The organism is Paucimonas lemoignei, from assembly GCF_004342585.1.
Lineage (GTDB): Bacteria > Pseudomonadota > Gammaproteobacteria > Burkholderiales > Burkholderiaceae_D > Paucimonas > Paucimonas lemoignei.
On the sequence record NZ_SLZQ01000001.1, the window covers coordinates 631,809 to 689,213 of the forward strand.

At 58.1% G+C, this 57,405-nt stretch carries 58 protein-coding genes and 1 tRNA gene (2 of these 59 running past the window's edge); 11 read left to right on the top strand and 48 right to left on the bottom strand.

The genetic code is table 11. From position 1 onward, the window contains the following. The 20 genes from nuoN to rpsO form a co-directional block, all read right to left on the bottom strand. Nucleotides 1-1,215: the 5' portion of an NADH-quinone oxidoreductase subunit NuoN gene (gene nuoN, locus EDC30_RS02670; protein WP_132256992.1), read on the bottom strand. Its footprint begins 303 nt before the window's first position; 1,215 of the gene's 1,518 nt are visible here — the first part of the coding sequence; it begins with the start codon at nt 1,213-1,215; the stop codon falls past the left edge of the window. 23 nt (nt 1,216-1,238) lie between these two features. Continuing rightward, complete coding sequence (locus EDC30_RS02675; protein WP_132256994.1) at nt 1,239-2,726, bottom strand: NADH-quinone oxidoreductase subunit M; 1,488 nt, start codon at nt 2,724-2,726, stop codon at nt 1,239-1,241. A 27-nt stretch (nt 2,727-2,753) separates the two neighbouring features. Further along, a complete protein-coding gene (gene nuoL / locus EDC30_RS02680; RefSeq protein WP_132256996.1) occupies nt 2,754-4,799 on the bottom strand; it encodes an NADH-quinone oxidoreductase subunit L in 2,046 nt (681 codons plus the stop codon). A gap of 24 nt (nt 4,800-4,823) precedes the next feature. Further along, entirely contained in the window at nt 4,824-5,132 is a 309-nt protein-coding gene (nuoK, locus tag EDC30_RS02685) for an NADH-quinone oxidoreductase subunit NuoK (RefSeq protein ID WP_132256998.1), read from the bottom strand. Between the two features lie 13 nt (nt 5,133-5,145). Next, nucleotides 5,146-5,799: an NADH-quinone oxidoreductase subunit J gene (locus EDC30_RS02690; RefSeq protein ID WP_132257000.1), complete on the bottom strand. Its 654-nt coding sequence runs from the start codon at nt 5,797-5,799 to the stop codon at nt 5,146-5,148. A gap of 58 nt (nt 5,800-5,857) precedes the next feature. After that, a complete protein-coding gene (gene nuoI / locus EDC30_RS02695; protein ID WP_132257002.1) occupies nt 5,858-6,346 on the bottom strand; it encodes an NADH-quinone oxidoreductase subunit NuoI in 489 nt (162 codons plus the stop codon). Nucleotides 6,347-6,359: 13 nt separating this feature from the next. Continuing rightward, nucleotides 6,360-7,427 (bottom strand): NADH-quinone oxidoreductase subunit NuoH, encoded by a 1,068-nt coding sequence (gene nuoH, locus EDC30_RS02700; RefSeq protein WP_132257004.1) that lies wholly within the window; start codon nt 7,425-7,427, stop codon nt 6,360-6,362. Next, nucleotides 7,427-9,766 (bottom strand): NADH-quinone oxidoreductase subunit NuoG, encoded by a 2,340-nt coding sequence (gene nuoG, locus EDC30_RS02705; RefSeq protein ID WP_132257006.1) that lies wholly within the window; start codon nt 9,764-9,766, stop codon nt 7,427-7,429. The genes nuoH and nuoG overlap by 1 nt, the downstream gene beginning before the upstream one ends. A 47-nt stretch (nt 9,767-9,813) precedes the next feature. Next, nucleotides 9,814-11,109 (bottom strand): NADH-quinone oxidoreductase subunit NuoF, encoded by a 1,296-nt coding sequence (gene nuoF / locus EDC30_RS02710; RefSeq protein WP_132257008.1) that lies wholly within the window; start codon nt 11,107-11,109, stop codon nt 9,814-9,816. After that, on the bottom strand, nt 11,106-11,585 hold the full coding sequence (nuoE, locus tag EDC30_RS02715; protein ID WP_132257010.1) for an NADH-quinone oxidoreductase subunit NuoE: 480 nt from the start codon (nt 11,583-11,585) through the stop codon (nt 11,106-11,108). The genes nuoF and nuoE overlap by 4 nt, the downstream gene beginning before the upstream one ends. A gap of 28 nt (nt 11,586-11,613) precedes the next feature. After that, nucleotides 11,614-12,867, bottom strand: a complete 1,254-nt coding sequence (locus tag EDC30_RS02720) for an NADH-quinone oxidoreductase subunit D (protein ID WP_132257012.1) — start codon at nt 12,865-12,867, stop codon at nt 11,614-11,616. Next, nucleotides 12,867-13,463, bottom strand: a complete 597-nt coding sequence (locus EDC30_RS02725) for an NADH-quinone oxidoreductase subunit C (RefSeq protein WP_132257014.1) — start codon at nt 13,461-13,463, stop codon at nt 12,867-12,869. The genes EDC30_RS02720 and EDC30_RS02725 overlap by 1 nt, the downstream gene beginning before the upstream one ends. A gap of 15 nt (nt 13,464-13,478) precedes the next feature. Then, a complete protein-coding gene (locus tag EDC30_RS02730) occupies nt 13,479-13,955 on the bottom strand; it encodes a NuoB/complex I 20 kDa subunit family protein (protein ID WP_132257016.1) in 477 nt (158 codons plus the stop codon). A 3-nt stretch (nt 13,956-13,958) separates the two neighbouring features. Then, complete coding sequence (locus EDC30_RS02735; protein ID WP_132257018.1) at nt 13,959-14,318, bottom strand: NADH-quinone oxidoreductase subunit A; 360 nt, start codon at nt 14,316-14,318, stop codon at nt 13,959-13,961. A 134-nt stretch (nt 14,319-14,452) separates the two neighbouring features. Further along, nucleotides 14,453-14,537 (bottom strand) — tRNA-Leu (locus EDC30_RS02740). 91 nt (nt 14,538-14,628) lie between these two features. Further along, nucleotides 14,629-15,033: a preprotein translocase subunit SecG gene (gene secG, locus EDC30_RS02745; protein WP_132257020.1), complete on the bottom strand. Its 405-nt coding sequence runs from the start codon at nt 15,031-15,033 to the stop codon at nt 14,629-14,631. Between the two features lie 51 nt (nt 15,034-15,084). Beyond that, the gene (tpiA, locus tag EDC30_RS02750; RefSeq protein ID WP_132257022.1) at nt 15,085-15,831 is read right to left on the bottom strand and encodes a triose-phosphate isomerase; all 747 of its coding nucleotides are present in this window, start codon (nt 15,829-15,831) and stop codon (nt 15,085-15,087) included. 117 nt (nt 15,832-15,948) lie between these two features. Further along, nucleotides 15,949-16,935 (bottom strand): NAD(P)H-quinone oxidoreductase, encoded by a 987-nt coding sequence (locus EDC30_RS02755; RefSeq protein WP_132257024.1) that lies wholly within the window; start codon nt 16,933-16,935, stop codon nt 15,949-15,951. Nucleotides 16,936-17,061: 126 nt separating this feature from the next. Next, nucleotides 17,062-19,203, bottom strand: coding sequence for a polyribonucleotide nucleotidyltransferase (pnp, locus tag EDC30_RS02760; protein ID WP_132257026.1), 2,142 nt, complete (start codon nt 19,201-19,203; stop codon nt 17,062-17,064). Between the two features lie 161 nt (nt 19,204-19,364). Further along, nucleotides 19,365-19,634, bottom strand: a complete 270-nt coding sequence (gene rpsO / locus EDC30_RS02765; protein ID WP_132257028.1) for a 30S ribosomal protein S15 — start codon at nt 19,632-19,634, stop codon at nt 19,365-19,367. Nucleotides 19,635-19,815: 181 nt separating this feature from the next. Here rpsO and EDC30_RS02770 point away from each other — a divergent pair, with 181 nt between their 5' ends. Then, nucleotides 19,816-20,343 carry a hypothetical protein gene (locus EDC30_RS02770; RefSeq protein ID WP_341539856.1) on the top strand — a complete coding sequence of 176 codons (528 nt, stop codon included), beginning with the start codon at nt 19,816-19,818 and terminating at the stop codon, nt 20,341-20,343. Between the two features lie 29 nt (nt 20,344-20,372). Here the strand turns inward: EDC30_RS02770 and EDC30_RS02775 are convergent, their stop codons facing one another. The 7 genes from EDC30_RS02775 to EDC30_RS02805 form a co-directional block, all read right to left on the bottom strand. Then, a complete protein-coding gene (locus EDC30_RS02775; RefSeq protein WP_132257030.1) occupies nt 20,373-21,923 on the bottom strand; it encodes a 2-isopropylmalate synthase in 1,551 nt (516 codons plus the stop codon). Between the two features lie 148 nt (nt 21,924-22,071). Further along, the gene (pssA, locus tag EDC30_RS02780; RefSeq protein WP_132257032.1) at nt 22,072-22,983 is read right to left on the bottom strand and encodes a CDP-diacylglycerol--serine O-phosphatidyltransferase; all 912 of its coding nucleotides are present in this window, start codon (nt 22,981-22,983) and stop codon (nt 22,072-22,074) included. Nucleotides 22,984-23,063: 80 nt separating this feature from the next. Beyond that, the gene (locus EDC30_RS02785; RefSeq protein ID WP_132257034.1) at nt 23,064-23,255 is read right to left on the bottom strand and encodes a hypothetical protein; all 192 of its coding nucleotides are present in this window, start codon (nt 23,253-23,255) and stop codon (nt 23,064-23,066) included. Nucleotides 23,256-23,267: 12 nt separating this feature from the next. Next, nucleotides 23,268-24,029 carry an SIMPL domain-containing protein gene (locus tag EDC30_RS02790; RefSeq protein ID WP_132257036.1) on the bottom strand — a complete coding sequence of 254 codons (762 nt, stop codon included), beginning with the start codon at nt 24,027-24,029 and terminating at the stop codon, nt 23,268-23,270. Nucleotides 24,030-24,119: 90 nt separating this feature from the next. Then, on the bottom strand, nt 24,120-25,136 hold the full coding sequence (gene ilvC, locus EDC30_RS02795) for a ketol-acid reductoisomerase (protein ID WP_132257038.1): 1,017 nt from the start codon (nt 25,134-25,136) through the stop codon (nt 24,120-24,122). A 54-nt stretch (nt 25,137-25,190) separates the two neighbouring features. Next, on the bottom strand, nt 25,191-25,682 hold the full coding sequence (ilvN, locus tag EDC30_RS02800) for an acetolactate synthase small subunit (RefSeq protein WP_132257040.1): 492 nt from the start codon (nt 25,680-25,682) through the stop codon (nt 25,191-25,193). A 2-nt stretch (nt 25,683-25,684) separates the two neighbouring features. Beyond that, entirely contained in the window at nt 25,685-27,400 is a 1,716-nt protein-coding gene (locus tag EDC30_RS02805; protein WP_132257042.1) for an acetolactate synthase 3 catalytic subunit, read from the bottom strand. 530 nt (nt 27,401-27,930) lie between these two features. Between EDC30_RS02805 and EDC30_RS02810 the strand changes: the two genes are divergently transcribed. The 6 genes from EDC30_RS02810 (at nt 27,931) to EDC30_RS02835 (ending at nt 31,963) form a co-directional block, all read left to right on the top strand. Beyond that, nucleotides 27,931-28,500: an RNA polymerase sigma factor gene (locus tag EDC30_RS02810; RefSeq protein ID WP_132257044.1), complete on the top strand. Its 570-nt coding sequence runs from the start codon at nt 27,931-27,933 to the stop codon at nt 28,498-28,500. Beyond that, nucleotides 28,497-28,910 (top strand): DUF3619 family protein, encoded by a 414-nt coding sequence (locus EDC30_RS02815; RefSeq protein ID WP_132257046.1) that lies wholly within the window; start codon nt 28,497-28,499, stop codon nt 28,908-28,910. Before EDC30_RS02810 ends, EDC30_RS02815 begins: the two co-directional genes overlap by 4 nt. A 62-nt stretch (nt 28,911-28,972) precedes the next feature. Further along, entirely contained in the window at nt 28,973-29,665 is a 693-nt protein-coding gene (locus EDC30_RS02820; RefSeq protein WP_243656632.1) for a DUF3106 domain-containing protein, read from the top strand. 15 nt (nt 29,666-29,680) lie between these two features. Continuing rightward, complete coding sequence (locus tag EDC30_RS02825; RefSeq protein WP_132257050.1) at nt 29,681-30,202, top strand: RDD family protein; 522 nt, start codon at nt 29,681-29,683, stop codon at nt 30,200-30,202. Nucleotides 30,203-30,312: 110 nt separating this feature from the next. Then, nucleotides 30,313-31,323 carry an alpha/beta fold hydrolase gene (locus EDC30_RS02830; protein ID WP_132257052.1) on the top strand — a complete coding sequence of 337 codons (1,011 nt, stop codon included), beginning with the start codon at nt 30,313-30,315 and terminating at the stop codon, nt 31,321-31,323. A gap of 43 nt (nt 31,324-31,366) precedes the next feature. After that, a complete protein-coding gene (locus EDC30_RS02835) occupies nt 31,367-31,963 on the top strand; it encodes an LOG family protein (protein ID WP_132257256.1) in 597 nt (198 codons plus the stop codon). Nucleotides 31,964-31,975: 12 nt separating this feature from the next. Here EDC30_RS02835 and EDC30_RS02840 read toward each other — a convergent pair whose 3' ends face one another. The 19 genes from EDC30_RS02840 to aroC form a co-directional block, all read right to left on the bottom strand. Continuing rightward, nucleotides 31,976-33,217, bottom strand: coding sequence for a cystathionine gamma-synthase family protein (locus tag EDC30_RS02840; protein WP_132257054.1), 1,242 nt, complete (start codon nt 33,215-33,217; stop codon nt 31,976-31,978). Nucleotides 33,218-33,243: 26 nt separating this feature from the next. Then, the gene (gene purF, locus EDC30_RS02845) at nt 33,244-34,764 is read right to left on the bottom strand and encodes an amidophosphoribosyltransferase (RefSeq protein ID WP_132257056.1); all 1,521 of its coding nucleotides are present in this window, start codon (nt 34,762-34,764) and stop codon (nt 33,244-33,246) included. 136 nt (nt 34,765-34,900) lie between these two features. Next, nucleotides 34,901-35,389, bottom strand: a complete 489-nt coding sequence (locus EDC30_RS02850) for a CvpA family protein (RefSeq protein WP_132257058.1) — start codon at nt 35,387-35,389, stop codon at nt 34,901-34,903. Nucleotides 35,390-35,413: 24 nt separating this feature from the next. Continuing rightward, entirely contained in the window at nt 35,414-36,415 is a 1,002-nt protein-coding gene (locus tag EDC30_RS02855; protein ID WP_132257060.1) for an SPOR domain-containing protein, read from the bottom strand. A 69-nt stretch (nt 36,416-36,484) separates the two neighbouring features. Then, nucleotides 36,485-37,783 (bottom strand): bifunctional tetrahydrofolate synthase/dihydrofolate synthase, encoded by a 1,299-nt coding sequence (gene folC / locus EDC30_RS02860; protein WP_132257062.1) that lies wholly within the window; start codon nt 37,781-37,783, stop codon nt 36,485-36,487. Nucleotides 37,784-37,862: 79 nt separating this feature from the next. After that, nucleotides 37,863-38,735, bottom strand: coding sequence for an acetyl-CoA carboxylase, carboxyltransferase subunit beta (gene accD, locus EDC30_RS02865; RefSeq protein ID WP_132257064.1), 873 nt, complete (start codon nt 38,733-38,735; stop codon nt 37,863-37,865). Nucleotides 38,736-38,874: 139 nt separating this feature from the next. Next, complete coding sequence (trpA, locus tag EDC30_RS02870; protein ID WP_132257066.1) at nt 38,875-39,672, bottom strand: tryptophan synthase subunit alpha; 798 nt, start codon at nt 39,670-39,672, stop codon at nt 38,875-38,877. Between the two features lie 31 nt (nt 39,673-39,703). Continuing rightward, complete coding sequence (gene trpB, locus EDC30_RS02875; RefSeq protein ID WP_132257068.1) at nt 39,704-40,933, bottom strand: tryptophan synthase subunit beta; 1,230 nt, start codon at nt 40,931-40,933, stop codon at nt 39,704-39,706. A 30-nt stretch (nt 40,934-40,963) separates the two neighbouring features. After that, complete coding sequence (locus EDC30_RS02880) at nt 40,964-41,674, bottom strand: phosphoribosylanthranilate isomerase (RefSeq protein WP_279389744.1); 711 nt, start codon at nt 41,672-41,674, stop codon at nt 40,964-40,966. Nucleotides 41,675-41,700: 26 nt separating this feature from the next. Next, nucleotides 41,701-42,498, bottom strand: coding sequence for a tRNA pseudouridine(38-40) synthase TruA (gene truA / locus EDC30_RS02885; protein ID WP_132257072.1), 798 nt, complete (start codon nt 42,496-42,498; stop codon nt 41,701-41,703). Nucleotides 42,499-42,637: 139 nt separating this feature from the next. Next, on the bottom strand, nt 42,638-45,655 hold the full coding sequence (locus tag EDC30_RS02890; protein WP_132257074.1) for a motility hub landmark protein FimV: 3,018 nt from the start codon (nt 45,653-45,655) through the stop codon (nt 42,638-42,640). Between the two features lie 217 nt (nt 45,656-45,872). Further along, a complete protein-coding gene (gene asd / locus EDC30_RS02895) occupies nt 45,873-46,979 on the bottom strand; it encodes an aspartate-semialdehyde dehydrogenase (protein WP_132257258.1) in 1,107 nt (368 codons plus the stop codon). A 105-nt stretch (nt 46,980-47,084) separates the two neighbouring features. Then, nucleotides 47,085-48,155, bottom strand: coding sequence for a 3-isopropylmalate dehydrogenase (leuB, locus tag EDC30_RS02900; RefSeq protein WP_132257076.1), 1,071 nt, complete (start codon nt 48,153-48,155; stop codon nt 47,085-47,087). Between the two features lie 136 nt (nt 48,156-48,291). Further along, nucleotides 48,292-48,939 (bottom strand): 3-isopropylmalate dehydratase small subunit, encoded by a 648-nt coding sequence (leuD, locus tag EDC30_RS02905; protein WP_132257078.1) that lies wholly within the window; start codon nt 48,937-48,939, stop codon nt 48,292-48,294. A gap of 92 nt (nt 48,940-49,031) precedes the next feature. Beyond that, nucleotides 49,032-49,154: an entericidin A/B family lipoprotein gene (locus tag EDC30_RS02910; protein WP_132257080.1), complete on the bottom strand. Its 123-nt coding sequence runs from the start codon at nt 49,152-49,154 to the stop codon at nt 49,032-49,034. A gap of 38 nt (nt 49,155-49,192) precedes the next feature. Next, a complete protein-coding gene (gene leuC / locus EDC30_RS02915; protein WP_132257082.1) occupies nt 49,193-50,596 on the bottom strand; it encodes a 3-isopropylmalate dehydratase large subunit in 1,404 nt (467 codons plus the stop codon). Between the two features lie 172 nt (nt 50,597-50,768). Beyond that, entirely contained in the window at nt 50,769-51,599 is an 831-nt protein-coding gene (locus EDC30_RS02920) for a M48 family metallopeptidase (protein WP_132257084.1), read from the bottom strand. Then, the gene (locus tag EDC30_RS02925; RefSeq protein ID WP_132257086.1) at nt 51,569-52,762 is read right to left on the bottom strand and encodes an MFS transporter; all 1,194 of its coding nucleotides are present in this window, start codon (nt 52,760-52,762) and stop codon (nt 51,569-51,571) included. Before EDC30_RS02925 ends, EDC30_RS02920 begins: the two co-directional genes overlap by 31 nt. Before the next feature lie 168 nt (nt 52,763-52,930). Then, complete coding sequence (gene aroC / locus EDC30_RS02930; protein ID WP_132257088.1) at nt 52,931-54,037, bottom strand: chorismate synthase; 1,107 nt, start codon at nt 54,035-54,037, stop codon at nt 52,931-52,933. Nucleotides 54,038-54,112: 75 nt separating this feature from the next. Between aroC and EDC30_RS19395 the strand changes: the two genes are divergently transcribed. After that, entirely contained in the window at nt 54,113-54,259 is a 147-nt protein-coding gene (locus EDC30_RS19395; protein ID WP_165973704.1) for a hypothetical protein, read from the top strand. Between the two features lie 14 nt (nt 54,260-54,273). On the opposite strand, the gene EDC30_RS02935 is transcribed toward EDC30_RS19395, so the two are convergent. Next, entirely contained in the window at nt 54,274-54,720 is a 447-nt protein-coding gene (locus EDC30_RS02935; protein WP_132257090.1) for a CBS domain-containing protein, read from the bottom strand. A gap of 195 nt (nt 54,721-54,915) precedes the next feature. Beyond that, nucleotides 54,916-56,196: a YihY family inner membrane protein gene (locus tag EDC30_RS02940; RefSeq protein WP_132257092.1), complete on the bottom strand. Its 1,281-nt coding sequence runs from the start codon at nt 56,194-56,196 to the stop codon at nt 54,916-54,918. Nucleotides 56,197-56,268: 72 nt separating this feature from the next. On the opposite strand from EDC30_RS02940, the gene wrbA reads away from it, so the two are divergent. The 3 genes in view from wrbA to EDC30_RS02955 are tightly spaced (each overlapping or abutting the next) and all read left to right on the top strand, a layout consistent with a single transcriptional unit that may run on beyond the window. Next, nucleotides 56,269-56,880 (top strand): NAD(P)H:quinone oxidoreductase, encoded by a 612-nt coding sequence (wrbA, locus tag EDC30_RS02945; protein WP_132257094.1) that lies wholly within the window; start codon nt 56,269-56,271, stop codon nt 56,878-56,880. After that, on the top strand, nt 56,877-57,284 hold the full coding sequence (locus EDC30_RS02950; protein ID WP_132257096.1) for a DUF2069 domain-containing protein: 408 nt from the start codon (nt 56,877-56,879) through the stop codon (nt 57,282-57,284). Before wrbA ends, EDC30_RS02950 begins: the two co-directional genes overlap by 4 nt. Beyond that, nucleotides 57,281-57,405 carry the beginning of an FAD-binding oxidoreductase gene (locus tag EDC30_RS02955; RefSeq protein ID WP_132257098.1) on the top strand. The gene runs 1,282 nt beyond the window's last position, so only the first 125 of its 1,407 coding nucleotides appear in the window; its start codon is at nt 57,281-57,283; its stop codon lies off the right edge, out of view. Before EDC30_RS02950 ends, EDC30_RS02955 begins: the two co-directional genes overlap by 4 nt.

The window sequence follows — 57,405 nt, forward strand, 5'->3', positions numbered from 1 at the left end:
GGCATAGAAGCCGACCATCGGCGGCACGCCAGCCAGCGAGAACATCAGCATCAGCATGACAAATGCATACCACGGGCTGCGCTGATTCAGACCTTTCAGGTCTTCCAGCTTGTCAGCCTCGAAGCCGCTGCGCGACAGCAGAATGATGACACCGAAGCTACCCAGCGTGGTCAGCACGTAGGTGATGGAATAGAACAAAGCCGAACCATAGGCGCCGACGGCACCGTTGCTGCTCTGCCCCACCACACCCGACAACAAGCCCAGCAGCACGAAGCCCATGTGCGAAATGGTCGAGTAAGCCAGCATGCGCTTGAGGTTGCTTTGCGCAATGGCCGTGACATTACCGATGATCAAGGACAGCACGGCGAGCACTGTCAGCATCTGCTGCCAGTCGATTGCCAACGGCAGCAAGCCTTCCACCAGCAGGCGCACGCAGATCGCGAAGGTTGCCAGCTTCGGCGCCGCGCCCAGCAGCAGCGTCACCGGAGTCGGAGCGCCATGATAGACGTCGGGCACCCACATATGGAAAGGCACGACGCCAAGTTTGAACGCGAGGCCGGCGACCACGAACACGATGCCGAACACCAGCACGGTGGGCTTGATCGTGCCCGATACGGCGGCCTTGGCGACAGCGTTGACGTCCAGCGATCCGGTAGCACCATACAGCATGGACATGCCATACAGCAGGAAGCCGGAAGACAGCGCACCCAAGATGAAATACTTCATCGCCGCTTCGGTCGACACCGCATCGTTGCGGCGCAGAGCCACCAGCGCATACAAGGCCAGCGACATCAGCTCCAGGCCAAGGTAGATCGACAGGAAGCTGGTGCCGGAGATCATGACCATCTGGCCCAGCACCGAGAACAGCGACAGCGAATAGAATTCACCGCCCAGGGCGCCGCCGTTGGCCATGCCGCGCGAGACGATGTACTGGCGCGAATAGACCAGGGTAATGGCTGTACCCAGATAGGTGAACAATTTCAGCAGATGCGACATCGGGTCCGACACGAACATGTTATTGAACGTGTAGGTGACGGCGCCTGCCTCGAAGGAGTAGAAGCTCAACGCCGCAGCCCCTGCCAGCGCCACCAGCGACAGCACATAAGTGATGTTGCGCTTGGCGTCTGACACGAACATGTCGATCAGCAGGATCGCGGACGTGGCGATCAACAGGAAGATTTCTGGATAAGCCGGGATCAAATTCATGTTATTCACTTAAAGGGCGACAGCACCGCTATTTAATTCAATTTCGAAGTGGCGACATGCTTGAGCAGGTCGGTCACCGAAGTCTGCATGGCATCGGTGAACGGCGCCGGATACAGGCCCATCACCAGAGTCGCAATTGCCAGGACGCCGAGGATGAGGAACTCGCGCTTGTTCAGGTCGACCAGTTCGGCGACATGCTTGTTGCCGACATCGCCGAAAATGACCCGCTTGGCCAGCCACAGCGAGTATGCCGCGCCGAGAATCAGTGCAGTTGCGGTCAATACGCCGATCCAGAAGTTGTACTTGACCGCTCCCAGGATCACCATGAATTCACCGACGAAACCGGAGGTGGCCGGCAAGCCGCAGTTCGCCATCGAGAACAGCACGAAGAACGCTGCAAAGCGCGGCATGGTATTGACCACGCCACCGTAGTCTGCGATCTGGCGCGAATGCATGCGGTCATACAGCACACCGATGCACAGGAACATGGCGCCCGACACGAAGCCGTGCGAAATCATCTGCACCAGGCCGCCCTGCACGCCGATATCGTTGAAGATGAAGAAGCCGAGGGTCACGAAGCCCATGTGCGCGATCGACGAATACGCCACCAGCTTCTTCATGTCGGACTGCACCAGCGCAACCAGGCCGATGTAGATCACGGCGATCAGCGACAAGGTGATGACCAGCCAGGACAATTGATGGCTGGCGTCCGGCGCAATCGGCAACGAGAAACGCAGGAAGCCATAACCGCCCAGCTTCAGCATGATCGCAGCCAGCACCACCGAGCCGCCTGTCGGCGCTTCGACGTGGGCATCCGGCAACCAGGTATGCACCGGCCACATCGGCACCTTGACCGCGAAACCGAGCAGGAAAGCCAGGAAGATCGGAATCTGCGCTTCGATCGGCAGCGGCAACTTGTGCCAGTCCAGGATCGCAAAGCTGCCCGACTTGAAGTACAGGTACAGCAACGCCACCAGCATCAGCAGCGAACCGAAGAAGGTGTACAGGAAAAACTTGATCGCAGCATACACGCGGTTCGGGCCGCCCCAGACACCGATGATGATGAACATCGGGATCAACGTCGCTTCGAAGAAGGCGTAGAACAGGATGCCGTCGAGGGAGCAGAACACGCCGATCATCAGGCCCGACAGGATAAGGAACGCGCCCATGTATTGCGAAACGCGGTTCTCAATGACTTCCCAAGCTGCCAGCACCACCAGCACGGTGATGAAAGCGGTCAGCGGCACGAACCACAGCGAGATGCCATCGATGCCGAGCGAATAGAAAATATGGAAACGCTCGATCCAGGAGAATTTTTCGACGAACTGCATGCCATGCGCCGCATTGTCGAATTGCGCCACGAGAGGCAGCGTCACCAGGAAGCTGACGATGGAACCGAGCAGCGCGATGCCACGGGCGAGGCCCGGGTTGTTTTCGCGGCCGAATGCCAGAATTAACGCACCAAACGCGATCGGGCTCCAGATCGCCAGGCTCAAGAGAGGTATAGTTGACTGCATCATAATTGCTTTTATATTTCGCTGGGCCAGTTATTTGGCAAACGGGAACGGCAAGAACCAGAGCAGGAATGCCAGCACGCCGATAAGCATCACGAAGGCGTAATGGTAGAGGTAACCCGACTGGAAATGACGGGTAACCACGGCGAACCATGCCACAACCTTGGCGCTGCCATTGACGATCAGGCCATCGATCAAGCCGCGGTCGCCCACTTTCCACAGACCGCCGCCGAGAACACGCGCACCGCCCGCGAACACGACTTCGTTGATCTTGTCCATGTAGTACTTGTTTTCCAGCAGTGTGTGAACGGCGCGGAACTTGTCATAGAACCAGGCCGGCACCTTGGGGTTCACCATGTAGCAGTACCAGGCCACCACGACGCCGGCCAATGCCAGGGCAAACACCGGCGTGGTGAAGCCGTGCAATGCCATCGCGACTGCGTCATGGAACTCATGCGCCATTTCCGCCATGGTCGGATGCGCTTCGCTGAAGAAGATCACGCCCTTGAAGAAGTCGCCGTACAGCATCGGTTTGATGGCGAAGAAACCGATAATGACCGACGGGATCGCCAGCAGGATCAGCGGCAAGGTCACGACCAGCGGCGACTCATGCGGTTTCTGTCCCGGAGCCAGCCCATGATGGTGGTCGGCAGCGACCTCTTCATCGGCATGGTCGCCGTGATGATCGTGATGAGCCTTGCCGAAGCGTTCCTCACCATGGAAGACGAGGAAATACATGCGGAACGAATAGAACGCGGTCACGAACACACCTGCCATGACGGCAAAGTAGGCGAAACCGGAGCCTGGCAGATGAGATTCGCGCACGGCTTCGATGATGCTGTCTTTCGAATAGAAACCGGAGAAGAACGGCGTGCCGATCAGGGCCAGCGAGCCCAGCAGCGAAGTGATCCAGGTAATCGGCATGTACTTGCGCAGGCCGCCCATGTTGCGCATGTCCTGGTCATGGTGCATGCCGATGATGACCGAACCTGCGCCAAGGAACAGCAGCGCCTTGAAGAAGGCGTGGGTCATCAGATGGAACACCGCGACCGAATAGGCGGATGCGCCCAGTGCGACGGTCATGTAACCCAACTGTGACAGCGTCGAATATGCTACCACGCGCTTGATATCGTTCTGGATGATACCGAGGAAGCCCATGAACAGCGCGGTGATGGCGCCAATCACCAGGATGAACGACAAGGCGGTATCGGACAACTCGAACAGCGGCGACATGCGCGTCACCATGAAGATACCTGCCGTCACCATGGTCGCGGCATGAATCAGCGCGGAGATCGGAGTCGGGCCTTCCATCGAATCCGGCAGCCAAACGTGCAACGGGAACTGCGCCGACTTACCCATCGCGCCGATGAACAGGCAAATGCAGGCCACTGTCAGCAGCATCCAGTCCGTGCCCGGCAAGGTGATGGTAGCGAGTTCGCTGCGCTTGGCGAAAACTTCGCCGTAGTTCATCGAACCTGCATAAGCCAGCAACAGGCCGATACCGAGGATAAAGCCGAAGTCACCTACGCGATTCACCAGGAACGCCTTCATGTTGGCGTAGATTGCCGTCGGACGGGTGTACCAGAAACCGATCAGCAGGTAGGACACCAGACCCACCGCTTCCCAGCCGAAGAACAGCTGCAGGAAGTTGTTGCTCATGACGAGCATCAGCATCGAGAAGGTGAACAGCGAGATGTAGGCGAAGAAGCGGTTGTAGCCTTCATCTTCGGCCATGTAGCCGATGGTGTAGATATGCACCATCAGCGACACGAAGGTCACCACGCACATCATCATCGCGGTCAGGCTGTCGACCAGGAAGCCGACTTCCAGCTTCAGTCCGGCGACCGTCATCCACTCATAGACAGTGCCATTATAAGTGGCACCGTCCATGACAGCCATCAGCGTCTGGACCGAAATCAGGAAAGCGATCAGCACGCCCAGGATGGTGACGGTATGAGTAGTCTTGCGACCGATTACATTGCCAAAGAACTTGGTACCCAGCAGGCCCGCAATTGCGGAACCGGCCAGCGGCGCCAGAGGTACGGCAAGAAGAAGGTTAGGGTTGAGTTGCCCCGCCATGTTCGACCTTATCGTTAATTATGGTTAACCCTTGAGGGTATCGAGATCTTCAACATTGATGGTGTCCTGATTACGGAACAGCACCACGAGGATAGCCAGACCGATTGCCGATTCAGCCGCAGCGACGGTCAGGATGAAGAAAACGAAGATCTGCCCGGCCGCGTCGCCCAGGTAATGGGAAAACGCGATGAAGTTCATGTTCACGGCCAGAAGCATCAGTTCGATCGCCATCAGCAGGACGATGATGTTCTTCCGGTTCAGGAAAATGCCGACGACCGAAATCGCAAACAGGATGGCGCCAAGCACCAGAAAATGCGCAAGTGACAAGCTCACGGTACTTCCCTTCTTATTTCTGATCTGCTGCCGGCGCAGCAGGTTGCTCACCGACAGACTGACCGTTATCGCGGTTCGACTCGGCCTTCATCTTCACAATGCGCACGCGCTCGGAAGCCTTGGCCTTCAGCGCTGCGGACGGATCGAAGTGCTTGACATCCTTGCGGCGGCGCAGGGTCAGCGCCACGGCTGCGACGATCGCCAGCAGCAGGATCACGGCGGCGATTTCAAATGCATAGATGTACTGGGTATAGATCAGCTTGCCCAATTCCTTGGTAGTGCCAATCGTTGCCGACGCTGCAGGCACGACGTGGTCAGGTGTGAGAAAGCCGCGCCAGATCACCGCAGCCATCTGCAGTACAACGACGACACCGATACCTGCCGCCAGCGGCAGATAACCCCAGAACCCTTCCCGCAGCTTTTCGAGATTAATGTCGAGCATCATCACGACGAACAGGAACAGCACCATGACCGCACCGACGTACACCAGCACAAGCACGATGGCAAGGAATTCAGCCTTCAGCAGCAGCCAGAGCGCCGAAGCGGAAAAGAAAGACAGCACCAGGAACAAGGCCGCGTGGACCGGGTTCCTTGCGGTGATGACGCGCAGCGCGGCAATGATCATGACTGCCGAGAACGCGTAAAACAATGCAGTGGTAAATTCCATAATGGGCCAGATAAGTTATTCTTCGAAGCCGTAAACCATTCGCTGAACCGTTCGCCGATCAGCGATAAGGAGCGTCGACAGCGCGATTTGCGGCGATTTCCTTCTCGTAGCGATCGCCCACGGCCAGCAGCATTTCCTTGGTGTAGTACAGATCGCCACGCTTTTCGCCATGGTATTCCAGGTTATTCGTCTCGACGATCGAATCAACCGGGCACGACTCTTCGCAGAAACCGCAGAAGATGCACTTGGTCAGGTCGATATCGTAACGAGTGGTACGGCGCGAACCGTCGTCACGCTGTTCCGACTCGATCGTGATGGCCATTGCCGGGCACACCGCTTCGCACAGCTTGCAGGCGATGCAGCGCTCTTCGCCGTTGGGATAACGACGCAGTGCATGCAGGCCGCGGAAACGGGGCGACAGCGGGGTCTTCTCTTCCGGGAATTGCACGGTAATCTTCCGTGCAAACATATAGCGTCCGGTCAGGGCCAGACCCTTGACCAGTTCGCGCAGCATCAGGCTGCCAAAAAAATCCTTGATGGCTTGCATTTTTACTCAGCCTTTATTTCCAAATATTCCAGGGCGACATGATCCATACCGCGACAATCACCAAGTAAGCCAGGGTCAGCGGAATGAACACTTTCCAGCCCAAGCGCATGATCTGGTCATAGCGGTAGCGCGGGAATGATGCGCGTGCCCAGATAAACAGCGACACCACGAAGAAGGTCTTGATACCCAGCCAGATCCAGCCAGGGATAAAGGACAGGAAGGCGAACGGCGCATCCCAGCCACCCAGGAACAGCAACGATGCCAGGCAGGAGATCAGGATCATGTTGGCGTATTCCGCCAGGAAGAACATCGCGAACGACATGCCCGAATATTCAACCATGTGGCCAGCCACGATTTCGGACTCGCCTTCCACCACGTCGAACGGGTGACGGTTGGTCTCGGCGATACCCGAAATCACGTAGATCACGAAAATCGGCAGCAACGGCAACCAGTTCCAGGACAGGAAGTTCAGGCCCATGGAAGCAAACTGGCCACGGGTCTGCATGCCGACGATTTCTGAGAAGTTCAAGCTACCGGATACCATGAGCACGATCACCAAAGCGAAGCCCATGGCGATTTCATACGAGACCATCTGTGCCGATGCGCGCATCGCACCGAGGAAGGCGTACTTCGAGTTCGATGCCCACCCGGCGATGATCACGCCGTAGACTTCCATGGAAGTGATCGCCATGACGAACAGCAGGCCGGCATTGATGTTAGCCAGTGCCAGTTCAGGGCCGAACGGCACCACAGCCCATGCTGCCAGCGCCGGCATGATGGTCATGATCGGCGCGATCACGAACAAGGCCTTGTTTGCCTTTGCCGGAACGACGATTTCCTTCATCAGAAGCTTCAGGGCATCGGCAATCGGCTGCAGCAAGCCGGCCGGACCGACACGGTTCGGGCCAAGGCGGATATGCATCCAGCCGATCAGCTTGCGTTCCCACAGCGTGAGATAGGCGACGCAGCCCATGATGGGCAGCACGATGCAAACGATCTTCAGCAGGTTCCAGACCAGCGGCCAGAATGCGCCGAGGTAGGTCTGTCCCTGCGCGTGCAGTGTTGCGAGAAATTGATCCATTATGCTTTCTCCACGCTGATCGGTCCGAACATGGTGCCCAAGGATGCGGTGGCCGGATGCGAAGCCGCAACGCGCACGACATGGTCAGGCAAGCCGCGGAAAATACCGACTTCCAGCACGGCGCTGCCCTGCCCTTGTTTCACATTGATCTTGCCGCCGGCTTGCATGCCCAGCTTCTGTGCCAAAGCTTCGGAGATCCATGCTGCCGGTGCTGTTGCGTCGGCAGTTTTCTGCAGCGATTCGGCACGGCGCACGATGGCGTCGCTAGAGTAGATCGGCACGTAAGCCAGGCGCTCGAGATCGCTTGCAGCCACGACTCGGTCGGCTAGCGGATCGACATTGGCAAAGTTGTTCAGGCGGCTGTGTACATCAGCATCCGCCGGCGTCGACGTACCAAGGATTTCGTTGCGGATAGCTTCCGAAGAGTCGTAATCGAAACCGGCGAGCTCCAGCAAATTGCCCAGGACGCGCAGCACTTTCCAGCCCGGGCGGGTTTCGCCCAGCGGCTTGACGGTGCCATTGAAGCTTTGCGCGCGGCCTTCGCCGCTGATGAAGGTACCCGATGTTTCCGAGAACGGAGCAATCGGCAGCAGCACATCGGCGTAATCCTTGCCATGCGCGAACGGCGACATCACCACGACCATCTCAGCCTGTTCCAGCGCGGCGCGGGCCTGTTGCGGATTGTAGCTGTCGAGTTCCGGCTCGGCATTGAACAGCACGTATGCCTTGCGCGGCTGCTCGAAAGCCTGCAGCGCATTGGCGCCCTTCTCGCCCGGAATCGCGTTGGCGACATAGCCACCGACGGTATTGGCGCCTTCGGTGAGGTAACCGAACTTGGCATTGGTATTCTTGGCGATCCATTCGGCAGCGGCATGCAGCAGCGCGGCTTGCGGATGCTGCGCAACGGCGTTACCCAGCAGGATGGCGGTCGGCTCGTCGGCGAGGAGACCCTCGGCGATGGCACGGGCTTCCTGGGAGGCTTCGATATTCTCGAATCCGCCTGGCACGGCAATGCTCTTCGCCTGGGCAACAGCCACGACGATCTGCGACAGCGCGGCCAGCCAATGCGACGGCGCAGCGATAAACTTGTTTGTAACCGGCATCAGCAGATCGTCGTCGCTGGCATGCAGGACGCTGACCTGGGCACCACGCTTGGCGGCATGGCGCAGACGCGCAGCCAGCAGCGGATGATCCTTGCGCAGGAACGAGCCGATCACGAACGCGCGACGCAATTCGCCGAACTCGGCCACCGACATGCCCAGCCACGGTGTGACACGGCCATCCATTACGAAATCGGACTGGCGCAGGCGGAAATCGACATTTTCGGAGCCGATGCCGCGTACCACTTTCTGCAGCAGCGACAATTCTTCCAGCGTCGAATACGAGGTCGCCAGCGCAGCGATGGAATCGGCGCCATGCTCGTGACGGATATTGCGCAGGCCGTGCGCAACGTATTCCAGCGCGGTTTGCCAGTCGGTGGTGATCCACTTGCCATCCTGCTTGATCATCGGGGAGGTCAGACGATCCTCGCTGTTCAAGCCTTCATAGGAGAAGCGGTCACGATCCGAAATCCAGCACTCATTGATCGCTTCGTTTTCCAGTGGCAGCACGCGCATGACCTTGCCGCCCTTGACCTGCACAACCAGGTTGGTGCCGAGGCTGTCGTGCGGGCTGACCGATTTACGGCGCGACAATTCCCAGGTACGGGCGGCGTAGCGGAACGGACGCGAAGTCAACGCGCCGACAGGGCACAGGTCGATCATGTTGCCCGACAATTCCGATTCCACCGTCTTGTTGACGAAGGAAGTGATCTCGGAATGTTCGCCGCGATTGAGCATGCCCAGTTCCATCACGCCGGCGATTTCCTGGCCAAAGCGCACGCAACGGGTGCAGTGAATGCAGCGACTCATCTCCTTGGTGGAGATCAGCGGACCGATATCTTTCGGTGCCACTACACGCTTTTCTTCGGCATAGCGCGAAGAAGAACCGCCATAACCAACCGCCAGATCCTGCAACTGGCATTCGCCGCCCTGATCGCAGATCGGGCAGTCCAGCGGGTGGTTAATCAACAGGAATTCCATCACGCTCTTTTGCGCAGCGACGGCCTTGCCGCTGTTGGAGCGCACGATCATGCCCGGCGTGACCGGCGTCGCGCAAGCCGGCAGCGGCTTGGGAGCCTTCTCGACTTCAACCAGGCACATGCGGCAGTTGGCCGCGATGGAGAGCTTCTTGTGATAGCAGAAATGGGGGATGTAAGTGCCGAGCTTGTTGGCAGCGTCCATCACCATGCTGCCTTCCTGCACTTCTACCTTCTTGCCGTCAATTTCGATTTCAACCATGGCTTTTTATCTTCGCCCTTGGGTACGCAATGCGCACCACCTCAGATTTAAATGTAAGCGGGGACCAGGCAATGCTTGTGTTCGATGTGATACGCGAACTCTTCCCGGAAATTCTTGATCATGCCGCGCACCGGCATCGCTGCCGCATCGCCCAGTGCGCAAATCGTGCGGCCCTGGATGTTGTCGGCGATCGAGTTGAGCATGTCCAGATCTTCCGGACGGCCCTGCCCGTGTTCGATACGGTGCACCATGCGATACAGCCAGCCGGTGCCTTCGCGGCACGGCGTGCACTGGCCGCAGGACTCTTCGTAATAGAAGTAGGACAGGCGCAGCAGCGACTTGACCATGCAGCGGGTCTCGTCCATGACGATCACGGCGCCCGAACCCAGCATCGAACCGGCCTTGGCGATCGAGTCGTAATCCATGTCCAGATTCATCATCACTTCGCCGGTGATGACCGGAGCGGACGAGCCGCCGGGGATGACTGCCTTGATCTTCTTACCGCCGCGCATCCCGCCAGCCAGTTCCAGGAGCTTCGAGAACGGCGTACCCAGCGGGATTTCGTAGTTGCCCGGACGTTCGACGTCACCGGAGATCGAGAAGATCTTGGTGCCGCCGGCATTCGGCTTACCGATTGCCGCGTACGCCGCACCACCCATCTTCAGGATGAAGGGAACGGCCGCAAAGGTTTCGGTATTGTTGATCGTGGTCGGCTTGCCATACAGGCCGAAGCTCGCCGGGAAAGGCGGCTTGAAGCGCGGCTGGCCCTTCTTGCCTTCCAGCGATTCCAGCAAGGCGGTTTCCTCGCCACAGATGTAGGCGCCATAACCATGGAAAGCATGCAGCTGGAAGCTGAAGTCGCTGCCCATGATGTTATTGCCCAAAAATCCTTCGGCACGCGCTTCTTCGAGGGCTTCCTCGAAACGCTCGTATTCAGCCCAGATCTCGCCGTGGATATAGTTGTAGCCGGCGGTGATGCCCATCGCGTACGCGCCGATGGCCATGCCTTCGATCAGGGCATGTGGGTTGTAGCGGATGATGTCGCGATCCTTGAATGTGCCCGGCTCGCCTTCGTCGGTATTGCAGACGAGGTACTTCTGCCCCGGGAACTGGCGCGGCATGAAGCTCCACTTCAGGCCGGTCGGGAAGCCCGCGCCGCCGCGGCCGCGCAGGTTCGATGCCTTCAGTTCGGCGATGACCTGCTCCGGCGGGATCTTTTCAGTCAGAATGCGACGAAGCGACTCGTAACCGCCACGCTTGACGTAGTCGGCCAGGTGCCAGTTTTTTCCATCCAGACCCGCCAGGATCAGGGGATTGATATGACGATCGTGCAGGCAGGTCATTTCTTCAACTCCTCCACCAGCGCGTCAAGCTTGTCGTTCGACATGTGGCTGCACATACGCTTGTTATTAACCATCAGTACCGGCGCGTCGCCGCAGGCACCCATGCACTCGCCTTCCTGCAAGGTGAACTGGCCGTCGGCGGTAGTTTCCTTGTAATCGATGCCGAGTTTCTTCTTCAGATATTCGGCAGCGGCCACGCCGCCCGACAAGGCGCATGGCAGGTTGGTGCAAACGGTGACCTTGTGCTTGCCGACCGGCTTGGTGTTGTACATGTTGTAGAAAGTCGCGACTTCCTGCACGGCGATTGCCGGCATGCCGATATAGTCGGCGAGTTCCTGCATGACTTCCGGCGGCAGCCAGCCCAGTTCGCTCTGGGCAATGGCCAGCGCGGCCATCACGGCGGATTGCCGCTGGTCAGCCGGGAATTTCGCGATCTCGCGATCGATCTTTTTGTAAGCTTGCTCTGATAACAGCATTGTTTCTGCCTCAAATAGCGGCCGCGCGTCAGCGGTCGATCTCACCAAACACGATGTCTTGCGTACCGATGATCGTCACCGCGTCGGCGATCATGTGGCCCTTCGCCATCTCGTTCAGGCCCTGCAAATGCGGGAAGCCTGGCGCGCGAATCTTCAGACGGTACGGCTTGTTGGCACCGTCCGACACGATGTAGATACCGAACTCACCCTTCGGATGTTCGACGGCGCTATACGCCTCGCCTGACGGGACATGGAAACCTTCAGTGAAGAGCTTGAAGTGGTGGATCAGCTCTTCCATGTTGCTCTTCATGTCCACGCGCGACGGCGGCGCCACCTTGTGGTTGTCGGTCATGACCGGACCCGGGTTATTGCGCAGCCACTCGATGCATTGCTTGATGATGCGATTGGACTGGCGCATCTCTTCGATGCGCACCAGGTAGCGGTCGTAGCAATCGCCGTTGACACCCACGGGAATGTCGAAATCCAGCAGATCATACACTTCATACGGCTGCTTCTTGCGCAGATCCCATTCAACGCCCGAGCCGCGCAGCATCGCGCCGGTGAAGCCCATGGCCTTGGCACGCTCCGGCGAAACCACGCCGATGCCGACCAGGCGCTGTTTCCAGATCCGGTTGTCGGTCAGCAAGGTTTCGTACTCGTCGACGTATTTCGGGAAACGGTTGGTGAAATCCTCGATGAAGTCCAGCAGCGAACCCTGGCGGTTTTCATTCAGCTCGCGGATCGCTTTTTCGTTACGCACCACCGATGCCTTGTACTGCGGCATGGTGTCCGGCAGATCGCGATATACGCCGCCCGGACGGTAGTAAGCCGCATGCATGCGCGCGCCCGACACCGCCTCGTAGCAATCCATCAGGTCTTCGCGCTCGCGGAAGGCATACAGGAACACCGCCATCGCGCCGACGTCGAGCGCATGCGCACCCAGCCACAGCAGATGGTTCAGCAGCCGCGTGATCTCGTCGAACATGACGCGGATGTACTGCGCGCGCAGCGGCACTTCGATGCCCAGCAGCTTCTCGATCGCCATTACATAGGCGTGCTCGTTGCACATCATCGACACGTAGTCGAGACGATCCATGTAAGGCACGGACTGCAGGTAAGTCTTTTGCTCGGCCAGCTTTTCGGTGGCGCGATGCAGCAGGCCGATATGCGGATCGGCGCGCTGGATCACCTCGCCGTCCAGCTCCAGCACTAGGCGCAGCACGCCGTGCGCGGCCGGATGCTGCGGACCGAAGTTGAGTGTGTAATTCTTAATGTCAGCCATTATTTGACCCCGTACTTTTCTTCGCGGATCACGCGCGGCGTGATTTCACGCGGCTCGATCGTCACCGGCTGGTAGATCACGCGCTTCTGCTCCGGATCGTAGCGCATCTCGACATAGCCGGAGACCGGGAAATCCTTGCGGAACGGATGGCCGATGAAGCCATAATCGGTCAGGATGCGGCGCAGATCGTCATGCCCCTCGAACAGGATGCCCAGCAGGTCGAATGCTTCGCGCTCGTACCAGTTGGCGGCATTCCAGATCTCGGTCACGGAAGGCACCACCGGCAGATCGTCGTCCGGCGCAAATACGCGCACGCGCACGCGCCAGTTATGCGTGATCGACAGCAGGTGCGACACCACCGCGAAGCGCGGACCATCCCAGATGCCGTCGCCGTAAGCTGAATAATCGACGCCGCACAGGTCGATCAGCTCTTCGAAGCGCAAATCGGCATGGTCACGCAAGACGCGCATGGCCGCCAGGTAATCGGCCGCCTTGACCACGATTGTGACTTCCCCGAGGGCGACATTCAGATTTTGCAAATGGTCGCCGAGCGCATTGCGCAAGGCGGCTTCAAGGGTTTCAAGTTTCGTCGACATAGTTTGCTTTTGCGCTTAGCGGGCGATCGTATTTGTGCGCTTGATCTTGTTCTGCAGTTGCATGACGCCGTAAATCAGCGCCTCAGCAGTCGGCGGACAGCCCGGCACATACACGTCCACCGGAACGATGCGGTCGCAACCGCGCACCACCGAGTACGAATAGTGGTAATACCCACCACCATTGGCGCAGGAACCCATCGAGATGACCCAGCGCGGCTCCGACATCTGGTCGTACACCTTGCGCAGCGCCGGCGCCATCTTGTTGCACAACGTGCCGGCCACGATCATCACGTCCGACTGGCGCGGCGACGGGCGGAAGATCACGCCGAAGCGGTCCATGTCGTAACGGGCAGCGCCCGCATGCATCATCTCCACCGCGCAGCACGCCAAGCCGAAAGTCATCGGCCACAGCGAACCGGTACGGGTCCAGTTGATCAGCTTGTCAGCCGTGGTGGTGACAAAGCCTTCGTTCAATACGCCTTCAATAGCCATGACTTACTCCCAGTTCAGGGCGCCTTTCTTCCAGATATACCAAAAACCGACCACGAATTCGGCGATAAACACCAGCATCGTTACAAGACCGCCCCAACCAAGCTCCCGTAAGGAGACACCCCATGGGAAGAAGAAAGCGGTTTCAAGGTCGAACAGGATGAAGAGAATCGCGATCAGGTAATAGCGCACGTCGAACTTCATGCGCGCATCTTCGAATGCCTCAAAACCGCATTCATACGGCGAGAGCTTTTCAGCATCGGGCTTGTGCGGGCCGAGAACGCGACCCAGCACTTGCGGCACTACGCCGACGCCGATGCCAACCAGGATAAACAAAAGGATGGGAAAGTAATTTTCGAGGTTCACGGTGTATCTCGTGCAGAGTGTTTAATCTAGAAGGCAGAAGACCCGCATGCCGCAGGCCTGGCGCCGATTTCCCCCGATAAAAAGCCAGCACAGGTTTGTCTCCTTGCTGGCTTTTTGATCTCGTTATTTTTTACTGGTGCCGACGGCGAGACTCGAACTCGCACAGCTTGCGCCACTACCCCCTCAAGATAGCGTGTCTACCAATTTCACCACGTCGGCATTAGCCCACTATTTTAACCGCTTTACTACCTTTGTTCAATGCACATTGCTGTAAAACAATGAACAACTTTTGTCTTAAAGTGAATTAATGTCACTTCGGGATCTGATTTGCCGGCGCGGGAGCGGGCGCGGCGGTGGATGGCGCAGTCGATTGCGTTGTCGGCGCGGCATTGTTCGGCGCCTGGGAAGGCGCACCCGTGCCCGCAGCCGGAGCGGCCGGCAAGTTCTCCATCACACCACCGCCGTGAACCGCGCCCGGCTTATTGCCGATATAGGCCAGCGCCAGCGTAGCGCAGAAAAAAATCGTTGCCGCAATCGCGGTCGACTTGGACAGGAAGTTCGACGAACCGCTGGCGCCGAACAGACTGCCCGAGGCGCCGGAGCCGAATGCCGCGCCCATGTCAGCACCCTTACCGTGCTGCAGCAGCACCAGGCCGATAATGGTAAGTGCCGACAGCACTTGAATCACGATTACTGCGGTAAACAAAATATTCATCGATCTACTTTCAATGGCAGGTTATTGCACTAATTTTAAAATTTATTGAACTCAGGCAGCCGCAGCAATAGCGAGAAAATCCACCGCCTTCAGGGATGCGCCGCCGATCAGGCCGCCATCAATGTCTTCCATTGCCAGCAATTCCGCAGCGTTTTCCGGCTTCATGCTGCCGCCATAGAGGATGCGCACTTTATCTGCAGCTTCCACGCTTACGCCAGCCAGACGCTTGCGCAGCATGGCATGCACTTCCTGCGCCATATCCGGCGTGGCTGTCTTTCCCGTGCCGATTGCCCATACCGGCTCGTAAGCCAGTACGATTTTCGCCAATTGCGCAGCATCGAGAGTATTCAGCACAGCATCAAGCTGTTTGCCGACGACCTCTGCGGTCTTGCCGGCTTCGCGCTCTGCCAGCGTTTCACCAATACATACAATCGGCGTCAAACCGGACGCCAACGCGCGAGCCGCCTTCTGCGCGACCACTTCATTTGTCTCAGCATGATAGGCGCGCCGCTCGGAATGGCCGACGATGGCATAAGTGCAGCCGAAATCCAGCAACATCGATGCCGCAACCTCGCCGGTGTACGCGCCGGATTCATGCACCGATACGTCCTGAGCACCCCAGGCAACGCCAGTGCCTGCCAGCTCGGACTGGCACTGCGCCAGATACGGCGCAGGCGCGCATACGGCGATATCGCATGCAGGCTTTTGCAAGCCAGCTTTAATACCCGCCAACAAGGACGCATTGGCAGCCAGGCTGCCATTCATTTTCCAGTTGCCCGCTACTAATTTTCGACGCATATCAGATAAATTTTTTATTAACCCGCTATTTTAGCCCGCCGCAGCAAAAGCGGTCAAACTAACAGGCATGGATCGGGATCAAAGCCAATTTGCCATCAATAACAAGTTGGATTTGCCTCAACTGCTTGCCACGGTCAGGACGATTTTTCCGATATGGGCACTGGACTCCATCAGTACATGCGCACTCGATGCCTGGTCGAGCGGAAAAGTGCTATGGATGACCGGCCTGATCTTTCCGCCTTCGATCAAAGGCCAGACTTTTTGCCGCAGGTTTGCGGCAATGGCAGCCTTAAATTCGACGGAACGGGGACGCAGAGTGGAACCTGTCAGTGTCAGGCGCCGCAACAGAATCTGGCCGAGATTTATCGTGCTCTTTGCCCCGCCAAGGAGGGCGATCAGGCACAAGCGGCCATCGTCGGCAAGTGCGTCGATTTCCCGCGGCACATAGTCGCCGCCCACCATATCCAGAATGACATCCACTCCCTTGCCCGCCGTAGCCTGTTTGACCACCTCTACGAAATCTTCGCTGCGATAGTTGATGCCGCGTTCGGCGCCCAAGGCTTCGCAGGCACGGCATTTCTCATCGCTGCCGGCGGTGGCAAAAACCCTGTGTCCGAGTGCTGACGCCAGCTGAATCGCCGTTACGCCGATACCGGAGGTGCCGCCCTGCACCAGCAGCGACTCGCCTTCAGAGAGCCGGGAGCGGTCGAACACATTGCTCCACACCGTAAAAAAAGTCTCCGGCAACGATGCCGCCTGCACCGCATTCAATCCACGCGGCAGCGGCAGGCACTGCCCAAGCGGCGCCGTGCAGTATTCGGCATAACCGCCGCCCTGCACCAGCGCGCACACCATGTCGCCATGACTGAAACCGCTGCCGGCCAGCTCACCCGCAACGATCTCTCCCGCCACTTCGAGCCCCGGCAGATCCGAAGCACCCGGCGGCACCGGATAACGTCCCATGCGCTGCAAGACATCCGGACGATTGATTCCGGCGGCATGGACCTTGATCAGGACTTCACCTTCTTTCGGCTCAGGCATGGGCCGCTCGCACAACTGCAACACCTCCGGTCCGCCTGGGCGGATGATCTCGATCGCTTTCATTTTTTCAACTCCATGAAATCAGCGTGAATCTGTAATTCATCCGGGATGATATGTGATTACGCTTGCATGCTCACCAAAGAAAAACGCCCGGGCATTTTCCCGGGCGTTTCATTGAAGCATTACTACTTATTGCTGCGGCTGGGATTGCTCGGCTTGCTCCGAGCCTCCCTCGACAAGCACCGCTTTCATCGACAGTTTCAGGCGGCCGCGATCATCGGTTTCCAGCACCTTGACGCGCACCTTCTGGCCTTCCTTGAGGTAATCTGCCACGGCATTGACGCGCTCGTTGGCGATCTGGCTGATGTGCAGCAGACCGTCCTTGCCCGGCAAAACCTGGACGATGGCGCCGAAATCCAGCAATTTCAGCACTTCGCCATCATAGACCTTGCCCACTTCGACCGAAGCGGTCAGCTCTTCGATGCGGCGCTTGGCTTCCTGACCGGCTGCGGCATCCACGGAGGCGATGGTAACGATACCTTCGTCAGTGATGTCGATTTGGGTGCCAGTTTCTTCGGTCAGTGCGCGGATCACGGCACCACCCTTGCCAATCACGTCGCGGATCTTTTCCGGATTGATCTTGATGGTGATGAGACGCGGCGCGAAATCGGACAGCTCGCCCTTACCTTGCGGCACGGCTTCCTGCATCTTGCCCAGGATATGCATACGGGCTTCCTTGGCCTGTGCCAGTGCAACCTGCATGATTTCCTTGGTGATGCCCTGGATCTTGATGTCCATCTGCAGAGCGGTCACGCCAGCGGTCGTGCCGGCCACCTTGAAGTCCATGTCGCCCAGGTGATCTTCATCGCCCAGGATATCGGTCAGCACGGCGAACTTGTTGCCTTCCTTGATCAGGCCCATGGCGATACCGGCCACATGCGCAGTCATCGGCACGCCGGCATCCATCAACGCCAGGCAGCCGCCGCAAACGGAGGCCATCGACGACGAGCCGTTCGACTCGGTGATTTCCGAAACCAGGCGCACCGAATAGCTGAAATCTTCCGGTGCCGGCAGAGCAGCTACCAGGGCGCGCTTGGCCAGACGGCCGTGACCGATCTCGCGGCGTTTCGGCGTGCCGACACGGCCGGTTTCACCGGTGGCGAACGGCGGCATATTGTAGTGCATCATGAAGCGGTCGCTGTACTCGCCCATCAGCGCATCGATCTTCTGCTCGTCGCGTGCGGTACCCAGGGTGGCAACAACCAGCGCCTGGGTTTCGCCGCGGGTAAAGAGCGCCGAACCATGGGTACGCGGCAGCACGCCTGTACGGATCGAAATCGGACGCACGGTGCGGGTATCGCGACCGTCGATGCGCGGCTCGCCTTCGAGGATTTGCGAACGGACGATCTTGGATTCCAGGTCGAACAGGATGTTGCCGACTTCGACTTCATTCGGCGCTTCGGCACCGATCGAGGCAGCCTCCGCTGCCAGCGCTGCATACACTTCAGCGGCGGCATCCTTCAGCTTGGCCGTACGGGCCTGCTTGTCCTTGGTCTGATACGCTTCACGCAACTTGGCTTCGGCGAAATGCGTCACGCGGGAGATCAGCGCTTCGTTCTTGGCCGGCGGCGTCCACTCGACTTCCGGCTTGCCGCCATCGCGCACCAGTTCATGGATGGCGTCGATCACGGCCTTCATCTGCTCATGACCAAACACCACGGCGCCCAGCATCACGTCTTCCGACAATTGCTTAGCTTCCGATTCGACCATCAGCACGGCTTGCTCGGTACCGGCCACTACCAGGTCAAGGCTCGACTTAGCCAGTTGCGATACGGTGGGATTCAACACGTACTGACCATCGACGTAACCGACGCGAGCAGCGCCGATCGGGCCGTTGAAGGGAATGCCGGCCACGCACAAAGCGGCCGACGTACCAATCATGGAAGCGATATCCGGGTCGATTTCCGGGTTGACCGACAGCACATGCACGATCACCTGCACTTCGTTCATGTAGCCTTCAGGGAACAACGGGCGGATCGGGCGATCGATCAGGCGTGAAGTCAGGGTTTCCTTTTCCGAAGGGCGGCCTTCGCGCTTGAAGAAACCGCCGGGAATGCGGCCGGCGGCATAGGCTTTTTCGACATAATCAACGGTCAGCGGGAAGAAGTCCTGGCCTGGCTTGGCATCTTTCTTGGCCACGACCGTGGCGAGCACGACGGTATCCTCGATCGACACCATCACGGCGCCGGAAGCCTGGCGGGCGATTTCGCCGGTTTCCAGGGTCACCTGATGCTGGCCATACTGGAAGGTTTTCGTAACTTTATTAAACACGGTGTTTCCTTTCTATTTTTGCCGACGGATTTTCAGGCGCCGTCGTTCACCTCACCACGTGCGATTGCCCAGAGGACATTCCGCTTAAAAAAACAAATGCCCACATCAGCGAACTGACGCGGGCATTGACCGACTATCGCGGGACAGGATATCGCAAAGAATTACTTGCGCAGGCCGAGCTTTTCGATCAGGGCGCGATAGCGAGTGGCATCCTTACCCTTCAGGTAGGACAGCAGGCTCTTGCGACGGTTAACCATCTTGATCAGGCCGCGGCGGGAGTGGTGGTCCTTGGCGTGCACCTTGAAGTGACCGTTGAGCTCATTGATACGGGCAGTCAGCAGAGCGACTTGCACTTCCGGCGAACCGGTATCGTTCTGACCACGGGCGTTATCCGCAATAATAGCGGCCTTGTTGATGTTTTCTACAGACATGATTACCTTTCACATGCGGTGCATGGAGTTGACGTCCTGCTTTGGACTCACCCCCTTTTCACACCGTGAACAAATGATGAAAAAAACTGGTCATATCGACCAGAGGCGGAAGTATACAGGAATTTAACAAGTCATTCAAATTCTTGGGTTTATTGATCAGAACAAGAATAATTTAGAGGGCATGATGAAGATTCCGGCAAAGGCGATCGGCATTATTGGCTTGGCGTTGTGCCTGGGTGCCTGCGCCATTTCCAAGCCTGTCAATGTGGGGGACACGGAAGCGCAAGTAATTGCCGCGCGAGGCAACCCGACCAGCCGTTACCGCGTCGGTAACGAGCAGATACTGGAATACAACCGGCTGCCCTATGGCCAGGAAACCTATCTGGCCCGCCTGGGGCCGGATGGGCGTGTTATTTCATTCGAACAAGTTCTTACCGATGAAAAGTTCGCCGCCATTAGAATTAACCAAGACACCAAGGAGGATGTCCTGCACTTGATTGGCGCGCCGGATGAAAAAACCTGGTTACCGCTACCCCGCCAGGAAGTCTGGTCTTACCCTTACAGGGAGAATGGCGTGTGGAATTCGATCATGCATGTGCACTTCGATGAAAGTGGCATCGTGCGCAGGCTAGAGAAGACACCGGATGTGCGGTTCCTTGACCGGGGCAACGTGCTCGGCGGCGGACCTGGCGGCGGAGGCATGCGCTAAGCCGCACATACCTCCTTGATGCCAGGCTTTTAAAGTTGAGGATTAAGCTTTTCGACTTTCGAATGGAGCTTGTTAAGCGCCGACAGATAAGCCTTGGCGGAAGCCACGACGATATCCGGATCCGCCCCGACGCCATTGACGATACGGCCGGCCTTGGACAGGCGCATCGTCACCTCGCCCTGCGACTGCGTGCCGGTGGTGATGGCATTCACTGAAAACAGCAGCAATTCCGCGCCGCTCGCCACTTTCGCCTCGATGGCATTGACCGTGGCGTCAACAGGACCATTGCCCTGCCCTTCCGAGACGGCTTCCTTGCCGTCGATGGAAAACACCACTTTTGAAACGGGCCGTTCGCCGGTTTCCGAGTGCTGAGCCAGCGAGACGAAACGGAAGTGTTCCTGCTCATGTGACTGCTGCTGATCGGCCACCAGCGCCATGATGTCTTCGTCAAAGATTTCCGACTTGCGGTCGGCCAGATCCTTGAAGCGCGCAAAAGCGGCGTTGATCTCCGCTTCCGAGTCAACGTGGATACCAAGTTCCTGCAAGCGCTGCTTGAAGGCATTGCGTCCGGAGAGCTTGCCCAGCACGATCTTGTTAGCGCTCCAGCCGACATCTTCCGCACGCATGATTTCGTAAGTATCGCGCGCCTTCAGCACGCCATCCTGGTGGATGCCGGAAGCGTGGGCAAAGGCATTGGCGCCGACCACCGACTTGTTCGGCTGCACGGCAAAGCCGGTAATCTGCGACACCAGCTTGGAGGTCGGGACAATCTGGGTAGTATCGATGCCGACATCGAGATTGAAATGATCGCGGCGCGTGCGCACCGCCATGACGACTTCTTCGAGCGCGGTATTGCCGGCACGTTCACCCAGGCCGTTGATAGTGCACTCCACCTGGCGCGCGCCGCCGATCATTACACCCGCCAGAGAATTAGCTACCGCCAGGCCAAGGTCATTATGGCAATGCACCGACCAGACAGCCTTATCCGAATTCGGAATGCGCTCGCGCAGCGTTTTCAGCATATTGCCGTATAACTCGGGCACGCCATAACCGACCGTGTCGGCGAAATTGATGGTGGTGGCACCTTCGGCGATCACGGTTTCCAGGACACGGCACAGGAAATCCATATCAGAACGGCTACCGTCTTCCGGACTGAATTCGATATCGTCGGTGAATTGGCGGGCGAAGCGAACAGCCTGCTTTGCCTGCTCCAGCACCTGTTCGGGCGTCATCCGCAATTTCTTTTCCATATGCAGCGGCGACGTAGCGATAAAGGTGTGGATACGCTTACGTGCCGCCGGCGCCAGCGCTTCGGCCGCGCGCGCGATATCGCGATCGTTGGCACGCGACAGCGAACATACGGTGGAATCCTTGATGATGCCGGCAATGGCCTTGATTGCCTCAAAGTCGCCAGGCGAGGAAGCCGCGAAGCCCGCTTCGATCACATCGACGCGCAGCCGTTCCAGCTGGCGGGCAATGCGGATTTTCTCTTCCTTGGTCATCGATGCCCCGGGCGATTGCTCGCCATCGCGCAGGGTGGTATCGAAAATAATCAGCTTGTCGGAAGAAGTGGCAGCCATGTTCTGCTCCTAGGAAAATGCGTTGGTGCGTTAGTTAGCTAGCGCGGATAAAGACTAAATTCTACCGGATAGGCAATAAAGTCGAGTTCACAATGGAATCGGGCGCCAGCATTTTTTGATACTGGCGCCCGATGCGAACCTGGAAGACTTATTTCTCGTCCGGTGGCACTATGTGGGTTTCCGGCTTGGTTTGGACGATACTGACAGGCTTACCCTTAGCCAGACGCCAGAAATACACGCCATATCCGGAAAGTCCGTATACGCAAAACATGCCGAAGAGTACTTTCGGGGGGTCGCTCGACACAGCCACGAATGCCAGCACGACAATGAAGACCGCGATGAACGGCACCGACTTGCGGAAATTGACATCCTTGAAGCTATAGAACGGCACGTTCGTTACCATGGTCAGGCCAGCATAGAGCGTGATGCCGCATGCAATCCAGCTCAAGTCGTTGCGTGGCACACCCAAGTCGTCCATGAGCCAGACGAAGCCCGCCACCAGTGCCGCCGCTGCCGGACTCGGTAAGCCCTGGAAATAGCGCTTGTCGACCACGCCGATATTCGTGTTGAAGCGCGCCAGGCGCAATGCCGCACAGGCGCAATAAATGAACGCTACCAGCCAGCCCAGTTTACCCCAGCCGACCTCTCCCAAGCCGCGCAAAGCCCACACGTACACGACCAGCGCCGGCGCAGCGCCAAAGGAAACCATGTCCGAGAGACTGTCGTATTGCGCGCCGAATTCGCTTTGCGTATGGGTGAGCCGGGCCACGCGGCCATCCACGGCATCCAGCACCATGGCGGCAAAAATTGCGACCGAGGCATAGTCGAATTTCTGGTTCATCGCCATGACGATCGCGTAAAAACCGCAGAACAGGGCGGCAGTCGTGAAGGCATTCGGCAACAGATAAATGCTGCGACGACGCAGGGTCGGCCGCAGCACTTCATCTGTGCCATCCATGCCTGCGTCAAATTCATTCAGCCCCTTGTTCTTTGCCAGGCGGCGGGCACGAGGCAGCAAGGGAATCCGTTTTTGACTTTTACGACGAGGGAAATTTGCCATATCAATTCCAGTTCAAGAGACGTGCAACGCGCAATGAATTTCCAGGCTGAGCATTCGGCTTCATGGCGCATCCTGGCGTTTTATTGAGAAGCATCATCGGCTGCCTGTTTCCTTTCCTGAGCCTGTTGCTGCATTTGTCGTTCGACGTCTTTCGCCTTGTCCAGCGCATCGTGCTGTGTCTTGGCGAAATTCGACGGGGGGTCTGCCGGTTTGCATCCAGCGATCAATACAGCGATAGCGCCGAGCGTTATGTACGCAAGTTTTCTCGTCATGCTCTCAGTGTGTTATTTGAATTTAACCCTGCCGACAACCCGCATCTGCAAACTGGTTTCTCCCGGCTCGAAACTCGGCTCTTCAACTGCCTGCGATTCCTTGAATGCCGTTGTCCGCATACTCTTGGCTTGCATCATGTCGGCCTGAGGGGCATAGGCTCCCGACGCCTCGAAGTCAACGGTCTCAAGCACAGCATCTGCAGGGCTGCGTCCCATGGCTTTTGCAATCGCCGCGACACGTTCGTTCAAATTTCTATAGCTAGCCTCAATGCGCTGGCTGTCGAGCTTGGCCGTGGCAGCTTCGCTCAATCCGAATTGTAAGCCATTCAGCGCCAGAATTTTCTGTGCCGCCGCCACGGTTTTCGGCAAATCGGCGAGATTGAGTGTCTTCATTTCCAGGTATTGACCGACACGCCAACCAACCGGCTGACGCGGACGAGTAGTGCCCGTGGGTCGGGGCGGGGCCGGTTCGTCTGCATAGACTGGATAAGTGTAATAGCCGTGGGTTTTGAGCTTTGCCTGCGGATCGCCGGCGCGGATGACATCAACGCCCTGCTTCATTTTCATATTCACGCGCGAAGCTGCCGCGGCCTTGTCCTTGTCCTGCTCCTCGATGGTGAACGTGGCACGGGCTTCGTCATTCGGCAGCGTAACTTCGCCATAGGCTGGCACGATAACCAGCGTACCGGCAGTCTTCACGCCGGACTGGGCATGCGCCGGCAACAACGCTGCTGCGCAAGCCAGGAATACCAGGAAATGGGTAAATCGCATCATGATAGGCCTCCGGAAAAAAAAGGGCGTACACCTTGTACGCCCCGTTCAACACGGCTGATCGAAAAACAATCAGCCTAGGATATCACTTGCTTAGTTCTTCGACTGGTCAACCAGCTTGTTCTTGGCGATCCAAGGCATCATCGCGCGCAGCTTGGCGCCGACTTCTTCGATCTGGTGCTCGGACGTCAGGCGACGACGGGAAATCAGGGTCGGCGCACCGGCCTTGTTTTCCAGGATGAAGCTCTTGGCGTATTCGCCAGTCTGAATGTCCTTCAGGCACTGACGCATGGCGTTCTTGGTGTCTTCAGTGACAACGCGCGGGCCGGTCACGTACTCGCCGTATTCGGCATTGTTCGAGATCGAGTAGTTCATGTTGGCGATGCCGCCTTCGTAGATCAGGTCGACGATCAGCTTCAGCTCATGCAAGCACTCGAAGTAAGCCATTTCCGGAGCATAGCCGGCTTCCACCAGGGTTTCGAAACCAGCCTTGATCAGTTCGACGGTACCGCCGCACAGCACGGCTTGTTCGCCGAACAGGTCGGTTTCGGTCTCTTCACGGAAGTTGGTTTCGATGATGCCGGCACGGCCGCCGCCGTTAGCCATGGCGTACGACAGAGCGATGTCACGGGCATTGCCGGACTTGTCCTGATACACGGCGACCAGGTGCGGCACGCCGCCACCCTGAGCGTAGGTGCCACGCACGGTATGGCCCGGGGCCTTCGGCGCAACCATGATGACATCGAGATCAGCGCGCGGCACGACCTGGCCGTAGTGCACGTTGAAGCCATGGGCGAAAGCCAGCACGGCGCCTTGCTTGGCGTTCGGCTCGACGTTTTCCTTGTAGACCTGGGCGATGTTCTCGTCCGGCAGCAGGATCATGATGACGTCGGCAGCCTTGACTGCCTCGTTGACTTCAGCAACCTTCAGGCCGGCCTTCTCGACCTTGGCCCAGGACGAACCGCCCTTGCGCAGGCCGACGGTGACGTTGACGCCGGAATCGTTCAGGTTTTGCGCGTGCGCGTGGCCTTGCGAACCGTAACCGATGATTGCAACGTTCTTGCCTTTGATGAGGGACAGGTCACAATCCTTATCGTAAAAAACTTTCATTTGTTTTCCTAATTTTCGAGTAAATATGAATATTGCTGAAGAGGTTGAAGCAGATTAGATCTTGAGGATCCGTTCGCCGCGGCCGATGCCGGAACCGCCGGTACGCACGGTTTCGAGAATCGCAGTGCGATCGATCGAGTCGATGAAGGCGTCCAGCTTGCTCTTGTTACCAGTGAGTTCGATCGTGTAGGTTTTTTCAGTGACGTCGATGATGCGACCACGGAAAATATCGGCGGTGCGCTTCATTTCCTCGCGCTCCTTACCAACGGCACGCACCTTGATCAGCATGAGCTCGCGCTCGATGTGCGCGCCTTCGGTCAGGTCGACAACCTTCACGACTTCGATCAGTCGGTTCAGATGCTTGGTGATCTGTTCGATGACGTCATCGGAACCGTTGGTGGCGATGGTCATGCGCGACAGCGTCGGGTCTTCTGTCGGCGCCACGGTCAGCGTTTCGATGTTATAGCCGCGCGCGGAAAAAAGTCCGACCACACGCGACAGCGCGCCTGCTTCGTTTTCCAGCAAGAGAGAAATAATGTGTCGCATGTTTACAGATCCTCCGAGCCCAGCAGCATCTCAGTCAAGCCTTTGCCGGCTTTCACCATCGGCCAGACGTTTTCGGTCTGGTCGGTAATGAAGTTCATGAATACCAGCCTGTCTTTCATGGCAAAGGCATCCTTCAATGCGCCTTCGACGTCGCGGGGATTCTCGATCTTCATGCCCACATGGCCATAGGATTCCACCAGCTTGGTGAAGTCCGGCAGGGAATCCATGTAAGACTCGGAATAACGGGAGCCGTAATCGATCTGCTGCCACTGGCGCACCATGCCGAGGAAGCGGTTGTTCAGCAGGATGATCTTCGGTGTCAGGTGATACTGCGTGCAGGTGCCGAGTTCCTGGATGCACATCTGGATCGACGCTTCGCCGGTGATACAGGCGACGGTGGCATCAGGATTGGCCATCTGCACGCCCATGGCGTACGGCAGGCCCACGCCCATCGTGCCCAAGCCTCCGGAATTGATCCAGCGGCGCGGCTTGTCGAACTTGTAGTACTGCGCCGCCCACATCTGGTGCTGGCCGACGTCGGAAGTGATGAAGGCATCGCCCTTGGTCACTTCCCACAGTTTTTCCACCACCGATTGCGGCTTGATGACTTCGTTGGACGTGGTGTACTTCAGGCATTCGCGGCCACGCCATTGCTTGATCTGCTTCCACCAGTCGGCCAATGCAGTGGCATTCGGCTTGGTTTCCGCGGCATCGAGCTGCGCCAGCAGTTCCTGCAGCACTTCCTTGACGTTGCCGACGATGGGAATATCCACCTTGACCCGCTTGGAAATCGAGGACGGGTCGATATCGATATGGATGATCTTGCGCTGATGCGAAGCGAAATGCTTCGGGTTGCCGATCACGCGGTCATCGAAACGCGCGCCGATGGCGATCAGCACGTCGCAGTGCTGCATGGCCATGTTGGCTTCATAGGTGCCGTGCATGCCGGGCATGCCGACGGACAGCTCGCTGGTGGCCTTGTAACCGCCCAGGCCCATCAGGGTATTGGTGCAGGGATAACCGAGCTTGTCGACCAGCTTGTTCAACTCGGGCGCAGCATCGGCAAGAATCACGCCGCCGCCGGCATAGATCATCGGCCGTTCGGCTTGCAGCAGCATTTGCACGGCCTTGCGGATCTGGCCGGCATGGCCCTTATCCACCGGACGATACGAGCGCATCTCGACTTCCTTCGGATAGTCGAAAGCGCACTTGTGCATGGTGATGTCTTTGGGAATATCGACCAGCACCGGACCCGGACGGCCGGTAGTGGCGATATAGAAAGCTTTTTTCATGGTAGATGCCAAATCCTTGACATCCTTCACCAGGAAGTTGTGCTTGACGCACGGGCGGGTAATACCGACCGTGTCGCATTCCTGGAATGCATCCTGGCCGATCGCGGTCGACGGCACCTGGCCGGAAATGACCACCATCGGAACCGAATCCATGTAAGCGGTTGCCAGGCCAGTCACGGCATTGGTGACGCCCGGACCGGAAGTCACGATGGCGACGCCTACCTTGTTCGAGCTGCGCGAATACGCGTCCGCTGCATGGATCGCAGCCTGCTCGTGGCGAACCAGAATATGCTGGAATTTATCCTGATTGAAGATGGCGTCATAGATATACAGCACTGCGCCACCGGGATAGCCGAAAACGTGTTCCACGCCTTCTTCGGCAAGACAGCGCACGACGATGTCGGCGCCGGTGATTTCTGAACTCATACTACGTCCTTTCAAGGTCCATTGGAAATTGATCGGATGCTCTCTCCTGGCGGGATCGCTCGCGGCGATGGATCTGCAGGCATCCCTTGTTCGGGCGGTCACGTCGATTCTGCGGGCATCCGTAGATGCGGTTCAAACCGGCGCTGAAGGCCACTCGTTCAGCCAGATTTTCCAAAGCAACGAAAAAAGCCTATCTGCATAGGCTTACGAATCCCTCACGCTTGTGGCGTGGGTTAGAGCAAACAGCTTGCAAGTGAAGCATGCCTACCTGGCGATCGACATCATGGGCCGCTCACCGATAGACTAAAAGTTCCTTCGGGATATCGAAGGGAATGATAAGTTAATGCGTGAGTTCGTTTTGGTCAAGTAATATTCGATTAATTCTCTTTGAAATCAAGTATTTTGATTAAAAACATCTGCACAATTAAAAGCTTTTTTGCTAGCATGCGCACAGTTTACATTCAAGCATCCCGAAGGGACTTACCGAAGCACCCCTAAGGCGGCGTCTTCCTTGTTACGCCCCACTTCGCATGGCAACCGACAAAGAACTGTCCGAATTCCTCGAAAACGTCGAGCGCCGCGCCTTCAAGCAGGCAGTCTACGCAGTCCAGAAGGACGAGGCAGCCTTGGATATTGTTCAAGATGCAATGATCAAGCTGGCGGAAAAGTATGGCGACAGGCCTGCCGCAGAGCTCCCACCTCTTTTCCAGCGCATTCTGCAAAACGCCATCCATGACTATTTCAGGCGCGAAAAGGTTCGCAATACCTGGATAAGCCTGTTTTCCAGCCTTATCGGCGATAAAGGCGACGACGAAGAATATGACTTACTGGAAAACTACGTTGCCGAGCAAGGCAATCAGGCTAGCGAATCGGGCGCGGATCAATTGGAGCGCGCGCAGATCCTAAACATCATTGAAAGTGAAGTGCAAAAGCTGCCAGCTCGTCAACGGCAAGCGTTTCTCATGCGTTATTGGGAAGATTTAGATGTAGCAGAAACGGCAGCCGCCATGGGATGCACGGAAGGCAGCGTAAAAACTCATTGCTCAAGAGCAACTCATGCATTGGCAGCGGCATTGAAAGCCAAGGGGATTTATCTATGAACGTCAAAGATTTGAATTTTGCCTATCGTGTCAAGCATGCACTTGACCAGAATCTTGAGAATCTTCCTGCTTCCACTGCCGAACGACTGGCTTCTGCACGCAAAATTGCCATGACCCGCAAAAAGCCTGAACCCTTGCATCTTCGGGTCGGAAGGCTGGCTCTAACCGGCCCTGGCCACATTGGCGATTATGTGCAGACCCGACTTTCCTGGATCGGTCGTGTCGGCGTCATGACTCCACTGCTGCTTGGCGCACTTGTTTTCGTCGGGCTGTATCAATTCGAAAACGAGCAGCGTATTGCGGAACTGGCTGAAATCGATGCAGCCGTCCTGGCTGACGATCTTCCCGTGGCCGCATACGTGGACAAGGGGTTCAATGCATATCTGGCTTCCCGAGACGACCAGCAATGACAGGATTGCGGAATCTGGCGGATTTGATTGCACGCTGCAGGGTTGTGTGCGGCGCCATTGCCATGATAGCTTTCACTACGCTTGCCGCTTGCACGCGCAACGACACTCCGCCGTCCGCGCAATCTGCCACGTCTGCATCCTCCGCCACGCCGGCAACCGAGTCTGCGGCAAATGGCAGCACCTCCATACCTTTGCCAGGATTTAGCACTACTGAGCCTGGAGGTCCGAGCTGGACTCAACTGACTCCGGCCCAACGGCAGATACTAGCTCCGCTGGCTGGCGAATGGAGCAAGATGGATGCCGTTCGCAAGAAGAAATGGCTGGAAATCGCAGGCAAATACGCACAAATGTCGCCCGGAGAGCAGCAGCGCATCCAGACGCGCATGCGTGAATGGGCGCAGTTGACCCCGGAACAGCGACGCCTGGCACGCGAAAATTATTCTCGAGTTAAGAAGCTCGGACCTGATCAAAAATCGGCAAAGTGGGAGCATTACAAAAACCTTCCCACTGAAGAAAAAGAAAAACTTGCGGCAAAAGCAGATAAAAAGAAAAACGTAGTGAACTTGCCAAAAGCCAGAGTTAACACGCCGCCGTTGCAGCCATCGCCTTCAACATCTGTGCTACCATCCGCCCCGACAACCAGCACTGGTACCTCCATATTGACTACGCCATCGACGACAGTGAATGCGCCACCTGTCAACAACGGGGAAATGGGGGGTGTTTCCGGGGACCCCATGTCTGCTCCAGCGAGATAACAAGCGTTTAATCATTTGAAAAATATCGCCCCTCCACTCAAGCGCCGACTGGCGAGCATGTTGTACGAATCGCTGCTGCTGTTCGGCGTACTTTTCATCGCCGGATGGCTGTTTTCCACGCTCCTGCAGCAACGCCATGCACTTTATCTGCGACATGCGCAGCAAGTCTGGCTGTTGTTTGTGCTTGGTGCCTATTTCGTATGGTTCTGGACGCACGGCGGCCAGACCCTGGCAATGAAGACCTGGCATATCCGGCTCGTTGGGGTGGACGGCAAACCGGTAACGGTATGGCGCGCGATCCTGCGCTACCTGCTGGCCTGGCTCTGGTTCCTGCCCGGGCTTGCCGTTGCCTGGGCATTACATGCCCATACCTGGACGCTGGTATTGATTCCCGTTGCGAACATGATCGCGTGGGCACTTGCCACATACCTGGACCCACAGCGCCAGTTCCTACATGACAGGTTCGCCGGTACGCGACTGGTGGTGTCGCCACCTCTGGTCAAGCCGAAGAAGCCCGCAAGCGTCGCGCCGCAGTAAACTTATTCCCTCTTACAAACTCGGGACGCAAAAACAAGCATGCCGTCCCGACACAGGTAGCCCAGCGCGTCCTGCGATACACTTTCATTTCGGCTGACTTTTACCCCGCTATGGTCGCGCTGATTTCCAGACTGATCTTGCTTGCGCAGTTGCTCATTACTGCCGGCATTACCTTGGTGCTGATTCATTTCGCCCAATTTCGCATCCTTCCGGCTGCAACGATCAGCATCGCCATACTGATCGCGGTACGGATGCTCATCACTGCCAATAACTTTCGCCTGGCTTGCCGCTTTCGCAGCGAAACGCCGCAGCAATTTCGCATTTCGCTTTTGCAGGCATGCCGGCTCTATCTGGAAGAGTTCTGCTCGACCATGATCACATCATCATGGACCATGCCGTTTCGGGCACTGCGCATATACATCGCCACCCAGCCGAAAGGAATCCCGGTATTGCTGATTCATGGCTACGGCTGCAATAGCGGATACTGGCGCAGCATGAGCCGTGCTCTGCGGGAGGCGGGGATCACGCATCATGCAGTGAACCTGGAGCCGGTATTCGGAGATATTGACGACTTCGTCCCGGAAGTGCGTGAAGCCATTGAAACGCTATGTCGGAAAAGCGGCCACCAGCGCATCATCCTGCTATGCCACAGCATGGGAGGCCTGGTGGCGCGTGCGTATTTATGCGCCCACGGCACATCCAACATCGCGAAGGTCATCACGCTCGGCACGCCTCACCATGGCACTGCGCTGGCGGAATTCGGCGCCGGGCTCAACAGCGAACAAATGCGCTGGATAAGCCATACACAGGACCAACACAGCAAATTGCGAGAAGGCGCACTCGCCATGGTAGACATTGCGGAAAGCTGTCCGGCAGGCTGCAACGGCATGCCCGGACACTGGCTCAAGCAACTGGCGAAGCGTGAAGACCCGGCACACTACAAGTTGTTCACTTCGATCTATTCGCATCAGGACAACATCATCGCGCCGCAGACATCCTCGCATTTGCCGGGTGCATACAATATCGAGCTGCATGGAATCGGTCACGTGGCGTTGGGCTTGAATTCGCGCGTGCTGCAAATCGTTATCGATGAAATTCTCGCCACCAATCAGCAAGATTAACCAAACTATCCCGCTGCCAGAAAAAGGAACTGACACCATGAAATTGAAATCGGTCTGCGTGTATTGCGGCTCATCGCCGGGCATTCTTCCTGCCTACGCCGACGCTGCGCGTGAATTAGCCCGCGAACTGGTCGCGCGCGACATTGCCCTTGTCTACGGTGGCGGCAAAGTCGGCTTGATGGGCGTGATCGCCAACGAAGTCATGCATCTTGGAGGCCAGGCAACCGGAATCATTCCTTCGGCACTGATGCAATGGGAAGTCGGTCACCATGGCCTGACTGAGCTGCATGTGGTCAAGGACATGCACGAACGCAAAGCCATGATGGCGCAGCTATCCGACGGCTTTATCGCCATGCCCGGGGGACTGGGCACCATGGAAGAATTGTTCGAAACCCTGACCTGGGCTCAACTGGGGTTTCATGACAAGCCGATCGGCTTATTGAACGTGGCCGGATTTTACGATGGTTTGCTCGGCTTTGTGCAGCAGATGGTCACGCAGGGCTTCGTCAAAGCTGCGCAGGCAGACCTGCTGATGCATGAAGAACATCCCGATAAGCTGCTGGAGCGATTCCGGCAATTCGAACCCGGAACCCACCAGCACAAGCTCGATACGGGCACCGCCAAATCGGTGCTGCCGTAACCTGATGCAAATTTAAGCGTCGAGCGCCTGCCTGAAATCCTCGACCAGATCGGCAGTATCCTCGATGCCCACGGAAACGCGAATCAGCGATTCGGCGATGCCCATGCTGGCACGGCGTTCAGGGCCCATCTCGTAGAAGATGGTATGCGCAACCGGAATTACCAAGGTGCGGGTATCGCCCAGATTACTTGCGGGCACAGCCAGTTTGAGGCGATTCAGGTAATCGAAGCAATCGACCCCATCCTTCAGTTCGAAACTGAACAAGCTGCCATAGGCCTTGAACAATTCCTTGGCCAGGGCATGCTGAGGATGCGAAGGCAGGCCGGGATAGTGCACGGCACTGACGCGTTCATCGGCTTGCAGCATCTGTGCAAGCGCCAAAGCATTGGCGCATTCGCGCTCCTGGCGCAGCGCCATGGTTTCAGCGCCGACTGCGATGTGATGCGCCGCTTCCGGCCCAAGCGCACTGCCGAAATCGCGCAAGGCCTTGGCACGCAATTGCGCCATGCCCCACTGCTGCACCGGATTACGCTTGTAATTGTCGTAGATGTTCGGGAAGGCGCTCCAGTCATAGAGGCCAGTATCAGTCAGTGCGCCACCCAGCGCAATGCCATGCCCGCCGATCGACTTGGTCAGCGAATTCACCACCAGCCCGGCGCCGACCTGCTTCGGCTTGAACAGGTAAGGCGAGGTCATCGTATTGTCGACGACGTAAAGGATGCCGCGCTGGCGGCAGAGTTCGCCGATACGCGCCAGGTCGGCGATCTGCGTGCGCGGATTGGCGATGGTTTCGACAAAGACGATGCGCGTGGCCGGCGTCAGTGCCGCCTCGACATTGGCAACATCGGTGGCATCGACGAAAGTAACGTTGGCACCCTGCGCGTTAACCGTCTGCCAAAGGCTGTTTGTATTCCCGAACAGGAAAGACGACGAAACCACGTGATCCCCCGCGCGCAGTAAGGCTTGCGCCAGCGCGCCGATCGCCGCCATGCCGGTTGAGAAGCACAGCGTCGACAAGCCCTCTTCCATGCGCGTGATCTTGTCTTCCAGCGCGGAGACGGTCGGATTGCCCTGGCGACCATAGCGGTAGCCAGGCTTCTTGCCCTGGAATACTTCCGCCAGCTCGCGCGCGTCCTTGTAACCGAAGGCTACCGAGGTGTGGATCGGCTTGTGCAGCGAACCGTGCTCGATCGCCTTTTGCCGGTCGCTGTGCAGGATGGTGGTGGTAAAGCCGTATTTCTTACTATCGTTCATGGTAAATCGGTTTGATGCGGTTCGGCTTAGTCGACCTGCGCAAGGTTCAGGTTCAGTTGCGAACGCACCAGGTCTTCATTGACTGGTTTCGGGTTATTCCGGGCGAATTCGATGCGGTCAAGGTAATCGCGCGAAATATCGCCGGTGATGTAATCGCCTGTGAAGCAGGATGCTTCGAAACGCTGCAATGCCGGGTTGACATCGCGAATCGAGCGCAACAAGGCTTCCACGTCCTGGTACACCAGGGCGTCGGCGGTAATCTCGCGACAGACCTCTTCTTCACTGCGTCCGGAAGCGATCAATTCATTCCGCGTCGGCATATCGATGCCATACACATTCGGGAATTTCACCGGCGGCGCTGCGGAAGCAAAGATCACGCGACGCGCACCGGCTTCGCGGGCCATCTGCACGATTTCGCGGCTGGTGGTGCCACGCACGATCGAGTCATCGACCAGCAGCACGCTCTTGCCCTTGAATTCGGCACCGATGGCATTGAGCTTCTGGCGCACCGATTTCTTACGCGTGCCCTGTCCCGGCATGATGAAGGTGCGACCGATGTAGCGGTTCTTGATCAAGCCTTCGCGATAACTCAGGTTGAGCTTGTGTGCCAGTTCCATGGCGGCAGGACGCGAGGAATCCGGAATCGGCATGACGACATCGATATCGCCGCCGGCGAATTGCTTGCGTACTTTCTCGGCAAGGTATTCGCCCATCTTCAGGCGGGTGGCATAAACGGAAGCGCCATCGATGACCGAATCGGGACGGGCAAAATAAACGAATTCGAAAGCGCAGGGATTGAGCAATGGGCTATCCGCGCATTGCTGCTGGTAGAGCTTGCGGTCTTCGTCGATGAAGATTGCTTCGCCCGGCGTAACATCACGCAGGAAGCGGAAGCCGAGCCCTTCCAGCGCTACCGACTCGCTCGCCACCATGTATTCAACGCCCTTCTCGCTTTCATTAACGCCGATACACAGCGGACGAATACCGAAAGGATCGCGGAAGGCCAGCATGCCGTAACCGGCAATGTGCGCCACCACTGCATAGGAGCCGCGCACGCGCTTGTGCACCATCGCCACAGCCCTGAACAGCGCAGCCGGATCGAGCGAATAGCCGGTGGTGGATTCCTGGATTTCATGAGCCAGCACGTTCAGCAGGACTTCGGAATCGGAATCCGTATTGATGTGGCGGCGATCATTCTTGAACATCTCGATCTTGAGCTGTTCCCAGTTGGTCAGGTTGCCGTTGTGCGCCATGATGATGCCGAATGGCGCATTGACGTAGAAAGGCTGCGCCTCTTCCTCGCTGCTGGCCGAACCGGCGGTCGGATAGCGGACCTGGCCGACGCCGGCATTACCCGGCAGCGAGCGCATGTTACGGGTGCGGAAGACATCCTTCACCATGCCATTGGCCTTATGCATGGAAAACTTGTTGCCATGGCTGGTTGCGATGCCGGCTGCATCCTGACCGCGATGCTGCAACAGCAGCAGCGCGTCATAAATCAGCTGGTTGACCGGGGAGTGAGAAACTACGCCAACAATGCCACACATGGTGGACTCCTCAACTAAGACAAAATTCGCTACATATCAGGATGGAACCAGTACTCAGCTCCATCCCGCAATCCAGACATCAATGACAGATCAGCTTGCCGTTTAACGCGCCGCCTCTGCTCATTCGATGCCAAAACTAATAATTCACGTTTCTGGCAAGCGCACCAGGCAAAAACGGCTTCACGGTTCGGGCCGCGGTTTCCGCCATCGGGCTCAGCAAGGCATCCTTCCAGAATGGCTGCTGCGGGATGGCTGTCAGTCCGCATACCATCACGGCAGCCAGCACCAGCACCAGACCGCGCGCCAACCCGAACAAGCCGCCCAATCCACGATCCGCAACGCTCAACCCGCTGCGCCGGATGATGGCATCGACAGCAAGCGCAAACAGCGCCATCAACAATCTTACGCCAATAAACAAAACGATGAAGGCAACGATCAGCCGCATTGCCGTGCCGGGGATCACGTCTCCCAGCATGGACGCCAGTTCCTGGCCATAGGCGTTTGCAACCACCAGCGCCACGATCCAGCTTAGAAGAGACAATACTTCCTTGATCAAACCGCGCAATGTGCTGATGACAACCGAGCAAACCAGCACGAACAGCACCAGATAATCGAATATCGTCACGCGCAGCTACCCGCCTTTTGCCTTTTACTCACCCAGCGGAACCAGGCTGCCGTTTAGTCCCAGCTTGACCAGGCGGGCGCGCATTTTCTCCGCCTCTTCCTTGCTGGCGAACGGGCCGACACGGACCCGGATGCGTTCTCCGCTGGCAGTTGGCACTTTCTGGGTCTGGCTGGCAATTCCGGCCGCTTTAAGCTTGGCACGCAATTCATTGACCTTGTCCTGGCTGGAAAGTGCTGCCACCTGGATAGAATATTTGCCCGATTTGTTGTCGCTTGCCGATTTGGCAGCATCCTGCTTGGCGCTGCCTTTGCCTTCCAGGATAGCCATCGCGCGTTCAGTCTCGCGATCGCTTGAGGCCGATGGCTTTGCGCTGCTCTTGACATCCTTGTCATGTGCTTCAGGTTTTGAAGACGATTTGGATTCGCTCTTTGCTGCGCCATGCGTTTCCGCTGCGGCGAGCTTGTCGCTGGATGACGCCGGCTTGGCAGCCGGTCCAGGCTTATCGACAGCTTGCGTCTTTGTTACGACCGGAGTGGAGCGTTCGGCAGGTGCTGCTGTGGCTGCATTGCCTTGTTGCGAAGAGCCAGAAATTTTTTGCGCACCGGTGGTTGCGGTAGGCGCCGATGGCATCACCGGAGCATGCGTATCGGCGGCAGCATCAGCCGGCTCGATGATCTGTTCGGAAGGATCAAGCGCGTCAGCCTGCGGCACGCGGCGTGGAACGGGCGACTGATCCTTAGATGGAATCCTGATATCGATGTCATGCGCGATCGGCTTGGGTTCCGCATCCAGCACCATGGGCAAGCCAATCACGGCGGCCAGCACGAGCGTGACGGCGCCGATCAGGCGGCGGCGCGCACGTTTCTTTTCCGGCAAAACCGGATCATTGGCTTCATCTTCCGATGCCGACTTGCGCCTGGCACGCGCACGTTTCGGTTTCGGCTCGTCTGCGGCCCGCGAAAATGAATTGTCATCATCCGGGGTTTCCTGCTTATTATTTTTGCGGAACAACGAGGACAAGCTCATGCGATCAGTTTTGTGGTTGCGAAGAAGATGGCGTGCAAGGTTGCGTACGACTTGGACTAACTTCTGGCCTCAGTTTTTCTTGCTTTGTGCTTCCATTACGCCGGCGACGGTCAGGAAGGAGCCGAAAACCACAATTCTATCATTCTCATCCGCTCTGTTCAGCGCATTCTCGTACGCTTCGACAGGTGTGGTAAAACAGGCAATAGTGGATTCGGCATCCGCTCCCTCTCCCGTAACCACGCCAGCGGCAAGAAGCTTCTGCTTGATCTCCTCCGCGAAGGCGGCGCGCGGCAGCGGCAAGTCGGTCAGGCACCAGTGATCGATGCGACCCTTGAGATGCGCGATCACGCCATCAATGTCCTTGTCCTGCATGGCGCCGAAGACGGCATAGGTAAAGCGATGAAAGCCCATATTGTCGAGATTCTGCGCCAGGGTCGCCGCGGCATGGGGGTTGTGGGCGACATCCAGCACCACGGTCGGGCGGCCTGGCAGGACCTGGAAACGTCCCGGCCAATCGACCATCACGAGACCATTGCGCACTTCCTGCGCGCCGACCGGCAGGCGCAATCGCAAGACTTCCAGGGCAGCCAGCGCGGCACAGGCATTGAGCAACTGGTTGGCGCCGCGTAGTGCCGGATAACCCAGCGCATTGCGGCGCTGGCCGCGTCCGCCGTAATTCCACTGCTGCTTGTCGCCTGAATAATTGAAGTCGCGCCCCACCAGCCACAAATCGGCACCAATCGCTTCCGCATGCTCGATCAGCGACTTGGGCGGCACCGGATCGCTGCAGATGGCCGGGCGCCCGGCGCGGAAAATTCCAGCCTTTTCGAAGCCGATCTTTTCGCGCGTGTCGCCGAGATACTCCTGGTGGTCGAGATCGACGCTGGTAACGATTGCCACATCGGCATCGATGACATTTACCGCATCCAGGCGCCCGCCCAAACCGACTTCGAGAATGACCGCATCCAGTCCAGCCTGCGCGAACAAACGGAGAATAGCCAGCGTGGTGAATTCGAAATACGTCAGCGAAATGTCGCCGCGTGCCGCTTCGACAGCGGCGAACTGCTCGACCAGCGCTGCATCGCTTGCCATGTCGCCATCGATGCGTGCCCGCTCGTTGAAGTGCAAGAGATGTGGCGACGTGTACAAGCCCACCCGGTATCCCGCCTGGCGCAGCATCGATTCCAGCATGGCGCAGGTCGAACCCTTGCCATTGGTGCCGCCGACGACGACGACTGGGCAATCGAAGGCGATACCGAGGCGATCCTTGACCGCGCTGACCCGTTCCAGGCCAAGATTGATTGCTTTCGGATGGAGACTTTCCAGATGGGCAAGCCATTCTGGCAGGGAGGCGGAAGAAGTAGGCATGACAGCTAATTGGAAACTACGGTGAAATTAAAAAGCCCGAACCTGACAACGGTTCGGGCTTGTGCAGCTACAGGCAAATTCAGGAAACGACTTCGGCCGGCTGGCTTTGCAACAATGCCAGCAGGCGGGCGATTTCCTCGCGCATGTTGCGACGGTCTACGATCATGTCGATCGCACCCTTTTGCAACAGGAATTCGGCGCGCTGGAAGCCTTCCGGCAGTTTTTCGCGGACAGTGTTTTCGATCACGCGCTGGCCTGCAAAACCGATCAGGGCCTTGGGTTCGGCAATCACGACATCACCCATGAAGGCAAACGATGCCGACACGCCACCGGTCGTCGGATCGGTCAGCACGGAGATAAACGGTAATTTCTTTTCCGACAGTTTGGTCAGCATGGAAGTGGTCTTGGCCATCTGCATCAGCGACAGCAAGCCTTCCTGCATGCGCGCACCGCCGGAAGCGGTAATACAGATAAACGGCACTTTCTGATCCAGCGCCGCCTGGGCACCGCGGACAAAACGCTCACCGACCACCGAGCCCATGGTGCCGGCCATGAATTCGAACTCAAAACAGGACACAACGACCGGCACGGTCATGATGGCGCCGCCCATGACGATCAATGCATCGGTTTCGCCGGTCGCTTCCATGGCCGACTTCAGGCGGTCCGGATACTTCTTGCTATCCTTGAATTTCAGGGTGTCGACAGGCAACGCTTCCTGGCCGATTTCATAACGGCCTTCCGGATCCAGCAATGCGTCCAGGCGGTCACGGGCACGGATGCGCATATGATGGTCGCACTTCGGGCAAACGTGCAGGTTTGATTCCAGATCGGTACGGTACAGCACTGCTTCGCAAGAAGGGCATTTCACCCACAGGCCTTCCGGGACCGATTTGCGGGAAGCGGTTTCGCTACGCTGGATACGCGGCGGAAGTAATTTGTCAAGCCAGCTCATGGCGCCTCTTTCGATTATTGTTTTGCTCAAATGCAAAAATTACGTTGTTAGGGCAGGCAATGTTACTTAAAGATTAACATATTTCACTGCCAGCCCATTGTTGCCCGCCATCCTAAAGGAGTAGCTTCCAGACTGCAACCTATTCGTCCAATGCCCGGCGAATACCAGAAATGAAATCTTGCACTGCTTTCACGGCATTTTCACGCGGCGTATTTTCCAGTTCCTGGATGATGCGGCTGCCGATCACGACCGCGTCCGCCACCGAAGCAACCGCTTTGGCAGTGGCTGCATCGCGGATACCGAAGCCCACGCCGATAGGCAGCTTGACATGGCGACGCACGGCAGCAATCTTTTCCGCCACTTCACGCGTGTCGATATGCCCGGCGCCGGTCACCCCTTTCAGCGATACGTAGTAACTGAAACCGCTGCCGTAACGCCCCACCTGTGCCATGCGTTCCTCGGTCGAAGTCGGGGCCAGCAGGAAGATCGGATCCATGCCTTTCGCCCTCATCTTGTCGGCAAATTCCTCGCACTCTTCCGGCGGATAATCCACCACGATGCTGCCATCCACGCCCGCTTCGGCTGCGGCATCGATGAAGGCATCCATGCCCATGCGCTCGATCGGATTGGCATAACCCATCAGCACCACCGGCGTAGTTGCATTGGTCTTGCGGAATTCACGCACGAAACCGAGCACGTCTTTCATGCCGACCTTGAACTTCAGGGCGCGCTCACAGGCGCGCTGGATCACCGGCCCTTCGGCCATCGGATCGGAAAACGGCACGCCCAGCTCCAGTATGTTGGCGCCGCCTGCCACCAAGGCATGCATGAGCGGCACCGTCAGTTCCGGAGCAGGATCGCCTGCAGTAATGAAGGGAATCAGGCCTTTTTTGCCTTGGGCAGCAAGCTGGGCGAAAGTAGAAGAAATTCGGGACATTATTTGTACTGGTTGATTGATCCGAGGCCGATTACGGCTTACCCCATTCCTGGACGGTGTGCATATCCTTGTCGCCACGACCGGACAAGTTGGCCAGGACGATTTTATCTTTCGGCAGCGTCGCCGCCAGCTTGGCGGCATATGCCAGCGCATGGCTCGATTCCAGAGCCGGGATGATGCCCTCGATACGGCAGCAATCGTGGAAAGCCTTGAGCGCTTCCTCGTCGGTGATGGGAACATATTCCGCGCGACGGCTATCCTTCAGCCAGGCATGTTCGGGACCGACACCGGGATAATCCAGGCCTGCGGAGACGGAATGAGTTTCGATGATCTGGCCATCCTCATCCTGCAGCAGATAGGTGCGGTTGCCATGCAGGACACCCGGCGAACCGGCAGTCAGCGAAGCGGCATGCTGGCCGGTCTCGATACCCGAACCGGCTGCTTCGACGCCGACCAGCTTGACTTCAGGGTAAGGAATATACGGATAGAAAATGCCCATGGCATTCGATCCGCCGCCCACGGCTGCCACGACGTAATCCGGTTGGCGACCGGTCATCTCCGGCATCTGCTCGAGACATTCTTCGCCGATCACCGACTGGAAGTCGCGCACCATCATCGGATAAGGATGCGGGCCGGCGACAGTGCCGATGATGTAGAAAGTATTCTCGACATTCGTGACCCAGTCGCGCATGGCTTCGTTCAGCGCATCCTTCAGGGTCTTCGAGCCGGACTCGACCGGCACCACCTTCGCGCCAAGGATTTCCATGCGATAGACGTTCTGCATCTGCCGCTTGACGTCTTCGCTGCCCATGTAGACCACGCACTCGAGGCCGAAGCGCGCGCAGATGGTGGCAGTCGCCACGCCATGCTGGCCGGCGCCGGTTTCGGCTATGATGCGCGTCTTGCCCATGCGGCGGGCCAGCAGAGCCTGGCCGATGACGTTGTTGATCTTGTGCGCGCCAGTGTGATTCAGGTCTTCGCGCTTGAAATAGATTTGCGCGCCGCCGGCGATTTCGGACCAGCGCTTGGCGTGGTAAATCGGGCTCGGACGGCCGACGAAATGCTTGAGCTCGTAGTGGAATTCGTTCATGAATTCCGGATCCTTGCTGTAGCGGGCATAGGCTTCCTGCAATTCGTGCAAGGCCTTGGTCAGCGTCTCTGAGACGAAGCTGCCGCCATAGGGGCCGAAATGCCCTTTGCTGTCAGGCAGATTGTAAGCAGCATTCTGGCCCGCTGCACCGGGTTGAGTCGATTGAGTCATATGTAATTTCCAGTCTTGTAACGGCGATCTTTAACGGCAGTCTGCCGTGTCGGCGGCGCGTACTGCGCCAATGAAGGACTCGATCTTGGCCTGGTCCTTGATGCCCTTGGCCGCTTCCACGCCACTGCTGACGTCGACGGCCCAGGGACGCACGCGGCGCACCGCTTCAGTCGCGTTCTGTACGCTCAAGCCACCACTCAAAACGAGCCGAGGCGCGATGTCTTTTGGGATGAGGGACCAATCAAATACCTTTCCGCCGCCGCCGTAACCTTCCACGAAGGCATCGAGCAGCAAGCCGGCGAACCATTTACTGGATGAACGATATTGCCGGTCGTATTCTATCAAATCGGCGGGCTGCATATCGGCTTTCACCCGTAGCGCACGCAGGAATGGCCGCCCCACCCGCTCGGCGATTTCGTGACATTCCGCCACGCTTTCATCGCCATGGAATTGCAACAATGAAATCGGCGCGATCTCCAGAATTTGCGAGACCTCGTCGGCACTGGCATTGACGAACAAGCCAACCGGCGTGATGAACGGTGAAAGATGTACAATCAGATCACGCGCCTGGGCGGCACCGACATGCCGCGGACTCTTGTCATAGAAGACAAATCCGATGGCATCGGCACCGGCATTGGCAGCAGCTTGAACGTCTTCAACACGGGTCAGGCCACAAATCTTGATTCGGGTACGATGGCTCATCTTGGAGGCGGGGAATGCCCGCGATGGATACTGATCCAGCGAGTATACCCGTTCCCTGCCCTACCTTACAGCCAGAAGGGCTGAATTGGCTCCTGCGGTAATCCCCACTTGGGATCGTAGTCGATTTTGGCAAGGTACAAGCCATCCGGCATGAAGGTCGGTGCAATCCGACTGCGGTCCCGCCCTTCCAGCACTTCCTTGATCCAGGATGGCCCCTGCTTCCCGGTACCGACAGCAATCAGCGAACCGACGATATTGCGCACCATATGATGCAAAAAAGCGTTGGCAGTCAGGCTAAAGGTGATCAGCTCGCCACGCCTGATGACCTCGATGGACTGCATGATCCGCACCGGCGACTTGGCCTGACATTCGGCGGCACGGAAGGCGGAGAAATCATGCGTGCCGTGCAAATACCTGGCAGCCTCCTGCATTGCTTCTACATCCAGCGGGCGAAAGACCCATCCAGCCTTGCCTGCCAATAGCGGCGAAGGCGTGGCATGGTTATGCAAGAGGTAATGATAGGTCCGGTTCGAGGCTGAAAAGCGAGCATGGAATTCCTCTCCATTTGCATCAGGCATAAGCTCGCAAGCCCAGCGCACCGCAATCGACGGCGGCAAGAACGCATTGACGCCACGCACCCAGGAAAACGGCTCGCGGTCCACTTCCGTATCGAAGTGCACCACCTGCTCGATTGCGTGCACTCCTGCATCGGTACGTCCCGCACAGGTGGTATCGATGGCCGCCCGGGCGAACTTCCATAGCGCCGATTCCAGCTGGTCTTGCACGGTGTGACCATCCGGCTGGGTTTGCCAGCCATGCCAGGATGCGCCATCGTATTGGATGCCGAGTGCGATGCGTTTCAATTCAGTTCTTTCCGGGAGCAGTCGATATGGAGTTACGGAACAGGCCAACAATCACAACGAGGCAGGCGCCTTCGGTTGCGGCATGCGGCAATAAAAAAAGGCGCAACAGCGTTGCGCCCTCCATTGTGCCACGTGAGGCTTATGCCATGGCTTCGAGCAGCGATCTTGCCTTTTCCGACTGGTCGGCATTGCCACCCTTGATCACCTCGTCGAGCAGTTCGCGGGCGCCTTCGCGGTCGCCGATTTCCTGGTAGGCGATTGCCAGATCAAGCTTGGTAGCCATTTCCGAATCCGGCGAGCTGTCGTCCTCAGTATCGGTAATCAGGTTCGACTCGAAACTATCCTGCGACAGATCGAGGCCGGCATCAGACTGTTCGAAGTCCGGTGCGCTCTGAGTCAGATCCAGCTTGGTATCGGCAGTCGAGAAGTCCAGCGTAGGCGCTGCCATATCATCCAGGTCAGCTGCAACGGCCTTGGCTTCAGTATTGCTCTCCCCAGTGTTGAGGTCCAGGCTGATGTCCGAAAGATCGAAATTCAGCGAAGCAGCGGAATCAGCAGAATCGCTTACCGGTGCGGCCGGCTCTTCCGGCAGACTTGGAACTTCAGCCGACAGGAAAGCTAGGTCGTCGCTGCCCGCTTCAACGCTCATCGCCGTGCGCGGCGAATCGGCGTCTACGTCAGCGACTTGGGGCGCTTGCTCAAGGCTGAAATCGAGGCTGCCGATGTCCAGGTCAGCCGACGATGCCTCGGACGATTCTTCTTCAACTGGTGCGGCCGGCGGCTGCAGATTGAAGCCTGCAAGGTCGAAGTCCAGCACGTTCGCCGAATTCGCTTCTGCGGCAGGCTCGGTCTGCTCTTCCTCTGTCGGTGCCTCCGGCGCGGCGCCGAGCGTCTGGTCTTGTGCCATCGTCGTGGCGAAATAAGCCGAATTGGCGCCGAGCGTGTCGAGCGCGCCAAACGTCGATTGATGCTGCGGATCGGTCGTGCTCAGCAAGTCATCCAGTTCCGCATCGGCCGAATCGGCAGCCAAAGATTGCGGAGCGGTGCCAGCCAGTCCTTCGGCAGGCTTGGCGCCGGCATACAACGGATTACCCGGATCGATCGCTGCGCCCATCGTGGCAGCCTGCGGCCACTCTTCACCCTCGCCCTTGGTCATGCTGTAGAGCTCCGTCGCCAGAGTCTCGAAAGCACGCAAGTCTTTGCGATTCGAATAAATTTCCAGCAGCTTCAGGCGCACGGCATGGCGATCCGGCTGGGTACGGAGGGCTTCCTTGAGGATTTCCTCGGCCTGCGCATCGCGACCATAGGCGATATAGACATCAGCTTCAGCAACGGGATCGACTTCATTGGCGTCTAGCTGGCTGGCGGCAGGCTGAAAGCTCGAGTTGAAGACGCTATTGCTGGTGTCGACACTCTGGCCACCGGTCGAGCCGAACAGCGAGTTGGCCTTCAGGCTCGAATCAGCCAGGATGCTGTCATCGTATTGATCCTTGTCCTGCTTCCTGCGACGCATGCGATAGAAGGCGAGCGCTCCCAGACCGGCGAGCAGACCGGCTCCCAGCCCACCCAGCACCACGGAATTGCCGAGCAAATCTTCGAGGAAGCTTGGCTCCGGTGGTGGAGGCGGCGGCGCGACGGGCTTGGCCTTCGGCTTGACTGGCTCGGGCGCGACAACTACCGGTGCTTCGGCAGGTTTTTCCGCCGCAGACTCGGCAGGCTTTTCCGCTGCTGCGGTTTCGGTATTCTTGGCGGCGTCTCCAGCGGCAGCATTGCCGTCGGCATTGCCAGCCGCAGGCGCAACCGTGCCCGAAGTGGCTGATGCAGCGGGCGCGGCAGTCGCCGGCTCTTTTGCTACCGTTTCCTTAGCTGGCTGTTCCTTAGCTGCTGGCGCGGCAGCCGGTGCTGCTGCGGCCGCTGCCTTGGCGTCGAGCTGCTTTTGCTGTGCAGCCAGATCCTTGTTCTTGATTTCCAGGAGTTTCTGCAAATCGCCGACGTTCTTTTCCAGTTCCTTGACGCGTGCATTGGCTTCGGCCAGTGCTTTTTCCTTGGCGATCTGCTCCTCTGTGCCGGCGGCGATGCCACTTCCACCTGCGCCCTTGGCGGCAGCGCCAGCCTTGGAAAGCTTCAACTTATCCTTGGATTCGCTTGCCGCGGTCGGCTTTTCCTCAACCTGCGTGGTGATCTTCCCGCCCGCGCTTTGGCTGGCTTCGCTAGCCTTCGGCTGTGCCGAAGCCGCGACCTGCCCTGCGAGCTTGTTGCGGTAAGCATTGAAATCGGCCGCTTGAGCAACGATCACGCCGCGCGCTTCGGACTTACTGATGGACCTAGCAGCGTCAGCGTCAGGCACCGATAGGATCTGGCCAGCGCGCAGGCGATTCATGTTATTGCCGGCAAAGGCATTGGAATTGGCGCGGTACATCGCGACCAGCATCTGGTCCAGCGACACGCCTTCCGGCTTGACCTGCCCGGCGATCTGGGCCAGCGTATCGCCATTCTTGACCTGGTAAGTTTCTCCGCTCGCTGGCGACTCCTGTGCAGCCTCGCTGCGCGCCGCTTTTTGCGGACGAGCGGCCTGTGCTGCTTGCCTTTGCTGAGGCATGGATTTTTGCTGTGCTTCCGGCTGCGGCACCGGCGCGGCTTGCGCATTTGCAGCTTGCGACTGCGCGGTATTGCGGCCGGTCGCGCCCGGCGCGGCAGCGATCTGGGTTGACTGCCCCATGCGCAGATCAGCAGGGTCAAGCAGGAATGTGTATTCACGCACCAGTCGATTGCTGGTGCCGCCCAACTCGATCAGCAACGCCATGAAAGGCTCATTGATCGGCTGATTCGAAGTAACGCGAATGAAATGCCGGTCGCCGCGATTCTCCACTGCGAAGCGCAAGGCAAACAATGCCGGCGACATTTCGACATTAGCCTGGCGATAGGCTTCGGCAGACGCCAGTCTTGCCACGATCGTGCCCGCCTCGTCCTTGGCAACCGAAGTCAATTCGATTTCGGCACGCAGGGGCTGCCCCAGCGACGACAACACGGTCAGCTTGCCCAGACCAGCGGCATAGGCGCCAGAACACAGCACGGCTGATAGCACAGCGGCGCTCAGCGTCTTGCGACTGAAAGAGGCGAGCTGGGAATGATTGCTTGAATGCATATTAATTGGCATAGAGTGGCATTCCATCGAAGCGTGTTGCAAGTTTCGCAAGCACAGCGGATCGTTTCTAATTGTTTCTAACTTTTAACATATCATCATGGACTTACGTGCGCAAGCGTAACCATATTCTGAACATATGCAAAACCCGCCAAGCCCCCTGAGTAACAGGGTTCCTGGCGGGTCCATGTTGTGACGCGACAACAAACTGGTATAACTGTCCAGTAGTGCCTTAGTCTTCCAGCAAGATGCGCAGCATGCGGCGCAGGGGTTCCGCAGCACCCCAGAGCAACTGGTCGCCGATGACAAATGCGGACAAGTATTCCGGGCCCATGTTCAATTTGCGCACGCGACCGACACCGATCTGCAGGCCGCCGGTGATCGAAGCCGGGGTCAGTTCCTGTTCGGTGATGGAACGGTCGTTCGGTACCCACTTCACCCAAGGATTGCCGGACTTGATGATGTTTTCGATCTCGGCCAGCGGCAGGTCCTTCTTCAGCTTCAGGGTCAGCGCCAGGCTATGGCAGCGCATGGCGCCGATGCGCACGCACAGGCCATCCACGGGAATGGTCTGGGTATTGCCGAGGATCTTGTTGACTTCAGCCTGGCCCTTCCACTCTTCCTTCGACTGGCCATTGTCGAGCTGCTTGTCAATCCAGGGGATCAGGCCGCCGGCCAGCGGTGCCGGAAAGAATTCGGTTGGCACGTCGTTGCGGATGGCGTGCGCCACCTTGCGGTCGATTTCCAGGATCGCCGAGGACGGCGTGGCCAGTTCGTCGGCCACGGCTGCATGGATCACGCCCATGCCCTTCAACAGTTCGCGCATGTGGTTGGCGCCGCCGCCGGAAGCAGCCTGGTAGGTCATGGAGCTGACCCACTCGACCAGACCTTCACGGAACAGGCCGTTGACGCCCATCAGCAGGATCGAATTGGTGCAGTTGCCGCCGATGTAGTTCTTGATGCCGCGCTTCAGGCCATCCTTGATGACATGCTGGTTGACCGGGTCGAGCACGATGATGGCGTCATCGGCCATGCGCAGCGTCGAGGCGGCGTCGATCCAGTAGCCATCCCAGCCGGCAGCGCGCAGCTTGGGGAAAATCTCGGTGGTGTAATCGCCGCCCTGGCAGGTGATGATGACGTCGCATTTCTTCAGCTCGTCGATGTTGTTGGCATCCTTGAGCGCGGTTTCCTTCTTCGCCATGGCCGGGGCCTTGCCGCCCGCGTTCGATGTCGAGAAGAACACCGGCTCGATGTGATCGAAATCCTTTTCTTCCTGCATGCGCTGCATCAGGACCGAACCCACCATGCCGCGCCAACCTACCAAGCCAACCAGTTTCATCATGTTTCCTTCAATGCTAAGCGGATTGCCCCGCCTTCAATTTTACAATCCTTGTCCGACCAAGCCCTGCCATTTCAGGCAATTTCACGCCACCTTCGGCCAGACTCAGGCCAGCGCCTTCACCACGGCGTCGCCCATCTGTTCGGTGCCGACCTTGGTGGTGCCTTCTTCGTAAATATCGCCGGTGCGCAAGCCCTGCGCCAGCACTTTCTTGACGGCGTTTTCGACGCGGTCGGCCTGCTCGGCCTTGTTCAACGAATAGCGCAGCATCATCGCCGCCGACAGGATAGTTGCCAGCGGATTGGCGATGCCCTTGCCGGCGATGTCCGGAGCCGAACCGTGCGAGGGCTCATACAAGCCCTTGTTGTTGGCATCCAGCGAAGCCGACGGCAGCATGCCGATCGAGCCGGTCAGCATGGCCGCGGCATCCGAAAGGATATCGCCGAACATGTTGCCAGTGACGATGACGTCGAATTTCTTCGGCGCGCGCACCAGCTGCATGGCAGCGTTGTCAACGTACATGTGGTCGAGTTCGACGTCCGGATATTCCTTGTGCACGTCGGTGACGATGTCTTTCCAGAACTGGAAGGTTTCCAGCACGTTGGCCTTGTCCACGGAAGTCAGGCGCTTGCCACGCTTTTGCGCCGCCTGGAAAGCCACGTGGGCAATGCGGCGGATTTCCGGCTCTGAATAACGCATGGTGTCGAAACCTTCACGGCTACCCTTGAAGGGACCATCCGGGCATTCGCGCATGCCGCGCGGCTGGCCGAAGTAAATGTCGCCGGTCAGTTCGCGCACGATCAGGATATCCAGGCCGGACACCACTTCCGGCTTCAGCGTCGACGCGCCGGCCAACTCCGGGTACAGGATGGCCGGACGCAGGTTGGCGAACAGGTTCAAATTCTTGCGCAGACCAAGAATGGCTTGTTCGGGGCGCAGCGGGCGGTCCAGCTTGTCGTACTTCCAGTCGCCGACCGCGCCGAACAGCACGGCGTCAGCTTCCAGCGCCAGCTTCAGCGTCGCTTCCGGCAGCGGATGGCCGCTCGCCTCGTAACCTGCACCGCCGACCGGCGCAGTTTCCATTTCAAAGGATTCGCCCAGGGCATTCAAGACCTTGACGGCCTGGCCGATGATTTCGGGACCGATGCCGTCACCCGGCAAGACTGCGATTTTCATTATGTTCTTTACTCCTTGAGGACAGCGTCAAGCCGGGCCGCGATGGCGCGGCGGCATTCTGTTCTCAACTGACTATAACTGGACAGGACTGCTAAGCGCGTAACGGTACGCTGTCCCCGACATTACTTAACTGAAATCAGATCGTATTGGCCAGCCAGGGCTGCGAAGCCACATGACGGTCTTCGTAGGCACGGATCATGTCCGCCTTCTGCAAGGTCAGACCGATGTCATCGAGGCCGTTCAGCAGGCAGTACTTGCGGAAGGCATCCACGTCGAACGCATAGCTGGCACTGCCATTGGTCGTGCGCACGACTTGCTGCTCCAGGTCGATCACCAGGCGGTAGCCCGGGAAAGCCTTCACTTCGTTGAACAGCTGGTCCACCTGCTGCTCCGACAATACGATCGGCAGCAAGCCGTTCTTGAAGCAGTTGTTGAAGAAGATATCGGCGAAGCTTGGTGCGATCACGGCGCGGAAGCCATACTGCTGCAAGGCCCAGGGCGCATGTTCGCGCGACGAGCCGCAGCCGAAATTCTTGCGGGTCAGCAGAATCGACGCGCCCTGGTAACGCGGCTGGTTCAGCACGAAATCCGGGTTCAGCGGACGCTTGCTGTTGTCCATGCCCGGTTCGCCATGATCCAGGTAACGCCATTCATCGAACAGGTTCGGGCCGAAACCGCTGCGCTTGATCGACTTCAGGAATTGCTTCGGGATGATCGCATCGGTATCGACATTGGGGCGATCAAGCGGCGCCACCAGACCTTCGTGAACGGTGAATTTATCCATTTTCTATCTCTGTATGCTTTGCGGTGCGCATTACGCAGTTTGCCTATGCGCCCATGAATCTCTATCGGGAAGCCCTGCCCCCGTCGCCAGGATTAACGCCTGGCCGCTTCTTCCATCTTGGAACCAACCTTTTGCACATCCTTGCCGAAGCCTTCCACGGTATGACAGGCATTCAGCAACATCACGGACAAGATCAGCAGAAAAACGTTTTTCATTTTTTCTCCCTGTATTTTTCTCACTGTATGAGTCAAACTCAGGCCAGCTTGCGCACGTCGACGAAATGGCCTTCGATGCCGGCAGCCGCGGCCATGGCCGGCGACACCAGATGGGTGCGGCCGCCCTGCCCCTGGCGCCCTTCGAAATTGCGGTTCGAGGTGGAGGCGCAGCGCTCGCCCGGCTCCAGGCGGTCGGCATTCATCGCCAGGCACATCGAGCAGCCCGGTTCGCGCCATTCGAAGCCGGCGTCTTTGAAGATCTTGTCCAAGCCTTCGCGCTCGGCCTGCTCCTTGACCAGGCCCGAGCCCGGCACCACCATCGCCAGCTTGACGTTGGAGGCGCGGAACTTGCCGCGCACGACGGCAGCAGCGGCGCGCAAGTCTTCGATGCGTGAATTGGTACAGGAACCGATGAAGACCTTGTCGATGCGAATATTCTCGATCGGCGTATTGGGTTTGAGATCCATATAAACCAGCGCCTTTTCCATGGCGTCGCGCTTGACCGGATCCTTTTCCTTGTCAGGATCGGGCACGCGGTCATCGACCGGCACCACCATTTCCGGCGAGGTGCCCCAGGTAACCTGCGGCTTGATCTCGGCGGCATTCAGAGTGACGACCATGTCGAATTTTGCGCCCGGGTCGGAATGCAGCGTGCGCCAGTACGCAACAGCGCTTTCCCAGTGCGGCCCGACCGGCGAGAACGGGCGGCCCTTGACGTAATTGATGGTAGTGTCGTCCACGGCCACCATGCCGGCGCGCGCGCCTGCCTCGATGGCCATGTTACAGACCGTCATGCGACCTTCCATCGACAGCGAGCGGATGGCCGAGCCGGCGAATTCGATGGCGTAACCAGTACCGCCGGCGGTGCCGATCTTGCCGATCACGGCCAGCACGATATCCTTGGCGGTCACGCCTGCCGGCAATTGGCCGTCGACCTGGACCAGCATAGATTTGGATTTCTTGGCCAGCAGCGTTTGCGTAGCCAGCACATGCTCGACTTCGGAGGTGCCGATACCGTGCGCCAGTGCGCCGAACGCGCCGTGCGTGGAAGTGTGCGAGTCGCCGCAAACCACGGTCATGCCCGGCAGGGTCGCGCCTTGCTCAGGCCCGATCACGTGCACGATGCCCTGGCGCTTGTCGCGCATGCTGAAATAGGTCAGGCCGTATTCACCCGCGTTGGCGTCAAGCGTTTCGACTTGCAGGCGCGAGACCGGATCGGCGATGCCGTTGGCGCGGTCGGTGGTCGGCACGTTATGGTCAGCCACCACCAGGTTGGCGGAAACGCGCCACGGCTTGCGTCCGGCCAGCTTCAGGCCTTCGAAAGCCTGCGGGCTGGTAACTTCATGCAGCAGGTGACGATCGATGTAAAGCAGCGTGGTGCCATCTTCGCCGGTATGAATGACGTGCGAATCCCAGAGTTTGTCGTAGAGCGTTTGAGCCATGTTTCGGGTGGGTGCGTTATGCGCAGAATCAGGAAAACAGCGTTCGATTATGCCATATTTGCGCGCTGCTAACGCAAAACCGCGCCTTGAATACCCTATGAAAAAAGCCCGCGGAACTTCAGGCGGGCTTTTTGAGCTTGTCTCACACCTCGCGGTGCAATTTTGTTAATGATTATTTTCTGCGGTTTTGTTCGTACAGCGGCATGACACGCTGCGAGTACACCGTCAGATCCGACATGCGGTCTTCGCGCGAAGGATGGGTCGAGAGGAACTTGATCGGTTCGCCGCCAGCCACCTGCCCCATTTTCTGCCAGAGCGTGATTGTAGCGCGTGGATCGTAGCCGGCTCTAGCGGCAAGTTCGACGCCGATGCGATCGGCTTCCGTCTCGTGGCGGCGCGAGTTGGGCAAGCCGAGCAAGCCCATGTAGGCGTATTCCATGCCCTTTTGCGCGACGTCGCCGACCCCGGTGACTGCGGCCAGAATCGAGATGCCGGCACCGGCAACGGCTTGCTCGGATGCCCGTTCGCGCGCGTGCTCACGCAGGGCATGCGCCATTTCATGACCGATTACCGCCGCCAGCTCGTCATCGCTGGCCTGAAGCGACTGGATCAAGCCGGTGTACACGGCAATTTTCCCGCCCGGCATGCACCACGCATTGACTTCAGGCGAGGTAATGACATTGACTTCCCAATCCCAATTACGCGCTTCCGGGCGAAATGCCGGAGTCTGGGCAATCAGGCGGTTCGCGATGGCGCGTACGCGGCTCACCTGCGACGAATCACGGTTCAGCGTTCCCTTGCTGCGCTCCTCGGCAATCAGCTTGGCATACGTCTGGCTGGAAGCGGCATCGATATCCTGGGAGGAGACCGCCATCATTTGCTTGCGATCAACGCTGACTACGCCGCTCTGGGTAGTCTGCACGGTCTCGCAAGAAGTAAGAGACAGCCCGGTCAGAATGATAAACAGGCTCTTTACAAGGGATTGCCGGAGACGGATCTGCATCGTGACACCTCGTCGTTTGCCATCCAAGAATAGGAGAATTTTGCACAAACTGCACCGCCGATTGCAAACATTGCAGCTATCCAATACACCGAGGCGGCGCCGAATCTTTCCCAGCAAAATCCCAGCAGCAAGCCGCCCAGGCTACCGCCCAGGCCATACGAGACGCTGGTATACAAGGCTTGCCCACGGGCTTGCAACGGGCCGGCAAACCAGCACTGGAGCGTGGCTACCGCAGCGGCATGATGGATACCGAACGTAGCCGCATGCAGAATTTGTGCCACAACCAAGACGATCAATGACTCGGCCAATCCAGCGATCAAACCGAAGCGCAGCGCCGCCAGCAACAGGCTGGCGAGCATCAGGTTTTGCACGCCGAACCGTGCGAAAGCCGGAGCCTGAAAATAGAAAAACACGATTTCCGCCACGACTCCGAGCGCCCACATCATGCCGATCACGCCCGTGCCGTAGCCCAAGCGCTCAAGATACAGCGAATAGAACACGTACAAGGCGGCATGCGCGGCAAGCATGAGAAAAGCCGAGGCAAAGAATGCCTGCACTTCGCGCCGCCTCAGTATTTGCTTGATCGAGGCTACGCCTGCATGAGAAACGACCGGCGCGGATTCGCGCAATCGCAGGCTGACGCCGAAAACCGCCGCCAGCAATACCAGCCCTACCCAGGGGAACATGCCGATCCCGGACCAGTCGAGCAGATAGCCGGCACAGCTCACGGCAACGATAAAGCCGACCGATCCCCATAGGCGCATCCGGCCGTAATGCGTCAGATCGCCTTTCATTTCTCCGACGATCAAGGCTTCCGATACGGGCGCGAGCGCGCTCGTGAATGTACTGACCGCGAGCATCACCAGCAATAGATAAGTGAAGCCGCTGCCGAAAAACAGGCTGCAGAAAAGCAGCGCGCTGACCAGTGACGCCACCTGCAGCACCCTCGCGCGTTTTTGCGTGTGGTCCGCGATCCATCCCCATGCAGCTGGCCCGAAAATCCGCAGGACCTGCATCAGCGACATCAATAGCGCGATTTGCGGCGCCGTCAATCCCCGATCGGCAAAGTACAGGGTGGCATATGGCGAAAATACGCCGATGTAGCCATAGTACGCAAAGAAGAACAGCGAAAATTGCAGCGATTGCTGCGGCCGCGGATTCATGTCTGGGCCATGCTGGAAGGTGGATGGGGTAACGTCTTATTGAAAGCGTCGTCCTGGAATGCGGCTAATAGAGCCTGGTTAGGCCATGCCCGGATTGCGCCGATTGTGCCAACGGCCGCCTGCCCTACAGTCATCAGGCCAGGCGGCAAACCAGCGCTTAAGCAGCGATTATTTACCCGGCGCCTGTGCGGCGATTTTCGGCGTATCGACTTTTACGTCGCCGCATTGGGCGCGGTGACGCAAGGCATGGTCCATCAATACCAGTGCGAGCATGGCTTCGGCAATCGGCGTGGCCCGGATTCCCACGCAGGGATCGTGACGACCGAAAGTTTCCACCGTAACCGGGTTGCCGGCACGGTCGATCGAGGGACGCGGGCTGCGAATCGATGACGTCGGCTTGATGGCGATCGACACGGTAATGTCCTGACCAGTCGAGATACCGCCGAGGATGCCGCCTGCATTGTTGCCGATAAAACCTTCCGGTGTCAGGGCATCGCCATGCTCGGTGCCTTTCTGAGCGATTGAGCGGAAGCCTGCGCCGATTTCCACGCCCTTGACGGCGTTAATGCCCATCATCGCGTAGGCGATGTCGGCGTCGAGCTTGTCGTAGATCGGTTCACCCAGGCCAACCGGCACGTTCTGCGCCACTACGTCGATACGCGCGCCGCAGGAGTCGCCTGCGGCACGCAGGTCATCCATGTACTTTTCCAGCTCGGGAATGATGTCGGCGTTGGCGGCAAAAAACGGATTGGTCGGCACGTGGTCCCAAGACTGGAAGGGAATGGCGATTTCACCCAGCTGGCTCATGCATCCCGCGAAAGTCGTACCGAACTGCTGGTTCAGCCATTTGCGCGCGATTGCCGCTGCCGCCACCACCGGTGCAGTCAGGCGCGCCGAGGAACGGCCGCCGCCGCGCGGATCGCGGATACCGTATTTGTGCCAGTACACGTAGTCGGCATGCCCGGGGCGGAAGGTGTCGAGAATATTGCCGTAATCCTTGCTGCGCTGGTCTTCGTTGCGGATCAACAGGGCGATCGGCGTGCCGGTGGTCTTGCCTTCATACGTGCCGGACAGGATTTCGACGGTATCGGGTTCGCGGCGCTGGGTGACGTGGCGCGACGTGCCTGGCTTGCGGCGGTCCAGCTCGGGCTGGATATCGGCTTCGGAAAGCTCCAGACCCGGCGGGCAGCCATCCACCACGCAACCGATGGCCTTGCCATGCGATTCGCCGAAGGTAGTCACGGTAAACAGGGTGCCGAAGGTATTGCCAGACATGATGAGGACTCTGAGTATGCGAAAGGCATCATTCTACCAGTGCAAGGGCCGTCGCGGACGCCTCGGGACCGGTCCATGCAACCGGCAGATTTACTTCACTCGGCCGAGGTGCCGCACAGCCGGCTGGCAGCAATTGAACTGTATAACTCGAAGAACAGAAAAAAGCCGCTTGTCATGCACGATGCAGAAGGCAAGCGGCGTTCGGCTTGGAAGGCCGTTTGAGTGCGGAAGAACGCTTATTCGTCGCCTTCGGCAGGCCAGTCGCGGATATAAGCCTTGAGCATCTTGTTTTCAAAGCTTTGCGCTTCCAGCACCGCACGGGCCACGTCGTAAAACGAAATCACGCCATGCACAGTGCCGGCATCCATGATCGGCACGTAGCGCGCATGCTTTTCCAGCATGATGCGGCGCACTTCGTTCACTTCGGTATCCGGCGTAATGGTGATGGGATGATCGTCCATGTGCTTGCGCACAGTGTCGTTGGCAATCACGCCCTTTTCGCGATCGATGGTTTTCATGATTTCGCGGAAGCTCAACATTCCGACCAGCGTGCCGAATTCCATCACGACCAGCGAGCCGATGTCCTTCTCCACCATGGTATGAATGGCTTCAAGCATGGGTGTATTGGGCGTTACGGTATAGAGAATATCGCCCTTGACTTTAAGGATTTCGGAAACTTTCATGTGTCATCCCGGAATGTTGTAACTCTTATCAATGTAACTTAAGCTCAGGCAAAAATCCAGACGCCCCTCACCTCGAACAGGATAAATCACTCATACTGCAAGGCATTGTCGTCCGATAGTGGGGTGAAAGTGCTGATCTTTATCTGCTTGCGAGACAATTTCTTGCCAGCAAGCGGAAATAGTGACACCACATCTTCAAGCTGAAACGACAGCAGAATCCGTGAAATAACTGGCCAGCGACTGATTCAGCCCGTTTTCCACTGCGGCTTCGACGAGACGCGCCAGTTCGGCGTTATGCGCGGAATTAAAGACAAACATCCGGTACACATCGGCAACCTTCAGTTGCTGCGGGTTAGCCAGCAAGGCCCAGCGATCGTAGCCTTCCGGCTTGCGCCTGCCCCAGCGGCGGTGAACCGGCATTTCCGACTTGATGCGGCCGACCCAGCCGGCTTCCAGCATTTTGCTCAGCAAGCCTTCGGATTCGTCGAAGCCGAGCCGTGTCAACGCACGGATAGTACGGGCATCGACCGCCGCGGAAGCGTGGGAGAGTCGGGCATCGTGGAGCACACGAAGAATCGCCATGGCATCGACGAAATCGCTTCCCGGCGTCGGCAAATGCCACCAGCGCTCATACCTCACCTCGGGCAGCGCCGCCGCCAACAATGCACCGGACAGTGTGATCATCCAGAACAGGTATATCCAGATCAGGAAGATCGGAATGGCCGCGACCGCACCATAGATAACGGTATAGGTCGGAAACTTGGTGATATAGACGGCAAACAGGCGCTTGGCGATTTCGAATGCCACGCCTGCCAGGAAGCCGCCCCAGATGGCATCCCGCCAGTCGACGATGCGATTCGGGATGGCGATGTAGAGCAGCGTGAATGCGCCGGTCGTCAGCACCACCGACACCAGCGTGTACAAGACCGGCCCCAGTCCGGAGCGCTTCATCATTGCGCCGCTGGTGGCGGTAAACAAAAAGGAGGTGACGCTGATCGACATGCCGATCAACAAGGGACCGAGCGTGACGATGGCCCAGTACACCAGGATGCGTTGCGGCAGCGGCCGTGCATCCTTGACGCGCCAGATCTGGTTGAATACGCGGTCGATCATCGCCAGCGTCGCGGCAGCAGTCACGAACAGGAAAATACCGCCGATTGCCGAAAGCCCCTTGGATTTGGCGGCGAACTGATTGAGATAGCCAATGATATTGTTGGCGATCGCCTTGGGCATCAGGCTCTGGATGAAATACGCCTCCAGCGAAGCGCGGAAGGTATTAAAAACCGGGAAGATCGTAAAAATCGCGAAGGCAATCGTCACGATCGGCACCAGCGCCAGCACCGTGGTGAAGGTAAGGCTGCCCGCCACTTGCGGCAAGTGTTCTTCCTTCAGGCGGCGCAATGCGAAGCGGAACAGGTCACGGACCTGAGGCCAGGAAAAACTGCGGAACTGCGACAGGGATGGCGACGGCGTCATGGGATTTTTTATAGTTGTCGACTTATACGGCAACAAGAAGTGTGGCAGAAAAAGCGCCATATAATAGCAAGTATGAGCACATCGAATGTCACTATCCTTATTCTGTATTACTCGCGTCATGGCACCACCCGCAAACTGGCGGAGTTGATTGCCCAAGGCGTGGAAAGCGTTCCCGGCTGCGATGCGCGCCTGCGTACCGTGCCGGCGGTATCGACAGTCACCGAGGCGATCGAGCCCGATATTCCGCGCGACGGCCCTCCCTACGTCGAACTGAGCGACCTGGAAGAATGCGCGGGACTGGCGCTCGGGTCACCGACTCGCTTCGGCAATATGGCGGCGGCCATGAAATACTTTTGGGACGGCACGTCGACCCAATGGCTGGGGGGCACGCTCGCCGGCAAGCCGGCATGCGTGTTCACCTCGACCGGCAGCCTGCATGGCGGTCAGGAAACCACGCTGTTGACGATGATGGTGCCGCTGCTTCACCACGGCATGATGGTGATGGGATTGCCCTACACCCATCCGGAATTGATGACGACTCAAAGCGGCGGCACGCCGTATGGCGCCAGCCACTGGTCAGGACTGCATGGCGACAATGCCTTGTCCGAGGAATCGCGGACACTGGCCATTGCGCAGGGCAAGCGCCTGGCTGATACCGCCTGTAAACTGCGAGGTGCGCGATGACGCCACGCCTGTCGAAAACCTGCCACCTGGCTGCCTGCATCAGCCTGGTTGGCCTGATTGTCCTCTGCTTTGCCTGGGAACTGTTTCTTGCGCCCTTGCGTCCCGGAGGATCATGGCTGATCCTGAAGGTCGTGCCGCTGCTGCTGCCGCTGGTCGGCGTGCTCAGGCGGGATGTCTATACCCTGCAATGGTCCTCGATGCTGATCCTGCTGTATTTCGCCGAAGGCATCGTGCGCGCCACCTCGGATCTCAACGGTTTATCCGCCACCCTGGGCTGGATCGAAGTGGCGCTCAGCTGCATTTATTTCGTCAGTGCGCTGGCTTATCTTCGTCCTTATAAACAGGCTGCCAAACAGCTTGCGCGCCAGGTGATTGAAAAGGCTGCCGACAAGGCGCATCGATGAATGCCTTTTTGGATGGCTGTCGCGCCGTCGTCGGACCTGCGCATGTATTGACCTCTCCAGGCGATCTCATCGCTTACGTAACCGATCATCGCCGGCGCCATATCGGCGCCGCCCTTGCCGT

Excerpts from the sequence above, each read along its gene's own strand:
- EDC30_RS02840 (WP_132257054.1), bottom strand. The coding sequence starts at position 33,217 with ATGAACGATAGTAAGAAATACGGCTTTACCACCACCATCCTGCACAGC.
- rpsO (WP_132257028.1), bottom strand. The coding sequence starts at position 19,634 with ATGTCTGTAGAAAACATCAACAAGGCCGCTATTATTGCGGATAACGCC.
- EDC30_RS02790 (WP_132257036.1), bottom strand. The coding sequence starts at position 24,029 with ATGATGCGATTTACCCATTTCCTGGTATTCCTGGCTTGCGCAGCAGCG.
- EDC30_RS02920 (WP_132257084.1), bottom strand. The coding sequence starts at position 51,599 with ATGCAGATCCGTCTCCGGCAATCCCTTGTAAAGAGCCTGTTTATCATT.
- nuoG (WP_132257006.1), bottom strand. The coding sequence starts at position 9,766 with ATGGTTGAAATCGAAATTGACGGCAAGAAGGTAGAAGTGCAGGAAGGC.
- trpB (WP_132257068.1), bottom strand. The coding sequence starts at position 40,933 with ATGACTCAATCGACTCAACCCGGTGCAGCGGGCCAGAATGCTGCTTAC.
- nuoF (WP_132257008.1), bottom strand. The coding sequence starts at position 11,109 with ATGACCTGCCTGCACGATCGTCATATCAATCCCCTGATCCTGGCGGGT.
- EDC30_RS02775 (WP_132257030.1), bottom strand. The coding sequence starts at position 21,923 with ATGGCTGCCACTTCTTCCGACAAGCTGATTATTTTCGATACCACCCTG.
- leuC (WP_132257082.1), bottom strand. The coding sequence starts at position 50,596 with ATGGCTCAAACGCTCTACGACAAACTCTGGGATTCGCACGTCATTCAT.
- EDC30_RS02830 (WP_132257052.1), top strand. The coding sequence starts at position 30,313 with ATGGTCGCGCTGATTTCCAGACTGATCTTGCTTGCGCAGTTGCTCATT.
- EDC30_RS02730 (WP_132257016.1), bottom strand. The coding sequence starts at position 13,955 with ATGGCTATTGAAGGCGTATTGAACGAAGGCTTTGTCACCACCACGGCT.
- leuB (WP_132257076.1), bottom strand. The coding sequence starts at position 48,155 with ATGAAAATCGCAGTCTTGCCGGGTGACGGCATCGGTCCCGAAATCATC.
- EDC30_RS02770 (WP_341539856.1), top strand. The coding sequence starts at position 19,816 with ATGATGAAGATTCCGGCAAAGGCGATCGGCATTATTGGCTTGGCGTTG.
- nuoH (WP_132257004.1), bottom strand. The coding sequence starts at position 7,427 with ATGGATCAATTTCTCGCAACACTGCACGCGCAGGGACAGACCTACCTC.
- EDC30_RS02890 (WP_132257074.1), bottom strand. The coding sequence starts at position 45,655 with ATGCCAATTAATATGCATTCAAGCAATCATTCCCAGCTCGCCTCTTTC.
- EDC30_RS02805 (WP_132257042.1), bottom strand. The coding sequence starts at position 27,400 with ATGAGTTCAGAAATCACCGGCGCCGACATCGTCGTGCGCTGTCTTGCC.
- EDC30_RS02690 (WP_132257000.1), bottom strand. The coding sequence starts at position 5,799 with ATGGAATTTACCACTGCATTGTTTTACGCGTTCTCGGCAGTCATGATC.
- ilvN (WP_132257040.1), bottom strand. The coding sequence starts at position 25,682 with ATGCGACACATTATTTCTCTCTTGCTGGAAAACGAAGCAGGCGCGCTG.
- nuoE (WP_132257010.1), bottom strand. The coding sequence starts at position 11,585 with ATGCTGTTATCAGAGCAAGCTTACAAAAAGATCGATCGCGAGATCGCG.
- EDC30_RS02755 (WP_132257024.1), bottom strand. The coding sequence starts at position 16,935 with ATGAAAGCGATCGAGATCATCCGCCCAGGCGGACCGGAGGTGTTGCAG.
- EDC30_RS02675 (WP_132256994.1), bottom strand. The coding sequence starts at position 2,726 with ATGATGCAGTCAACTATACCTCTCTTGAGCCTGGCGATCTGGAGCCCG.
- EDC30_RS02720 (WP_132257012.1), bottom strand. The coding sequence starts at position 12,867 with ATGGCTGACATTAAGAATTACACACTCAACTTCGGTCCGCAGCATCCG.
- EDC30_RS02810 (WP_132257044.1), top strand. The coding sequence starts at position 27,931 with ATGGCAACCGACAAAGAACTGTCCGAATTCCTCGAAAACGTCGAGCGC.
- EDC30_RS19395 (WP_165973704.1), top strand. The coding sequence starts at position 54,113 with ATGCAACCGGCAGATTTACTTCACTCGGCCGAGGTGCCGCACAGCCGG.
- leuD (WP_132257078.1), bottom strand. The coding sequence starts at position 48,939 with ATGGATAAATTCACCGTTCACGAAGGTCTGGTGGCGCCGCTTGATCGC.
- trpA (WP_132257066.1), bottom strand. The coding sequence starts at position 39,672 with ATGTCCCGAATTTCTTCTACTTTCGCCCAGCTTGCTGCCCAAGGCAAA.
- EDC30_RS02950 (WP_132257096.1), top strand. The coding sequence starts at position 56,877 with ATGACGCCACGCCTGTCGAAAACCTGCCACCTGGCTGCCTGCATCAGC.
- EDC30_RS02935 (WP_132257090.1), bottom strand. The coding sequence starts at position 54,720 with ATGAAAGTTTCCGAAATCCTTAAAGTCAAGGGCGATATTCTCTATACC.
- EDC30_RS02940 (WP_132257092.1), bottom strand. The coding sequence starts at position 56,196 with ATGACGCCGTCGCCATCCCTGTCGCAGTTCCGCAGTTTTTCCTGGCCT.
- EDC30_RS02910 (WP_132257080.1), bottom strand. The coding sequence starts at position 49,154 with ATGAAAAACGTTTTTCTGCTGATCTTGTCCGTGATGTTGCTGAATGCC.
- EDC30_RS02725 (WP_132257014.1), bottom strand. The coding sequence starts at position 13,463 with ATGTCGACGAAACTTGAAACCCTTGAAGCCGCCTTGCGCAATGCGCTC.
- EDC30_RS02820 (WP_243656632.1), top strand. The coding sequence starts at position 28,973 with ATGATAGCTTTCACTACGCTTGCCGCTTGCACGCGCAACGACACTCCG.
- EDC30_RS02925 (WP_132257086.1), bottom strand. The coding sequence starts at position 52,762 with ATGAATCCGCGGCCGCAGCAATCGCTGCAATTTTCGCTGTTCTTCTTT.
- accD (WP_132257064.1), bottom strand. The coding sequence starts at position 38,735 with ATGAGCTGGCTTGACAAATTACTTCCGCCGCGTATCCAGCGTAGCGAA.
- EDC30_RS02785 (WP_132257034.1), bottom strand. The coding sequence starts at position 23,255 with ATGACGAGAAAACTTGCGTACATAACGCTCGGCGCTATCGCTGTATTG.
- ilvC (WP_132257038.1), bottom strand. The coding sequence starts at position 25,136 with ATGAAAGTTTTTTACGATAAGGATTGTGACCTGTCCCTCATCAAAGGC.
- folC (WP_132257062.1), bottom strand. The coding sequence starts at position 37,783 with ATGCCTACTTCTTCCGCCTCCCTGCCAGAATGGCTTGCCCATCTGGAA.
- wrbA (WP_132257094.1), top strand. The coding sequence starts at position 56,269 with ATGAGCACATCGAATGTCACTATCCTTATTCTGTATTACTCGCGTCAT.
- pssA (WP_132257032.1), bottom strand. The coding sequence starts at position 22,983 with ATGGCAAATTTCCCTCGTCGTAAAAGTCAAAAACGGATTCCCTTGCTG.
- EDC30_RS02855 (WP_132257060.1), bottom strand. The coding sequence starts at position 36,415 with ATGAGCTTGTCCTCGTTGTTCCGCAAAAATAATAAGCAGGAAACCCCG.
- asd (WP_132257258.1), bottom strand. The coding sequence starts at position 46,979 with ATGAAACTGGTTGGCTTGGTAGGTTGGCGCGGCATGGTGGGTTCGGTC.
- aroC (WP_132257088.1), bottom strand. The coding sequence starts at position 54,037 with ATGTCTGGCAATACCTTCGGCACCCTGTTTACCGTGACTACCTTCGGC.
- nuoL (WP_132256996.1), bottom strand. The coding sequence starts at position 4,799 with ATGGCGGGGCAACTCAACCCTAACCTTCTTCTTGCCGTACCTCTGGCG.
- secG (WP_132257020.1), bottom strand. The coding sequence starts at position 15,033 with ATGAATATTTTGTTTACCGCAGTAATCGTGATTCAAGTGCTGTCGGCA.
- nuoI (WP_132257002.1), bottom strand. The coding sequence starts at position 6,346 with ATGCAAGCCATCAAGGATTTTTTTGGCAGCCTGATGCTGCGCGAACTG.
- EDC30_RS02815 (WP_132257046.1), top strand. The coding sequence starts at position 28,497 with ATGAACGTCAAAGATTTGAATTTTGCCTATCGTGTCAAGCATGCACTT.
- purF (WP_132257056.1), bottom strand. The coding sequence starts at position 34,764 with ATGTGTGGCATTGTTGGCGTAGTTTCTCACTCCCCGGTCAACCAGCTG.
- tpiA (WP_132257022.1), bottom strand. The coding sequence starts at position 15,831 with ATGCGTCGAAAATTAGTAGCGGGCAACTGGAAAATGAATGGCAGCCTG.